Genomic DNA, 57,429 nt, shown 5'->3' with positions numbered 1-57,429 from the left:
GGGCGTGCAGAAATGCGTTTCGGGATTCCTGCATTATAGATTCGATGCGCATCGAGCATGCGTTCAGTCACGATTCGTCGCCCAGCCATCATGCTCAGGTGTCATGGAGTGTCCCGGAAATGTCCTCTACAATCGGTTCACATCGCCCCATCTGACCGCAGGAGAACAGCGCATGACCGATTCCACGAGTCCCTTTCTCGCCGTGCTCAAGCCGCATCTGAGCGACATCGGCGCTTTTACCGTGCAGCGTAGTTTGCCCAGTCTGCCGTTCAAGACGGTCGGGCCGTTCATCTTCTTCGATCATATGGGCCCGGCCACGCTGGCGCCGGGACAGGGCATGGACGTTCGTCCCCATCCGCATATCGGGCTGGCAACCGTGACCTATCTGTTCGATGGCGAGATCTGGCATCGCGACAGCCTTGGCAGCGACCAGCGCATCACGCCGGGGGCCGTGAACTGGATGACGGCCGGACGCGGCATCGTGCATTCGGAGCGCACACCGCAGGACGTTCGTGAACGAGGCGGCGACGTGCACGGCATTCAGACGTGGGTCGCGCTGCCGCAGGCCGACGAAGAGACCGAGCCGACGTTTGCGCATCACGAAGCGTCGTCGCTGCCGGACATCTTCCTGCCGGGCGTGCATATGCGTCTGATTCTGGGGGAAGCGTTCGGTGAGAAGGCGCCGGTGAAGGTGTTTTCGCCCATTTTCTATCTGGCCGTCGACATGGCGCCTTGCGCAGCATTCGTGTTGCCGCCCGAGTATGCCGAGCGCGCGCTCTACACCGTGCAGGGCGAGGTGACGGTCAACGATGAGGTGTTGCCGGAACAGCGCATGGGCGTACTCGCACCAGACACCGATGTGCGCATCGTGGCCGGCGACAAGCCGGCACGGCTGATGCTGCTTGGCGGTGCGCCGCTTGACGGCGATCGCTTTATCTTCTGGAACTTCGTGTCGTCGAGCCGTGAGCGAATCGAGCAGGCCAAGGCGGCCTGGACGGCGCAGCAGATGGGCACCGTGCCCGGCGAGACGGAGTGGATTCCGCTGCCCGAGCGCAAGCCGGCCGCAAACTGAGCGCCGCTCGTATGCGCAACGCCTGCTGCCGAAGCGATCGGCCGCAGGCTTTTTTATGCGAATGCGGATGTTGGCGCGCGACACATCACGCACTCAGCACGACGACCGAACAGCGGCGCTCTTCCAGCAGCCGGTGAGAGATGGCGCCGAAGTTCAGACGGTCGCCGAAGCGCGGTTGCACGCCGAGTACGAGCAAATTGTGTTTGCCGTGATGGATCTGATGCAGCACGGCCTCGTCGACCTTGCCGCCCGCGAGCAGGCGTGTGTTCAGCTTCACGCCGTTACGCTTCGCGAGCGCCCGCAGATTCTCCATCATCGCGGCTTCGGCAGCGTCAGGGCGCAAGACGCGCGGGCGCCAGCGCCGGTGCAACATGCCCGGCGCGACTCGCGCGCAGACGTGCAGGGCCGTGACGGGCGCGTTGGCAGCCCGTGCAAGGGTGATGGCGAGTTCGGCCGCATGCCTTGAATAGTCGGTGCCCGAGACCGGCACGAGGATGTTCAGCGGTGCGTCGGGCTCGCGCGCATGGTCGCCGTGCGCCAGCACGATGCCGATGGCACCGTCGAACGCTTTGGTGAGCGGCAGCACGCCCGTGGGCAACGGCAGTGGCGGGACGTCGGAATCCGACTCTTGGCCGGGCACATCGAAACCGGCGATCACGAAACCGTACCCCTTGGCGATTTCGTCGGAAATCCGGGTGGCTTCGTGGCTGCTGTCAGGGTGCGACGCCTGCTGTTCACGCGCAGTGTCCGACGGGTCGCTCGCGCCGAAATCGCCTTCCTCGGTCGCTTCGCTGACGCGTTTATCGTCGTAGGCGTCTCCCACAGGTTCGTGCCTCGGGGTACCGGTATGCGCAGACGGATCGGACGCCTCGGCGATATCGCGTTTGTCAGGATGACGCTCGTCGCCTTTGTTTCTGCTTTCCTTGACAGGGCCGTGCGGCAGTTCGGGGTTCTTCTGTAGAGATTTGCCGGTTCGCTCGCGCAGCACCAATCGTGCAGCCTCGCGCGCGTGGTTCTGGCTCGCATCGTCCTCGACGCCCGGCGTGCCCGGCGCGCGGGCCACGGCAAGCGTCGCCGCAGCGAGGGCGATATCGTAGGCGTCGCGTCCCGCGTCTTCGACGCCGTTGTCCGCTTGACCTTTGTCCGGTCTGCGCGTCGCGGTGGCGGTGTCAGACCGTTGCGCATTCTCCGGCGCGTTGTTCTCCTCGCGTGCCGTCTTCCCGCCATCGGTGCCGGCAGGCGAGGGGGCCAGTACGGTCGTGAGCGTGCCGCGCACCCCGGCCGTCAACCCGGCGATCCAGGCGGCGAAGCGGCCGTTGGCACTGCCGTCCACGGCGGCCAGAATACGTTCGACGTTCGGCAGGAAGTCCTTCTCTTCGGCGGCCTCTTTCTCGAGTCGTGCCTTCTCTTGCGCCGAGAGTGGAATGCGCACAAGCGCACGTCGCAGCACCGGGGGCATGATGAGCGTGGTCATCAGCGCCATGATGACGATCATCGTGAACAGATCCTTGCTGAGCACGCCCAGCGACAGCCCGATGCTCGCCACGATGATCTCGGTGGAGCCGCGCGCGTTCATGCCGGTCGCGAGCGCCAGCGCTTCGGCCGAGGACATGCCGCCGAGGCGTCCGCCGATGAAGCAGCCGGAGAATTTGCCGATGCTGGCGATCAGGATCAGTCCGGCCACCAGCCCGAGCATGCGCCAGTCGAACAGGATCGTCAGGTCGACCGACAGGCCCGCCACGCCGAAGAACACGGGCGCGAAGAGGGCAACGATCAGCCCGCGCAACTGTGCCTCGATCTGTTCGGTAAGAATGGGCGACTGCCCGATCATGACGCCCGCCATGAACGCGCCCAGCGCGGTATGCACGCCGAGCTTGTCGGTGGCGAGCGCCAGCACGAAGGTGATGACGAGAATCACGCTGAGCACGGGCATTTCGCTGGTGAAGCGATCATTCGTCCAGCGGATCGCCACGGCGACGGCGCGTTTGCCCACGGTGAAGCACAGCACGATGAACAGCAGCGTGCCGCCGAGGCTGAACGACAGATGGCCGAGATCGATCGAGCCGCTCGCGCCAAGCCCTGCGATGGCGGCGATGATGATCCAGCCGGTAGTGTCGTCGAGAATGGCGGCCGCGAGAATGATCTGCCCGATGTTGCGGCGCAGATAGTCGACCTCGCGAATGACCATCGCCACGACTTTGACCGACGAGATGGACAATGCAGTGCCTAAGAACAGCGAGGTGACAAGTCTTGCCTCGGGGTGCGGCAGCAGATTGTCGGGCAGATGCCAGCCAAGCGCGAAGCCGCAGGCGAACGGGATCACCATGCCGCCCGCCGACGCGAAGATCGCCATTCGCTTCATGCGGCGAACAAGGCCGAGATCGGTTTCCAGCCCGGTGGAGAGCAGAAGCAGCAGTACCCCCAGCTCGGAGACTGCATCGAGCATCTTTTTCTGGGCTTCCGAGTCGGGAAAGACGGCATGTTGCCAGGCAGGCAACAGCGCGCCGAAGACGGACGGGCCGAGCAGGACACCGGCCAGCAACTGGCCCATGACGGCTGGCTGGCGCAGGCGTTGCATCACCTCGCCCAGCAGACGGCCGACGAGGACCAGCAGAAGGAGTTGCGTGAAGAAGATTGCCGTGCCTTGGCCTGCGTGCATGTGTCTCCCTGTCTGTCGTGGGACGGCGCGCGGCCGGGGCGGGAACCCGGGGCGCTAAAGCGCGTCCGTACCGATTTGCCCAGTTTTGCGATTACCATGCTTCAAGCTGGCGGCTGTATTCGATGAGTGACGGCCGCTGTTAACGCAATTTATCATGCTCAATAAGAACCTATGATCGATACCAACCTCGCCAGTTTCGACGCCGACGTGCTGGCCGTCTCGCATCAGGTGCCTGTGCTGGTCGACTTCTGGGCGCCTTGGTGCGGCCCGTGCAACGTGCTTGGGCCCCTGCTGGAAAAGCTGGAGGCGGAAGCGCAAGGGCGTATTCGTCTGGTGAAGATCAATGCCGACGAGAACGCGCAGCTTTGCGCGGAATACGGCGTTCGCAGTCTGCCGACGGTGGTCGCGTTCGTCGATGGCGAACCTGCCGACCAGTTTGTGGGCGCGCTGCCCGAGGGGCAGTTGCGCGCGTTTATCGACCGTGTCGTGCCGAATCCGGCGCAGATGGCGCGTCGCGTGGCGCGTCAGGCGTTGCAGGAAGGGAAGCCGGAGGTCGCGCGCGACGCATTGCAGGCCGCCCTCGCGCTCGATCCTGCGCATGACGACGTGCGTCTCGATCTGGTCGATGTGTTGTTGGGCATGGGCGACGTCGAGAGCGCGCGCACGGAACTGACGCTGCTCTCGCCGCGCACGGCGGCCAGCGGCGACGCCCGCATCGCGGCCCTGACCACGCGCATCGCGGCGGCCGAGCAAGCGAGCCACTTGCCACCTGCGCGGGAGCTGCTGGCGCGCGTGCAAACGCAGCCCGACAACCTGCAGGCGCGGCTCGATCTCGCGAATCGTTATCTGGCTGATCGTGCCTACGAGCCGGCATTGCAGGCGCTGCTAGACATCGTGCAGCGCGACCGCACGTTCGGCGACGATGTCGGCCGTAATTCGATGCTGGCCATTTTCGAAGCCTTGTCGGAGATCGACCCGGCCACAGTGGCGGCCTGGCGACGCAAGCTGAGTGCCGCGCTCAACTGAGGCAACCCCTTTTCACTACGGACTGCACGCCGATGACTGTTCCTTCTCTGATTACCTTTGCCCCCGATCAGGCGGGCGAAGCCATCTTCGACCATCCTGCTGAAGCCCGCCGCGTGAGCGGCAATCCGCAACGCGTGACGCGCCCGTTCTATACCGACGCTCTGGGCGAGTTCGATTGTGGCGAATGGACGTGTGAGCCCGGCGCGTGGCGCATCGCCTTCGGCGCACATCGCCAGGAGTTTTTCTCGGTGATCGAGGGACGCATTCGCATCAGCGATCTCGACGGCAACGCATCGGAGTTCGGACCGGGCGATGCCTGCGTCATCCCGGCGGGCTTCGAAGGGGTGTTCGAAGTGGTGGAGCCGGTGCGTAAGCACTTCGTGATGTTCGAGCGCAAGGCGCAATCATGACGCGCCTCGTGTTCTTTTGCGGCCACGCAGGGGCGGGCAAAACGACGCTCGCCAAACGGCTCATCCGTCCGCTGATCGCGCGCAGCGGCGAGGCGTTCTGTCTGCTCGACAAGGACACGCTTTACGGTGGCTACAGCGCGTCGGTGATGGGTGCGCTGACGGGCAATCCGAACGACCGCGACAGTCCGCTGTATTTGCAGACGCTGCGCGACCCGGAGTACGCCGGACTGTTGGAAACGGCGCGCGAGAATCTGCGCCTCGGCGTGAATGTTCTGGTGGTCGGGCCGCTTTCACGCGAGTTGCGCGAAGGGTTGCTGTTCGACCGCGCGTGGCTGGGTGTCGACGACGATGTGGGCGTTCATGTCGTCTGGGTCGATCTCGATGAGGCGCATGCGAAGGCGCGTATCGAGAGTCGTGGCAATCCGAACGACGCTTACAAGCTCGCGCATTGGGACGAATACCGCATGCGTCGTTTCTTGCCCCCCGCTGCGGCGTTCCCCGGACTGATCCGTTTCGATAACACCGCACCGACGCCGGAAGATGACGAGCGGCTGCTGCAAACGCTGCTGGCGCAGACGCGCTGATTGTCGAAATTTGTTCCACGGGAAAAGTCTTAAAAGGCTTATGGCGCGGGAAGCGCGGGGCGGCGCGGTTGCTAAGGTATGGGCACTTTCCTCCCTGTCCCCGTGCCGACCATGTTCCTGCCTCTTTGCCCGTTGTCTTCGCCTGCGGCCAGTGTCGCGGGCTTCATACGCCAATGCCTTCTTTGCTTCCTGACGGCGGCTGCCGGGGCGGCGGTCGTCACGCCGGTCACGGCGCTCGCGGGGGAGCCGCCGGTGCCGGGGTTGCCACGGGTCAACACGATGGCGATCCCGCTGCCGCTATCTGACGGGGATTCACCACCATCCGGTGATAGCGCTATTGGCCAAACCCCGACGCCTGACCTGGCGCCCACGATGGCACGCATCCGCGAGCGTGGACGCATCGTGCTCGGCTATCGGCAAACGGCCGTCCCGTTTTCGTATGTCAACGCGAAGGACCAACCCATGGGGCTGGCGTGGGCACTTTGCCAGCGCATCGTGCCCGCGCTGCAACGCGAACTGGCAATGCCGGATCTGCGCATCACGCCCGTGAGAGTTATTGAGCAGATGCGCGGGCCGTTGATCAAGGGCGACGCCGTCGACATCGATTGCGCACCGTCGACGGTCACGCAGGCGCGCGAGCGACAAGTGGCATTTAGTCTCCCGTACTACGCTGCCAACGTTCGCCTCATGGTCCGGCACGGCGCAGGTATCGATTCCATCGACGACTTGCGTGGGCTGCGCCTCGCCGTTGTGCAAGGCACCACCGCCGAGCGGCTCGTGCGCGCACAGCATGTTCGTACCGGCTTCCAACTGCTCATGGCTCGCGACTACGCCGACGCGTTTCGCATGCTGCGCGAACACCGCGCTCAAGCCCTCGCCCTCGATGACGTGCTGCTCGAAGGTCTGCGCGCCACGAGCAAGTCTCCGAATGTGTTTCAGATCGTCGGGCCGCCGCTTTCCGACCAACCCGAACACTACGCGCTCGTTCTGCCCAAGGACGACCCCGTGTTCAAGGAACGCGTCAATGCCGCGCTCGCCGAACTGTTCCGCAGTGGAGAGGTGGCCAAGCTCCAGCGAGACTGGTTTCAAACCGCCGTGCCACCCTTCGGTCATCGTCTGAATCTCAAACCGTCTGCCGAGGTGCTCGCCGTCTGGGAATCCGGTGCGCACTACGGAAACGCCTCCACTGACCGTCCAAGCCTTTCATCCAACGCAGCGGAACACGGCGCCCCCAACCCCCCTCAACCCCCCGGGCGCTAGTCACTCACCCCTTGCCCCCCCCACGCGACACGTCGTCGCGCCCCAACGACGGACCGGAGCCCCTTTCCGCCTCTCAGACATAAACCCAACTCGCTGCAGAAAGGGGCCCCGATCCGTCTCTCCCAATCCCTCCGCTCCTTTCCCTCCTTTCTTTCTTTTCTCCCGGGTTTTCTTCGCTTCTGCATAAGCTAATGACTAAGGTTTCTTTGCCCTCTTTGCCCCATGTCTGTAAATTCCTATCGTGCTGTTAATCCGATAGGAATTTGCTGTGAACGGTTTCAAGGAAGTCAACTGGAAAGTCGCCGCCAAACGCGTCGCACTCGGTCTCACCGTTTGGTTCGCCGCCCAAGGTGCCGCCTCTACGGCAGTCGCCTCACCCGTCAAAGCCGACGCCGCAGTTGTCCCGCTGCCCGTCGTCAGCGGCGATCTGACCGGCACCCTCAAGAAAATCCACGATACGGGCCTCATTACGCTCGGCTACCGCGAAGCCGCGATTCCGTTCGCCTATGTCAACGACAAGGGCAAGCCCGTCGGCTATACGATGGACCTCTGCTATGCCGTTGTCGACGCAGTGAAGACGGCACTCAATATGCCGAATCTGCGCGTGCGTGAAATGTCCATTACGCCCCAGAACCGCATCCCGCTGGTGAAAAACGGTACGGTGGACCTGGACTGCGCGCCGAATACCATCACGCCGGAACGCGCCGAACAGGTCGGGTTCAGCAATCCGTATTACGTCTCGGAAGTTCGCCTGCTGGTGAACAAGAAGGACAATATTCACGGGTTGGATGACCTCAAGGGACAGAATCTGGTAGCGTCGGCTGGCTCCACCGGTGAGCGTCTGGCCCGTCTTCAGGCCGACAAGGGCGGGTTCCGTGTCATCCCCGCCCGTGATCACGGCGAATCGATGATGACGCTCGAAACCGGACGCGCCAAAGCCTTTGCACTGGATGACGTGCTGCTCGCCGGTCTTCGCGCTAACGCACGTGAGCCGGGTGACTTCGCCATTGTCGGGGCGCCGCTCGAGACGGAACTCAACGCCCTCATGCTGCGTCGCGACGATCCGCAATTCAAACGCTTCGTCGACACGACGCTCGCCCACGTGTTCAGCTCGGGCGAGATCCGTCGCATTCAGCGCAAGTGGTTCCAGCAACCGATTCCGCCACGTAACGTCAATCTGAACCTCGAACCGAGCAAGGAAGTGATCGAGGTCTGGCATAAAGGGTCGCAAGTGACCGAATAACCCCGCGCCCGAGGCGCGGGCCGCGGGAGATACTGCTGCGGCCATGAAAGCAGGTGTTAAGCTCGTCGATAGCGATATCGGCGAGCTTTTTTGTTTAGGCGTGCTCGTTTACGCGTTGTTTACACCCTCTTTATCCCTTTTGTCCCCGTCTTTACGCGCCGATCCGTATCTTTCAGTGCACGGCTGGCATGCGCATGCGAGGGCGCGTCGCGTCCGTGGCGTGCCGGCCGCCACACGATAGGGAGTTGTCATGGACTGGTTATATCTCGGCGTGATCGCGGTGTTCGTTGCCACGACCGTCGGCTTTGTCGCGTTTTGCGCGTCGGTAGGGGGGCAGCAATGACAGCCATGTATTGGCTGAGCGGCGGACTCACGCTCGCGCTGCTCGCTTATCTCGTCTACGCGCTGTTCAAGCCGGAGGACCTAGCATGACGCTCAATGCCTGGATCCAGCTCGGCGTCTTCCTCGTCGTGCTGCTGGTGCTGGCGCGCCCGCTCGGCCGTTTCATGGCCGACGTGCTCGCCGGTGAATCTCGCGTGAATCGCTGGTTCGCGCCCCTGGAGCGCGGGCTCTATCGCCTGTGCGGTATCGATGCTGAAAAGGAAATGCACTGGCGCGCCTACGCGTTCGCACTGATCGGCTTCAATGCCCTCGGTGCCTTGGCCGTCTACGGGCTGCAACGCTGGCAAGTCTGGCTGCCGTTCAACCCGCAAGGTTTCGGAGCCGTCACGCCAGACTCGTCGATGAACACTGCGGTGAGCTTCATCTCGAACACGAACTGGCAAGGCTACGCCGGCGAATCGACCATGAGCTATCTGACGCAGATGCTCGGTCTGGCCGTACAGAACTTCTTGTCGGCTGCCACGGGGATTGCCGTGGTGATCGCGCTCATTCGCGGCTTCGCCCGTCACACGGCGCAGACGATCGGCAACTTCTGGGTCGATATGACCCGCATCACGCTCTACATTCTGGTGCCGCTGTCGGTGGTGTTCGCCGCCGCTTTCATGAGCCAGGGCGTGATCCAGAACTTCGACGCCTATAAGGACGTGACCACGCTGCAGGCCACGCACTACGACAATCCGGTGCTTAACCCGGATGGCCAGCCGAAGGTCGACGCCGCTGGCAAGCCGGTGACGACGCCCGCCGTGACGCAGACGCAAACGCTGCCGATGGGGCCGGTCGCCTCGCAGGAAGCCATCAAGATGCTCGGCACGAACGGTGGCGGCTTCTTCAATGCGAACTCGGCTCACCCCTACGAGAACCCGACTCCGCTGTCGAATTTCCTGCAGATCCTCGCGATCTTCCTGATCCCGGCGGCGCTGTGCCACGCGTTCGGACGCATGGTCGGTGACCGTCGTCAGGGACTGGCGATTCTCGCAGCGATGACGATTGCGTTCTCGATCGCGGCGGTCGCCACGGTGTCGGCCGAGCAGGCAGGCAATCCGGTTCTGACGTCGCTGGGTGTCGACCAGCAAGTCAGTGCCACGCAAGCCGGCGGCAGCATGGAAGGCAAGGAAACGCGCTTCGGTATCGTGGCGTCGGGCATTTTCGCGACGGTGACGACGGCGGCGTCGTGCGGTGCAGTCAACGCCATGCACGATTCGCTCACGCCGCTGGGCGGCATGGTGCCGATGCTGTTGATGCAGTTGGGTGAAGTGGTCTTCGGTGGTGTGGGCTCGGGGTTGTACGGCATGCTCGTCTTCGCGATGCTCGCGGTGTTCGTGGCAGGTCTGATGATCGGCCGCACGCCGGAATATCTCGGCAAGAAGATCGAAGCCTTCGAGATGAAGATGGTCGCGGTGGCGGTACTCATGACCCCGCTGCTCGTGCTGTGCGGTACCGCGCTCGCGGTGCTCGTCGCGGCAGGGCAAGCGGGCGTTGCAAACCCCGGCACACACGGCTTCTCTGAAATTCTCTACGCCTACAGCTCGGCGGCGAACAACAACGGCAGCGCTTTTGCCGGTCTGTCGGCCAACACGCCGTTCTACAACAGCACGCTGGCGATCGCGATGTGGTTCGGCCGCTTCTGGGTCATCGTGCCGGTGTTGGCAATTGCCGGTGCACTCGCACGCAAGAAGCGCATTGCCGCCACTGCGGGCACGTTGCCCACGCATGGCCCGCTGTTCGTCGTACTGCTGCTCGGCACGGTGCTGCTGGTGGGTGCGCTCACCTACATACCCGCGCTTGCACTCGGTCCCGTCGCCGAACATCTGGCGATGATCGGTGCGCATTGAATAATGAAATGAGGCATTCGAGGCACTCATGAATCAAACCTCAGGAAATACTGTCACCCGGCCGGTCGGCGAAGGGCATACATCGGCCACACGGTCGATGTTCGACCCCGCGATTGTGAAGCCGGCCATCGTCGACTCGTTCCGCAAGCTGCACCCGCTCACGCAGGCCAAAAACCCGGTGATGTTCGTGGTGTACGTCGGCAGTCTGCTCACGACCGTGCTCTTCGGCATGGCCGTAGCAGGCCACGCCGAAGCAAGCGCGCCGTTCATCCTCGCGATCACGCTCTGGCTGTGGTTCACGGTCTTGTTTGCGAACTTCGCCGAAGCACTGGCGGAAGGCCGCAGCAAGGCGCAGGCGGCATCGCTGCGTCAGGCAAAGAAGAATGTGCCGGCCAAGCAACTGCGCGCCGCCCGGCGCGATGCTGAGTGTCTGGTGATCGATAGCGCCAGCCTGCGTCGCGGTGACTTCGTGCTCGTGGAAGCCGGCGATGTGGTTCCCGCCGACGGCGAGGTGGTGGAAGGTGTGGCGTCGGTCGATGAATCGGCCATCACGGGCGAATCTGCCCCGGTGATCCGCGAGTCGGGCGGTGACTTCTCTGCCGTGACCGGTGGCACGCGGGTGCTCTCGGACTGGGTCGTCATGAAGGTGACGGTCAATCCGGGCGAAGCGTTCCTCGACCGCATGATCGCGATGGTGGAAGGCGCGAAGCGTCAGAAGACGCCGAACGAAATCGCCCTCACGATTCTGCTCGTCGCGCTCACTCTGGTGCTGCTGCTTGCCACCGCCACGCTGCTGCCCTATTCGATCTATAGCGTGCTCGTCACGCAAGCCGGTCAGCCGGTTACGATCACGGTGCTCGTCGCACTGCTGGTGTGTCTGATTCCGACGACCATCGGCGGGCTGCTCTCCGCCATCGGTGTGGCAGGCATGAGCCGCATGATGCAAGCGAACGTGATCGCCACGTCGGGCCGGGCCGTGGAAGCGGCAGGTGACGTCGACGTGCTGCTGCTCGACAAGACCGGCACGATCACGCTGGGTAACCGTCAGGCGTCGCAGTTCGTGCCCGCACCGGGCGTGGATGAGCGCGCGCTGGCCGACGCCGCACAACTCGCGTCGCTGGCCGATGAAACGCCGGAAGGCCGCAGCATCGCCGTGCTCGCCAAGCAACGCTTCAATCTGCGTGAGCGTGAAATGAGCGGTCTGCATGCCGTGTTCATCCCGTTCACGGCGCAAACGCGCATGAGCGGTGTGGATCTTGCCGACAAGCAGATCCGCAAGGGCGCGGCCGACGCAGTCAAGCGTTATGTGGAATCGGCCGGTGGCCTGTGGCCGGCTGCGCTGGCCAGTTCGGTGGATGAGATCGCACGCCGCGGCAGCACGCCGCTGGTGGTCGCCGAGCAGGACGCGCAAGGCACTCGCGCGTTGGGCGTGATCGAGCTGAAGGACGTGGTCAAGGGCGGCATCAAGGAGCGTTTCGCCGAACTGCGCCAGATGGGCATCACGACGCTCATGGTCACGGGCGATAACCGCCTCACGGCTGCGGCCATTGCGGCGGAAGCCGGCGTCGACGACTTCCTGGCGGAAGCCACGCCGGAAGCCAAGCTCGCGACGATTCGCAAGTATCAGGCAGAAGGCAAGCTGGTGGCGATGACCGGCGACGGCACAAACGACGCCCCGGCGCTCGCCCAGGCCGACGTGGCCGTGGCGATGAACTCGGGCACGCAGGCTGCGAAGGAAGCCGGCAACATGGTCGATCTGGATTCGAACCCGACCAAGTTGATCGAGATCGTCGAGATCGGCAAGCAGATGCTGATGACGCGCGGCAGCCTCACCACGTTCTCGATTGCGAACGACGTGGCGAAGTACTTCGCGATCATTCCGGCGGCATTCGCCACCACGTATCCGCAACTCGATGCGCTTAACGTGATGCATCTGGCGAGCCCCTCGTCGGCCATTCTGTCGGCGGTGATTTTCAACGCGCTGATCATCGTGGTGCTGATTCCGCTGGCGCTCAAGGGCGTGAAGTATCGCCCGCTCGGGGCCGCGACGCTGCTGCGCCGTAACCTGGTGATTTATGGTCTGGGCGGGATTCTGGTGCCGTTCGTGGGTATCAAGGTCATCGACATGATCATCGCCGCGATGGGCTGGGCCTGATCGCGGGGCTTCCGGACGCGATGGCCGATAGTGGCCGGGCGTCCGGGCCACATTGCTGAAACTCTAAGGAATAGACGTCATGAAAACCCTCTTGCGCCCGATGCTGAGCCTGTTCGTCGTGCTCTCGGTCATCACGGGTCTGGTGTATCCGCTGGTCGTGACCGGCATCGGCCGGGCGGCGTTCTCGCGCGAAGCCGCCGGTAGCCTGATCTACAAGGATGGCAAGGCAGTCGGCTCGTCGCTGATCGGCCAGAACTTCGACGAACCGAAATACTTCTGGGGCCGTCTGTCGGCCACGGCGCCTATGCCGGATAACGGCATGGCTTCGGGCGGCTCGAACTTCGGCCCGCTGAACCCGGCGCTCGCCGACGCTGTGAAGGGCCGCATCGCCGCCCTGCGTGAAGCCGACCCGAGCGCCGCGCTGCCGGTGCCCGCCGATCTGGTGACGGCGTCTGCCAGCGGTCTCGACCCGGAAATCAGTCCGGCCGCCGCAGACTATCAGGTCGCCCGCGTCGCCAAGGCACGCGGCCTCACGCCCGACGCCGTGCGCTCGCTGGTGGCGCGCAGCACGGAAGGCCGCCAATGGGGCATTTTCGGAGAGCCTCGGGTGAATGTTCTGAAGCTCAACCTGGCGCTCGACGCACTGACAGCCGGCGGCGTCTGAAAATCGCGTCCGCTGGCGGGGTGGGCTGGCGAATCACTGGCCTTGCCCGGCGGCCTGCGGTAGATTGGCGGCACGCCCCGGCGCGTGCCGCTTTTTTGCATCACCGGGCGACCGGTGATTTGATGATTGCCACGCCATACGGCGTGGCTTGCGTTTTCATAGTGGACTCATCCGATGGCTGGCATGGAACGCCCCGATCCCGACGAATTGCTCGACAAACTGCAACGCGACGAAGCGCGTGATCGGCGTGGCCGATTGAAGATTTTCTTCGGCGCTTCTGCTGGCGTCGGTAAGACGTTTGCAATGTTGCAGGCCGCGCGCAAGTTGAGCGAGGAGGGCACCGACGTCGTCGTCGGTGTGCTGGAGACGCATGGCCGCGAAGAAACGGCGCGCATGCTCGAAGGCCTGGAAATCCTGCCGCAGAAGTCGGTCGAGTACCGTGGGCGCGTGCTGCGGGAATTCGATCTCGACGGCATGCTCGCGCGCAAACCGGCCGTGGCGCTGGTCGACGAACTGGCCCATGCGAACGTGCCGGGCGAGCGCCACATGAAGCGCTGGCAGGACGTGCAGGAATTGCTCGATGCCGGCATTGACGTGTACACCACGCTCAACGTGCAGCATCTCGAGCGGCTCAACGATGTGGTTGGACAAATTACCGGCATCCGCGTGTGGGAGACGGTGCCCGACCGCATTTTCGATCTCGCTGACGAGGTGAAGCTGGTCGACCTGCCACCCGACGAATTGCTCGAACGCATGCGTGAGGGCAAGGTGTACATGGCCGCGCAGGCCGAACGCGCTGTACGCAACTTCTTTCGCAAGGGCAACCTGATTGCATTGCGCGAACTGGCGTTGCGCCGCACCGCCGATCGGGTCGACGCGCAGATGCGCGAATACCGCGCCGATCAGTCGATCAGTCAGGTCTGGCAGGCGCGTGAGCGTCTTCTCGTTGCCGTCGGGCCAGGGCCGGAGGGGGTGGCGCTGGTACGTGCGGCTGCGCGGCTTGCGGCAAGTCTGCGTGCCGACTGGCTGGCCGTACACGTGGAAACGCCCGCAATTCTGCGGCAATCGCCGGCGCGTCGCGAAGGCACGTATGCAACGCTCAAACTCGCGCAGGAACTCGGCGCGGAAACGCTCACGCTCGACGGTGCGGAGGCCGCGACCACGCTGCTTGCCTATGCGCAGATGCGCAACGTCTCGAAGCTCGTGGTCGGCGCGAGCGGCGCGCGACGCTGGTGGACGGCCCACACCCCGTTGCATGAGCAACTGCTGCGCCACGCGCGCGGGGTGGACGTCGTATTGATCGGGCCGGCCGCCGGCGATGCGGCGGCGGACAGACGTGTGGTGCGAGGGGACTGGCGCGATTGGTTTGATACGGCGCCCGAGTTGGGGCTCGTCGGCGGCCCGTGGCGCGCGTATGCGTGGGCGGTCGGGATTTGCGGCGCCGTGTCGCTTGCCGCAGCGGAACTCACGTCGTTCCTCGATCTGGCCAATATCGCGATGCTGTATCTGCTCGGCGTGATCATCGCCGCCATGCGGCTCGGACGCGGGCCGGGCGTACTCGCGTCGTTTCTGTCCGTGGTGGCGTTCGACTTCTTCTTCGTGCCACCCAAGATGTCGTTGTCGGTGTCGGATACCCAGTATTTGCTGACGTTCGCCGTCATGCTGACGGTTGCGCTGGTGATCAGCCATCTGACAACCAGCCTGCGATTCCAGGCACGGCTGGCCACCTGGCGCGAGCGCCGCACGGGGGCGGTGTATGCCATGGCCCGCGAACTGGCGGCAGCGCTTACCACGCCTCAGATCGTGGAAATCGGCTCGCGCCATGTGCGCGAAGTGTTTCAGGCGCGCGTGGCGCTGTTGCTGCCGGATAGCCAGGGCAGCGTGCGTCAACCCGTGGAGAACGCGCGGGCGGAGACCATGCCCGCACACATCGATACCGATGTTGCACAGTGGGTCTACGACCGTCAGCAGGCCGCAGGGCAGGGCACGAACACGCTGCCGGGATCGGACGCATACTATCTGCCGCTGCGCGCGCCCATGCGCACGCGCGGCGTGCTGGTGGTCGCACCTGAGCCGGAGGCCGGCGGTGCCATGGACACGCCGGAACAGCAGCGTCTGCTCGATACATTCGCCGCACAAATCGCGCTGGCGCTCGAGCGCGTGCACTACGTAGAAATTGCTCAGGACGCGCTGGTGACGATGGAGTCCGAGCGGCTGCGCAATTCGTTGCTCTCGGCGATCTCGCATGATCTGCGCACACCGCTGACGTCCATCGTCGGTTTCGCGAGCATGCTCAGTCGCAATGCCGAAACGCCCGGACCGCTGCGGACTGAACTTGTCGATGCCATTCACGAGGAAGCGCAGCGCATGACCGGCCTCGTGACCAATCTTCTCGACATGGCGAAGTTGCAGGCGGGCGGCGTGCAACTCAACTGTCAGTGGCAGATGCTCGAAGAAGTCGTGGGGACGTCGTTGCGTGCCAGCCGCCGCGTGCTTGCCGGGCATGAGGTCACGACCCGGCTGCCAGCCGACCTGCCGCTGCTGCGCTTCGACGCGGTGCTGCTCGAGCGGCTGTTCACCAATCTGTTGGAGAATGCTGCAAAGTATTCGCCTGCGGGGTCCCACATCGAAATCGCCGCGCGTGTGCAGGGCAACGAGGTCGAAGTCAGTGTGAGCGATGACGGTCCTGGCCTGCCCGCGGGCATGGAAGGTCGTATCTTCGAGAAGTTCATGCGAGGGGAGAAGGAGTCAGCCAAGCCAGGCATCGGGCTCGGGCTGGCGATCTGTCGCGCCATTGTCGAGGCGCACGGCGGTAAAATTCACGCCACCAACGTGCCCGACGGCCACGGCGCCCGCTTCGTCTTCACATTGCCCGTGGAGACGCCGCCGGTGGCCCCGGACACACCCGAAGGCGTCGAAGAGGACGAGCCGAATATGACGGACATGAACGACCAGAGGGACACGACGGGTGCGAAGAACGAAGACCCGCGCTCCCCCCGCTCCCCTGACGCAAACTTTACATAACAACATGAGTGAACCCACCATCACCATCGTGGTGATCGAAGACGAACGGCAGATTCGACGGTTTCTGCGTACCTCGCTGGAAGCCGAAGGCATGGTTGTGCACGAGGCAGAAGCCGGGCGGCAGGGCATGGTCGAGGCGGCCACGCGCAAGCCAGACCTGCTCATTGTCGATCTGGGACTGCCCGATATCGACGGCGTGGAGGTCATTCGGGAGGTGAGAAGCTGGACCGATATGCCGATCATCGTGCTGTCCGCGCGCAACGAGGAAGCCGAGAAGGTCGTGGCGCTTGACGTCGGCGCCGACGATTACCTGACCAAGCCGTTCGGGGTGTCGGAGCTGCTCGCGCGGATTCGGGCGCAATTGCGACGTCATCATCGTGGCGGCAACTCGGAGACGCTCGACGAAGCGTTCTCGTTCGGCGACATTAACATCGATCTGGCGCGACGCAAGGTCACGCGTGCCGGCGAACCCGTTCACCTCACGCCTATCGAATACCGGCTGCTGGTCACGCTGGTGCGGCATGCGGGGCGCGTGCTGACGCACCGGCAATTGCTCAAGGAAGTGTGGGGGCCCTCGCACGTCGAGAGCAATCACTACCTGCGCATCTATATGGGACATCTGCGCCAGAAGCTGGAGGCCGATCCGGCACAGCCTCAGCACATTCTGACCGAGACGGGCGTTGGCTACCGGCTGGAGGTGGAGGCGACCGGTTGATCCGGTTAGGGCTTGCCCACGCGGCCATGACAGCACCGCAGCACGACGTCCGATGACCCTGTCGTGGATGGGGCATACGACGGCAACGCGCCAGCTTTGCTAAAATCGCGCTGTTCCGTCCGGTATGTCCGGCGATCTCCTTGGCGCTGAGACGCCAAGCTGCGATATCGCCACATCGGCGCCACATCGGCGCCACATTGGCGCTCCGCCATTTCCTTCGACATCCGATGGAACCCATTGTCAGGACGGCCTGGCAATCGGCTCGATTCTTTCCGGGGACGACCCCGACTTTTTCATCGGAGTCAGTCATGGCCTGGATGCTTCTTGTTTTTGCCGGTTTGCTCGAAGTGGCGTGGGCCGTCGGCCTAAAGTACACGCAAGGTTTTTCGCGTCTTGTGCCATCGGTCTTCACGATCGCGGCCATGGTCGGCAGCGTCTGGCTGCTGGCGCTCGCCGTACGCTCACTCCCATTGGGCACCGCGTATGCCATCTGGACGGGGATCGGCGCTGTCGGCGCTTTTGTGCTGGGCATTGTGCTGTTTGGAGAGTCGGCGTCTGCCGCCCGTATCGCCAGCGTGACGCTGATTCTGGCCGGTCTGGTAGGACTGAAGCTCACGGCGGCCTGAGGGCGCTCGCGGCCCGCGGCAATCCGGGCCGTGTCCCCAGTTTCGGGCACCGGTGGTGCGTTGCCGCAACGCGCGGCATAATGTCGCCGTAGCGGTCGAGTTACCTTTCGGTGACAGTCCGGTGGCAAGGTTTGGCGGCCGGTCTTCATCAGTCACTTCCGTCCGGATGGCGTGGCGGCAATGCGTCCTGCCGGTTGGCCGTTATCGCGCTGGCGGTCTGAGGCGCGTGATCGTGCGACGCCGCCATGCCGGCGGCAGCGAGGTCACCATGCTTGAATCGATTGCGCTGGGCGCAGGGCTGTCTTGGGGCAGTGGCCTGCGGTTGTACCTGACGGTGTTCTGCGCAGGACTGGCGGCGCGTCTGGGATGGTTACATCTGCCGCCGTCGCTGATGGTATTGACGTCGACGTGGGTGATTGCCACGGCCGGTGTGCTGGCCGTCATCGAGTTCTTTGCCGATAAAATCCCTTTCGTCGACAGTGCCTGGGACGCGGTGCATACCTTCATCCGTATTCCCGCGGGGATTGTATTGGGCGCGGCGGCGCTGGGGCAGATGGATCCGACGGTCACGGTGCTGGCCGGTCTGGCAGGCGGTGCGCTGGCGGGAACGGCGCATCTGGCCAAAGCGGGCAGCCGTGCGCTGATCAACACGTCACCGGAACCTTTCTCCAATGTTGCGGCCTCAGCCGGCGAAGATGTCTCTACGGTAGGCGGGCTGGCGCTTGCGTTCTTCCTGCCCGCCGTTTTTCTCGTGATGCTGCTGGTCTTCGTCGTGCTGGCGTGGTGGTGGCTGCCCCGCGTTTGGCGCGGGTGGCGCTCGCTGCTGGCGCGGGTCAAAGGATAGAGGAACGATGGGGTTCACTGACGTTGCCCGCCAGGCGTGGCGGATGTTCCTGCGCGACTGGCGCGCAGGCGAGTTGCATCTGCTTCTCGTGGCGTTGTTGCTGGCGGTCGGCGCACTGTCCAGCGTAGGTTTTCTCTCGGATCGGATGCAGGGCGGGCTCGAGCGCGACGCGCGGCAGATGCTTGCCGCCGATCTCGTCGTTCGCAGCGACGCCCCTTTATCGCCCGAATTCACCCGTCAGGCGCAGGCCGACGGACTGGCGACGGCAATCGTCGCCAATTTTCCCAGTATGGCCAGCGCCATCGGCGAGGGGGGACGAGCCGGCGCAAGCCGTCTGTCGTCGCTCAAGGCCGTGAGTGACGGTTATCCCTTGCGCGGACGTGTGCGCACCGCGCCGGACGCGGGCACCGGCACGCCGGATGCCCCAGCCGCCGGTATCCCGGCGCCGGGCACGGTATGGGTCGATGCCGCATTGCTCAACGCGCTGCACGTCAAACCCGGCGATTCGATTCACGTGGGCAACCGCTCGATGCGTATTGCTGCCGTCATCACGCGAGAGATGGATCGCGGCTACGGCTTTGGATCGCTGGCGCCGCGCGTCATGATGCGCTTCGACGAATTGCCGTCGACGGGGCTCGTGCAGTTCGGCAGCCGCATTACTTATCGTCTGCTGTTGGCGGGCACGGACGCTCAGATCGGCAAGTTCGCGGCGTGGGCGCGTCCGGCAGCCGAGCAGGCGCGCGGCGTACATCTCGAATCGCTGGAAGAAGGGCAGCCGCAGGTGCGCCAGACGCTCGATCGCGCCGAACGTTTCTTGTCGCTGGTCGCGCTGCTCGCCGCCGTGCTGGCGGCGGTGGCAGTGGGCATTGCCTCGCGTCGTTACAGCGAGCGCCATCTCGACGCGTGTGCTGTGATGCGTTGTCTGGGGCTGTCGCGCCGGGCATTGCGCGCAATGGTGACGCTCGAATTTATCGGACTGGGTCTGATCGGCGGCATGTTGGGCGTAGCGCTCGGCTACGCGGCGCATTGGGTGCTGCTCGCCCAGTTGGGCGACGTGATTCCGGCGGGGCTGCCAGCACCGACATGGCGTCCGGCGGTGTTCGGCCTGACGAGCGCGCTGGTGATGCTGCTGGGGTTCGCTTTGCCGCCGTTGCTCCCGCTCTCGGAGGTCGCACCGCTGCATGTGCTGCGTCGCGACGTGGTGGGCGGCGCGCGCCGGCAAGGGTGGCTGGCGTACGGTGCGAGCGCGCTCGCATTCGCTGCGTTGCTGCTGTTCGCCGCGCGCGACCTGCGTCTTGGGGCGATGGTGGCCGGGGGCTTCGCCGCCGGCGCGGTGGTGTTCGGCGTGCTCGCATGGCTGGCCATTCGGGGGCTGGCTGCCTGGGCGCGCCGCCCCAGTGCCGTTGGCGGGGCGATGGGAGGCATAGGATGGCGCTATGCGCTCGCCGGCCTGCGCCGTCGTGGCCTCGGCAGTGCCTTGCAGATTGTGGCGCTTGGGCTTGGATTGATGGCGCTGCTGCTGCTTGCCGTCACTCGCAACGATTTGGTCGCTGGCTGGCGTCAGTCGAGTCCGCCCGATGCCCCGAACCGCTTCGTCATCGATATTCAGCCGGGGCAGGACGCCCCAGTGCTGTCGCAGTTGCATGCGGCGGGGCTGCCCGATGTGCAACTCTCCCCGATGATTCGCGCCCGTTTGACCGCCATCAACGGCAACCCGGTGACGGGCGAGCGTTACACCGAGGAGCGGGCGCGGCGTCTGGCCGAGCGTGAGTTCAATCTGTCGTACACGGCGGGGCTGCCCGACGGCAATCGCGTGACGGCAGGGCAGTGGTACGGAGACGCGACCACACCGCAGATTTCCATGGAGGAGGGCATCGCGAAGACGCTGGGTCTGAAGCTCGGCGATACGCTTCGCTTCGAAGTCACGGGGCAGACCATTGACGCCCCGATCACGAGTCTGCGTAAGCTGGACTGGGGGTCGATGCGCGTGAATTTCTTTGTCGTGATGCCGCCCGCCGCGCTGCGCGATTTCCCAATGACCTGGATCACGTCGTTCCATCTCGAGCCTAAGCAGCAAAGCGTGGCGGATGCGTTGGTGCGTCAGTTCCCCAATGTGACGGTGATCGACACCGGCGCGTTGCTCGCGCAGATTCAGCAGATTCTGTCGCAGGTGATCGACGCCGTGCAGGCGCTCTTCCTCTTCACGCTGGCTGCGGGCGTGCTGGTGCTGTATGCCGCGCTTGCCGGCACGCGCGACGAGCGGATGCGCGAGAGCGGTATTCTGCGCGCGCTGGGGGCATCGTCGCGGCAACTGCGCGACGTGCATCTGGCGGAACTGATGACGGTCGGGGCGCTGGCCGGCCTGTTGGCGGCGCTGGGGGCCGGTGCGCTCGGCTGGGCGCTGGCGCGTTACGTCTTCGAGTTCGCGTTGAGCTTCAATCCGTGGCTGCCGGTGCTGGGTGTTGGCGCTGGCGTGTTATGTGCGCTGGTCGGCGGATGGAGTGGCCTGCGCGCGGTGCTGCGTCAGTCGGCGGTGCGCACCTTGCGCGAGGTCTGACGCACCCCCAGAGGCGCGGCATCTTGCCGCGTCCGGGGGAACGGCAAACGATGGCAGACGTTGTAGGCCTCGGGCACAATAGCGGCCATGACGACTGAAAACACTCCTCAAACTGCTTCGGCGGACGACGTGCAGGACACGCCTGCGCAACCGACCGCCTTTTCCTTGCTCGGTGGTGAAGATCGGGTGCGCGAACTCGTGGACCGTTTCTACGACTTGATGGACCTGGAGTCGGAGTTCGCGGGCATTCGCAGTCTGCATCCAGAGTCGCTCGGCGGGTCGCGCGACAAGCTCTTCTGGTTCCTGTGCGGATGGCTGGGCGGCCCGAACCACTACATCGAACGATTCGGCCATCCCATGCTGCGCGCTCGCCATCTGCCGTTCCCGATTGCAACGAGCGAGCGTGACCAATGGCTGCGCTGCATGGCGTGGGCCATGCAAGACATTGGCGTGGAATCGGCGCTGCAGGAGCGGCTCATGCAGGCGTTTCACGGTACCGCCGATTGGATGCGCAACCGGGCGGGCTGACCCATTCGCCAACGCGGCCGGTGGCTAGCCGAGACTATTGGAGCGTGCCGGAAGGGCGGCGTTGCCCCCCCGGCGCCGCCCGCGAGCCTGCCGGCATCGCATTGCGGATTGCGTAAGCGCGAGCCTGTGCTGCGGCGCTTACGCGCGCGGACTCACTTCTGGCGCAAGGGTGTCCAGCGCATCATGAAAATCCTCATCCGACGTCTCCGAGACGAGCGTTCGCGTATCAGGTTCGGCATCGAAGAATTCTTCGTCATCGCCGCCCGCCAAAGACGCTGTGTCTGCGATATCTGCGATATCTGCGATATCGGCGTTATTGGATAGTGCTGACGGTTGTGCCGGATGCCCGCCGGGCACTCTCGGGATGACCGTGACGCCTTCGAGCTCATAACTCACTGCCGGGCGGGGCGCCATATGCACGTAATCGTTATCGCCTTCCAGCACGACAAAGTTCACGCTGGTCTCCGCGGCGACGACCCTGTCCATTGACGCTCGCCTTTCGCGGCCGTCGATGATCGTTCCCAGCACGCGGTTTTGCACGAAGTCGGTGGCCGTTGCGACACCGTCGGCGATCGCGCTGCTCGAATCGGCATTCGCCGCATCCTTCAGCCACGCGGGAACCGGTATGCCTAACGCTTCGAGCAGTGGCGCGGCACCGTTGTGCAGGGCGCCGAACACCAACGGACCGTTTGTCGCTGCCATATTCAACACCCCGCCGTACTGTTGGAGTGAGTCGATGCAGGTCCACTGTCCTACCGCCTGAAAGAGATTCGTGTCACGAATTTCTGCGCCCGGAATGTCGGCGGGACCATTTCTGAACTTGCTGACAGCGAGGAGCAGGTTGGCAATTTGTACGGTGGCTGCGATGGTATGAAGCGGAATATCGGCGTAGCCTTTCCAGTCCTGGTTCATCGTCGCGATGGCAACGCCCAGCGCCGTGGTTTTGGCGATGACGTTGACGACGTGACCGATGAGGGCGGCATTGCGCGCGCCGCGATGCGTTTGAACGGTGCTCTGAAATTCTTCCCAACGTCCTGCCGTCAGGTCCTTGGGCGCTTCCGGCATGGTGATTTGCACCTGAGCGCCCGCGTTCGCATTCGCGGTGAAGGAGACCTGAGGGACGTTCGTGGACTGGGCGGAGGACGAAGCAATACCTATCGTCATGAGAAACTCCCGGAGATGAGTTGGCGTTAAATCGTGGCGAGAAAACGTTCGGCGTCGGCGCCGACTTGGGCGTAGTCCGCGTTTTCCCGGGAGGTCTCGAGAGCATGCATGGCAAGGTCGCGTGCAAGCGCACCGTCGCCCAGCTTCGCCACACACTGGGCGCAAATCAGCGCGGGTTGCGGGTCATCAGGCGTGAACATCGACACGGTGCCGAGCGGCGCGACGGCGAGTGCGTATTCCTCTCGCGCGAAGTGTGCATAGCCCACCAGTTTGTTCACGCTGATGTCCAGAGGGCGTTCCTTGAGAAGCGGGTAGAGCAGATGGAGGGCCGCTTCGTAATCGGCGGCGTTGTAGGCGTCGCGAGCTTCCTGATAACGCAGGGCGGCAGCGTCGACAGGCGCTGAATGTGCATGCCCGGTGACGTCGTTGCTGCGGGGGGGGCGGGGGGGGTATCGCGTAGGGTGCATGAGAAGTGCTTTCCGGTTTGCATCGTTTCGGATTGACGAGCACCACTCACGTGGTGCTCGGACGAATGCTACGGTCGACGCCATCACCGTCTCTTTCGATTTGCGGACAACAATGTCGTGCGCTCTCTATGCGTGAACGCATTGGGAAAAGTGGGGTGTCACGCGCTCCGCGTATGCCCAATTTGACGGTGTTGGGCCGATGCCGTGAAACCTTTGCCCGGTGGCGGCGTCAGCGGTGTCCGCTGTACTGGAGACATATGCGTCAGCACGCAATGACCGTACTGGTGCTCTGGTGCCGGATTGTCCCTTGTCACGTATGCGTAGTTCGCGCGACTATGTAACGCTAAATTTGGAGACGCCCCATGAATACCGAAGCCCTCTTCCGCCAAGACGCCTATCTGCGCCAGTGCGACGCGCGCATCACGCATATCGACGAGACCGGCGTCATGCTCGACCGCACGGTTTTCTATCCGCTGGGTGGCGGGCAGGCGGGCGACGCAGGGGGGCTGATCCTTGCAGACGGCACAAGACTGACCATTGCCGATACGCGCAAGTCGAAGCAGGAAGGCGCGACGCCCGATGACGCGGTGCATGTGCCTGCCGAGGGGCAGGCGGACGTGCTGGCGCGGTTGGCCGTTGGCGACACCGTGCGCGCTGAAATCGACTGGGAACGCCGTTTTCGACATATGCGCTTTCATACGGCGTCGCATCTGATGTGCGCCGTGTTGCCGCATCCCGTGGACGGCTGCAGCATTACTACGGAGTACGCGCGACTCGACTTCGTGACGAACGAGCCGATTGAACGCGAGACGGTCGAAGCCGGGTTGGCGGCGCTGGTGGCGGCGGCACGGCCGGTGGCTATCGACAGCATCAGCGACGAGGAAATGGCGGCGCGTCCCGAACTGGTGCGCACGATGAGCGTGAAGCCGCCGGTGGGATTGGGGCGTGTGCGTCTGGTGCGCATCGAAGGGATCGATCTGCAACCGTGTGGCGGCACGCACGTGGCCAACACAGCGGAGATCGGTGCGTTGCGCGTGGCCAAGATCGAGAAGAAGACGTCACGCACGCGCCGGGTGGTGTTGGCATTTGCCTGAGTCTGGCATCATGCAAGCCATCCCCTAATGGTCGCCTCAGCATCAGGACTATCGATGGCAACTCCGGCAACAGAGATTTCCCCGCAAGCGCAGCCCTGGCAAGCCGTACTCGATTTTTGGTTCGGTACCCCGGATTCCCCGGAATACGGGCTGTCGCGCCCCGAGTGGTTTCGTAAGTCGGATGCCTTCGATGAAGAGATTCGGGCTCGCTTTGGTGCGCTGCACGCGCAGGCGCTCGCCGGGGCGTGGGAGGAGTGGACGCAGACCGCCCTCGGCGCCTGCGCGCTGATCGTGGTACTCGATCAGTTCTCACGCAATCTGTTCCGCCATCAGGCCAAGGCGTTCGCGGGCGATGCGCGGGCGCTGGCCGTGGCGCGTCGTCTGGTAGAGGCCGGGGGGGATCAGCACCTGCCGAGCGCGCAGCATCGCGTGTTCGTCTACCTGCCGTTCGAACACGACGAATCGCTGGAGAGTCAGCACCTCTCACTGGCGTTGTACGAGCAACTGGCGAAGGCGTCAGGGCTGGTCGATAACCTGGATTACGCGCGCAGGCATGCGGTCATCATTGAGCGTTTTGGGCGTTATCCGCATCGCAATGCGGCCTTGGGGCGCGTGTCGACGCCCGAGGAAATCGCCTTTCTGAAGGAGCCGGGGTCGTCGTTCTGACGAGGGCCGGCAGCGCGCTCAGGTGCGGCGGCGCTGGCGCCATTGGATTGTGACGTATCCGATGACATAAGCGAGAATGCCGCCGACAGCGGCACAGGCGGCAAGGCCGGCTGCCAGATGCAGCGTGGCAGTGCCGAAGTCGAAATGGGTCAATTGGGACCAGAAGCTCTCACCGGCCCGCGCGGCGGCAGCCACCGTTGCCTCGATCTCGGCCTGCGGCGACCAATCGAACATCCAACGACCCAGACGGTGGGCACCGAGATAGACGAAGGGTACCGTCAGCGGGTTGGTCACCAGCGTGCCGACAGCGGCAAGGAAGAGATTCCCGCGCAGAAAAGCCGCCGCGAGAATGGCCACGAGCATCTGGCCAAACGGAATCAGAATCCCGAAGAAAACACCACACGCCAGCCCGATGGCCACACCGCGCGGCGTGGCTTGCCACAAGCTGCGCCGCAGCAGCAGGCCGGCGTGCGGACGCAGCCAGCGTGAGCGCAACAGCCGCATCGGGCGAAGCATCTTTAACATCATGGGTAGGTTGCTCGTCGAGGAAGGGATGGACCCAGGCGGGCATGGGGCGGATGCACACGTCATTACCCGCATGCAACGGATGTCTGAGTGCCGGGTGCCGCAGGAGTTCAATGACGAGGCGGGCGTGCGCTGTGCGAAACGTCCCGGTCTGGCGGATCACGACGGCGCTGGGGAGGGCTTGGGCGCTGCGCAGCGCAGGTGTGCCGCGCAGCGATCATGCAGACGCGCTTAGATCTGCGTGCGTTGATTCGCCCAGCGATCGACTTGCGACGGCTTGAAGTGTCGCATCGTCTCCAGCAGCGTCTCGGGAGACGCGGCGATTTGCAACTGGTCGAGTTGCGCGCCTTTGAGAAACTGTTCCGTCACCATCGATTGGAGGAACACCATCAGCGGGTCGTAATACTGCTCGACGTTGAGCAGGCCGATCGGCTTCGCGTGGTAGCCGATTTGCAGCCACGTAAAGACTTCGAACAGCTCCTCGCACGTGCCAATGCCACCCGGCATGGCAATGAAGGCATCCGACAGATCGGCCATCATTTGCTTACGCTGGTGCATGTTCTCGACGACATGCAATTCCGTCAGCCCGGTGTGGCCGACTTCCTTGTCCATCAGCGCTTGCGGGATGATGCCGACGACCTGACCGCCGTGGGCCAGCACCGCATCGGCAATGATGCCCATCAACCCGACCTTGCCACCGCCGTACACCAGGCGGATGCCCGCTTCGGCCATACGACGGCCCAACTCACGCGCAGCCTCGGCATACGCGGGACGCACGCCCGTGGCGGCGCCGCAATAAATACAAATGGATTTGACTTCCGACGACATGCTTTACTGCGCTCCCTTGATTGCGGCTTTGGCGGCGGCCGCCTTCTGCGCCATCTGGTCGTAGAGTTGGCGAGCGTTGCCCTTAAGAAAAGGCGCCATTTGCGAAACGATGTGATAGCTGGCTTGGTGCAGACCCGCTCCAATCTCTGCCGGATCGTTGTACTTGCGCGGATTCATTACGAACTGATAAGACAGCCAATACGTGGAAAGGACCACCATGTTAGTGGTCACCACGTCGATTTCCTCGGGTGAAATTTCCATTTCGCCATCGGCCACGAGCAGGTCGCACATTTCACGTGCAAAACGTTTCTTGTGGCCAACGATCTGCTTGAAGTGCATCTCAAGCGTGCGATTGCGCGAAAGCAGATCGTTCAGGTCGCGATAGAGAAAACGGAAACGCCACAGAAATTCGGACATGTACTCCAAGTATGTCCCGACTTCTTCAAGGTCCGGTTTGTGATCGTCAGGCAGTCGCAATCGGCGTTCGATTTCCTCCTCGAACTGCGCGAAGATGCTGTTGATGATGTCGTCTTTGTTGCGGAAGTGATAGTAGAGATTGCCGGGGCTGATTTTCATCTCCTCGGCAATCGTGGTGGTCGTTACGTTCGGTTCGCCGATTTCGTTGAAGAGTCGTAGCGACACCTCAAGAATTCGTTCGCGGGTACGGCGTGGCGGCTTTGCTTCCATGTCTGTCGGCCCCGGTTAGCGGCAAGCTCGGCGAAGGAGGTTCTCCGCTTGCTTCTGTCAGTTGAATGTCAGGTATACGGCGAACGATTATACCCGGCAGCCGCGTACTGCCAAACATGGGAACGGGGGCTCAGACCGATATCAGAAAAGGGCTGTACGCACCAGATCGACAATGACGGGGCCCGCGAGCGAGGCCCAGGTGAGCAGGCAAAGGCCGAGCGCGACGAGGACCGCCGCGCTCCCGAAATCCTTCGCACGCTTGGAGAGTTCGTGCCGCTCGAGCGAAATGCGGTCGATGGCGGCTTCAATGCTGGAGTTGACCAGCTCGATGATCAGCACGAGCAGGACCGAACCGATGAGCAGCACGCGCTCGACGGCCGTGACAGGCAGGAAGATGGCCGCCGGCAGGAGGATGGCGGCGAGCGCCAGTTCCTGCCGGAATGCGCTCTCTTCGAACACGGCAAACTTGAAGCCGGACAGGGAGTACTTCAGGGCGCGCCAGGCGCGCATGACACCCCGGTTGCCCTTGTACGGATTCGGTTGTTTGTCGCGTGGCGGCGGGTGATCGATGAACAAGCGTCAGGTTCCTCGCCGCAACGGGCTCTGGAGGTAGATCAGATCGCGGGCGCGAGCGACGGCTCGGGCTTGCGCGGATGCAGATGCGAGACAAACTCTTCCGAGGCTGCCTGCCACGAGAACCGCTCGGCCCAGGCCCGCGCACTCGCCCGCGAGACTTTGAGCGCATCGAGGCAGGCCTCGCGCAAATCCTCTCGCAGGGCGCCCGCATCGCCTTCGGCACAGCCGTCGAGCACATCGATCGGACCGGTCACCGGGTAGGCCGCTACCGGCAGGCCGCAGGCCATCGCTTCGAGCAGCACCAGCCCAAACGTATCGGTGCGGCTCGGGAAGACGAACACGTCAGCCGATGCGTAGACTTTCGCGAGCTCAGGCTGGGAGAGCATGCCAAGATAATTCACGTCGGGGTAGCGCGAGCGGAGTTCGGCCAGTTGCGGGCCTTCACCTGCGACCCACTTCGAGCCCGGCAGATCCAGTTTCAGGAACGCTTCGATGTTCTTCTCCACGGCAACGCGCCCCACGTAGAGGAAAATCGGATGTGCTGAATTTAGCACATGTGCGTCCTGCACACGGAAGATGTCGAGGTCGACCCCGCGGGTCCACAGCACCACGTTCCCGAAGCCGTTCGCTTCGAGATCGCGCTTGACCACGGGCGTGGGTGCCATCACGGCGCGCGACGGCTTGTGGAACCAGCGCAGGAAGCGATAGGTCGTGGCGAGCGGAAAGCCGAAGCGCGCCTGCACATACTCGGGGAAGCGCGTGTGGTACGCCGTCGTGAACGGGAAGTCGTTACGTATCGCCCATTTGCGCGCAGCCATGCCGAGCGGGCCTTCGGTGGCGATGTGAACGGCGTCCGGTCCGAATTCCTCGATGCGGCGCGACACGCGGCCGCTGGCGAAGAACGCAAGGCGGATTTCCGGATAGGTCGGGCACGGTATCGTGCGGAATTCCTGCGGCGTGAGCAGCTCGACACGATGGCCGGCAGCTTCCAACTGAGCGCGCGTGTTCTTCAACGTGCGGACCACGCCGTTGATTTGCGGATCCCAGGCGTCGGTGATGATCATGATTTTCATCGGGCGCTCCATCGCGCACAGGGTGCGCATCGGTGACACGCGCAACTGCGCGTGAGGGGGGCGCACGTGCGGCAGTGCTCTGCCGTGCGTGCGCGCAGGGTTATCGAACCGGTTTCGCGTGAATGGCGGCGATCACGGGGTCTGGGAGGGCAGGCATCGCCCGGGGCTGATCAAGCGCTGACCGGCATGGTCTTCACGCTGGCCCGCGCACTGCGCTTTTGTGTCCAGTAAATGATGCGCAACTCGCCTTCGGTCGTCTCGACGAGCGCCGAAAGACTCTCGACCCAGTCGCCGTCGTTGCAGTAGAGCAGACCGTCGATCTCGCGAATCTCGGGCTTGTGAATGTGACCGCACACGACACCGTCGCAACCGCGGCGGCGCGCTTCATCCGCCATGACATTTTCGAAGGCGGAAATGAAGTTCACCGCGTTCTTCACCTGATGCTTCAGGTACTGCGACAACGACCAGTAAGGAAAGCCAAAGCGGGTGCGCACACGGTTGAACCAACGATTGAGCAGCAAGGTGAGCGTGTAGAGCGAATCGCCCAGATACGCGAGCCACTTGGCGTGCTGAATCACGCCGTCGAACAGATCGCCGTGTGTGATCCACAGGCGTTTGCCGGAGAGCGTGGTGTGAAACGCCTCGTCGCGCACCGCAATGTCGCCAAACGCCAGCCCGCAGAATTGACGGGCCGCTTCGTCGTGGTTGCCAGGGACGTAGATCACCTGCGTGCCCTTGCGCGCGCGGCGCAGCATCTTCTGCACGACGTCGTTGTGCGCCTGCGGCCAGTGCCAGCCTTTGCGCAGGTGCCAGCCGTCGATGATGTCGCCGACCAGATACAGGTAGTCCGATTCGTGGTGCCGCAGGAAGTCGAGCAGGTATTCCGCCTGGCAGCCTTGTGTGCCGAGGTGGATGTCCGAGAGCCAGATGGTGCGGTAGCGGGTGATGCCTTCGGGGGGCGGGTCGAGCGGATCGGACGGCAGATCGATCGTGGAGGGTGGGGCGGCGGGAGGGCTGGGGGGCGGGGCGGCGGGGCGTCCCGGCGGGGTATCTGCGAAGTGACCGGTGCGAGCCGCTGGCGTTGAGATCGGCAACTCGAAGGTGGGTGTTGTCGTCATAGCGGCTCGCACATCGCGTTGAACATGCGTGCATTGCGCCACGGCTTCATGAAGGGACGATGACAGTCATTCGCGTGTCGCGAAAGTGTCTTGAGACGTCGCGGCGATACGACACCGCCGGACGCGCTCGCGCGCCGGCGACGTTCGCGTCAGACGTTGGGCCGCAAGCCTTGCGCTACGCGCTCGAGCGTTTCGAGCACCAGCGCACGTGCGCGCGGGTGCGTGCCGAGCGACACGTGACCGAGCCGGTCCAATGCGATGTTGTGGGCGCCGGGCAGCACCGAAGTGCTCACCGGATAGACGACGTTGTCGTGGAATGAATAAATCGACGTGATGCGAGCGCGTTCGGTGTCCGTCTCACGTCGCGCGAGCTCGGCGAGCCACTCACTGCCGATGCTCATCTGGCGTACGTTCTGGCCGATGCCGTGGCGCGCATGCAAAGTGCCGGAATGCGGCGAGCCGAGCGTGATGGTGTGGGCGACAGGCAGGGTCGGATAGCGTTGCAGGCAGGCGCGCGCGGCGAGTCCGCCCATACTGTGACCCACGATGACGACGGGGAGCCGCGTGCGTTCAGCAAGGGCTCGTGCGGCGTTTGCGATGTGGCTGGCATAGCCGTCGATGTCACCGAAGAGCGGACCGAGGTTGATGGCGTCGCAAGGGTAGCCGGCATCCGCCAGATGGTGTGAAAAACGCAGCCAGAAGGCGCGGTTGCAACCATAGCCATGCAGCAGAAGCACCGCAACGGGACGTGCCGGGCCGCTGGGGGCGGGCAACGGGGCGGCGCTACGCCAGGGCTGATAGAGGTCGAGCAACAGAATCGATGCCGCACATTCGTACGCCCAGACAGCGACATTTGTGCCCGCAGGGGTGCGCCGCTCGGGTGTCGGGTCGCCGTGCGCGGCCATGATGAAGCCGGCGGCCAGGCCGATCGCGTGAGATACGGGCAGCCACAGCAGTGTCCAGAGCACGGTCGTCCATGGACTGTGCCAAGCGGCCCAAGTGGCGCTGGCGACGACAATCGACAGCGCGACTTCGACGCCGCCGTAGATCAGATGCGGTCGTGAGGCTCGCGGCACTGGACGATCGATCGGTGGTGGCGTGGTCATTTGCCGAGCACGCTGACGAGCCGCGTGCCGGCGAGCCGATCGTGAACGAACTGGTGATCCGGCATCACGCGCATGGCCAGCGCCCAGAGTACAACCCAACTGGCGAGCAACGCGACACTGTTCCAGCCCGTGAGGCCGAGTGCCCAGTCGAGCGCCATAGCGGGGAGCACCCACAGCCAGGCGAGCGCATATCGCAGGACGGCACGGCCAGCACGCACCGGCTGGCCCTGCGCATCGACCAGGCGAATCTTCCAGGTCTTCATCGCCAATGTCTGGCCGCCATGGGTCCAGAACCAGACGAAATACGCGCCAAGCACGAGGAACAGCCAGGTTTGCATCGCGTGGCGATACATCAGACCGCTGCGCTGCTGGGTCAGGGCACTGAAAAGGTACCCAGCGAGAAACAGCACGCCGAAGAGCAGCAGCGATTCGTAGACCATTGAGAGCAGGCGGCGTCGCAGCGTTGGCACGGCGTAGCCGCCCGGCTCTGCGACGCAGGGCGTGCGCGGCGATGCGGCGGAATCGGTCGAGCGAGGCGGCGTGGCGGGCTGGGCGGCAGAGTCGGTCATCGCGGCGTGGTCTGGGATCGCTTTTTGTCTGAGGCCCGGCGCCGCGCTAACGCGTCAATGCGGGGCATTTCGCGGCGGCGCACATCGAGCCATGTGCCGCTCATTATGCGCAAGAATGGGCCGAGGGGCCAGCCAACGCCTGCTGGTCCGCCGGACGCGGGAATGCAAACGGCCGCCCGAGGGCGGCCGTGACGGTGTGACGTCGACTGACGGGGAGCGTCAGTTGTGGTGATAGATCTCGGCGTTGAAGACCGCGTCGCCGTTCTTGTCGCTGTTCGCCGCACCCGCGCCCGCCGTGCCCGTGCTGGCGCCGGCAGGCGCCGAGGCAGCCGTCGACGGTGCCGAGGAGGCCGGCATCGGCTGTGCAGCCGCCGGGGTAGACGCAGGCGAGGTTGCCGGGGCCGGCAATGCGCCGTTCTTGGTCGTTGTGCCGGTGTCCTTGCGATGCACGGCGGCATACGGGTTCTTCACGCCAGGGCGGCCCGACGGCGGTGCGCTGACCACGTTGGGACGGTTGGCTTGCTTCTTATCATCGGCAGCGAGGCGCTTCTTCTGCTCTTCGGTGAGCTGCTGGTACTGCTGCCACACTTGCGCTTTACGCTCGGGCGGCAGCGTCTTGGCGTTCTGGTAGCTCTCGCGCGCCAACCGGCGCTGTTCGGGCGTCAGGCCGACCCAGTCCGCCATACGGTCGTGCAGACGCTTGCGCCCTTCGGGCGACAGCGTGTGAAAGCGCTTGGCGATTTCGATCCACTTCTCGCGCTGACGGTCGCTCATGCGATTCCAGTTCTGCGCGAGCGGGGAGAGGGCGTCCTGCTGGCTCGGCGTGAGCTTGGCCCAGAGTCCGCCCGGTGATGCAACGGCGGCCGCCGGCGCGCTGCTCGCTGTCGCGGCATCGGTCGTCGCACTGCCCACCGGTGCACTGGCCGTGCCGGCGCCAGCGCTGCCGGAGATGAGCGGCGGCGCGTCGGACACCGGTTCCGGCGCTTGCGAGCGGCGCAGCGCTGCCGTGCCGGCAAGCGCGGCCACGATTAGCGCGGCGACCAGAAGAAGTACGTTGCGTCGCGTCACTGGGGGGGCTTGAGTGGGGGAACTACTGGGCACGCTTCAGATACGCGTTGAAACCGTGGTCGGCATAGGCCGACAGCGGCAGTTCGTCGCTCAATACGGCAGCATCGATATCTGCCAGGTCCTGAATGTGCTGCTGATGTTCCCAGTACGCGATACCCGCCAGGCCGATCACCAGCGCGGCGAGCGGCCACAACAGGCCCAGACGGCCCAACTTGTCGAATGCGCGCCGCGGCCCGCCGATGTCCGGCGTTTGCACGGCTCCCACACCCGCGAGCACCAGCGCCGGTTGCACAACGGCGACCGGTTCCGGCTTTTTACGGGCGAGCGCCTCCCGGCGAGCGGCGGCCAGCCGGGCCGCGATATTCGGCGACGGTGTGTCGGACGCTTCGTCCAACGCACGCCGCACGCGATTTGCGAAGCGGATTTCCCTCGTTTCCAGATCGTGACTCATAACCTGATCCCTTTTGCCTTCAACGCCTGCGCCAACGCGTGTGTAGCACGCGAACAGTGCGTCTTGACGCTGCCTTCCGAACACCCCATCGTTGCGGCGGTCTCGGCAACGTCCATGTCTTCCCAGTAACGCATGAGGAAGGCTTCTCGTTGACGTGTCGGTAGTTTCTGTATTTCCGTCTCGATGATGGAGAGGATTTCGGCACGCGAAACAGAGTCTTCGCTGCTCTCGGTCTGCACAGACCCGTCCTCGCCCAGTAAGGTTTCCAACGGGTCGAAGTCGTCGCGTTCGTCGTCGCCGGGGCCGGCGAGATTCGAGAATAGCGTGACCCAGGTGTTGCGCACCTTTTGCCGACGGAAATAGTCGTGAATCGTGTTCTGGAGGATGCGCGTGAACAGCAGCGGCAGGTCGGCCGGCGGCTTGTCGCCGTATTTCTCGGCCAGGCGGATCATCGCATCCTGAACGATATCGAGGGCGGCCTCGTCGTCGCGAACGGCATAGACGGCCTGCTTGAAGGCGCGCCGTTCAATGCTCGCGAGAAAATCCGCCAGTTCCTTGTCAGATGCCATCCGGTGGGGTACACGCAGCGTCTACCGCTGCGCCTGTGAAATGCCGTGTAAGCGTAAAGATTACGTAAAAATCGCGTAGTCGGAGCGGATGCTACCAAAAACGCGCTTCGCTGTAACCGCTTTTGCTCCCGGTTGTGTTGCCCGGCGACGGTATTGGACCCGCCAGGTTCCTATCGTGTGAAGATTGTGCACCAGCGTAGGGCGGTGTAGTGGGCGATATGCGAATGGTGTGAGCCTCACTTCGCAATCATGCTGCAAATGCATAAACTCGCTTGACCATTTTGCTGCGAACCGGTAAGGTTGCCAGTTCGCAATATCTGTGATTGTCTCAATATCGGCACGCCTATCCGGGGTGTCCATCATTCAGACGCGCAGCTTGAGCCCGAACCAAAAGTTCGCGGGGAGAGCACCCGATCAAAATTTTTGCCGAAACTTTGAAAGGTCGACGATGAACATGCCAAGCGCGGAATTCTCCGAGGCGGAAGCTACACGCCACCAAAACACTTCCGAAGACATGATTGGCGCCGAGATTCTCGTGCGCTCGCTTCAGGAAGAAGGGGTCGAACATCTGTGGGGTTATCCCGGCGGTTCGGTTCTCTACATCTACGACGAACTCTACAAGCAGGACAAGATCCAGCACATTCTGGTGCGCCATGAGCAGGCAGCCGTACACGCGGCCGACGCTTATTCGCGTTCCACCGACAAAGTCGGCGTGTGCCTTGTGACGTCTGGCCCCGGCGTGACCAATGCGGTCACCGGTATTGCCACGGCGTACATGGATTCGATCCCGCTCGTCATCATCACCGGGCAGGTGCCTACGGCCGCGATCGGCCAGGACGCCTTCCAGGAGTGCGACACGGTCGGTATCACGCGTCCGTGCGTCAAGCACAACTTCCTCGTGAAGGACGTGCGCGATCTCGCCGCTACCATCAAGAAAGCCTTCTATATCGCGAAGACGGGCCGTCCGGGTCCGGTGCTGGTCGATATTCCGAAGGACGTGTCCAAGGCGCGCTGCCGTTTCGAGTATCCGAAGTCGGTGTCGCTGCGCTCGTATAATCCGGTCACGAAGGGCCACTCGGGCCAGATCCGCAAGGCGATGAGCCTGCTGCTCTCGGCCAAGCGTCCGTATATCTACACCGGCGGCGGCATCATTCTGGCCGATGCATCGAAGGAACTGAATCAGTTCTGCGACTTGCTCGGCTATCCGGTGACCAACACGCTCATGGGCCTGGGCGGGTATCGCGCGAGCGATCCCAAGTTCCTCGGCATGCTCGGCATGCACGGCACGTACGAAGCCAACATGGCCATGCAGCACTGCGACGTGCTCATCGCCATCGGCGCGCGCTTTGACGACCGCGTGATCGGTAATCCGGAACACTTCTCCTCGACTGCGCGCAAGATCATCCACGTCGACATCGACCCATCGTCGATTTCGAAGCGGGTGAAGGTCGACATTCCGATCGTCGGCGATGTGAAGGAAGTGCTGCGCGAGATGATCGACAATCTGCAGACGGCCGAGCATGGCCCGGACACCGCGGCGCTGGCCGACTGGTGGAAGCAGATCGAGGCGTGGCGTTCGCGCGATTGCCTCGCCTTCGATCGCAAGAGCGAGATCATCAAGCCGCAACATGTGGTCGAGACTTACTGGAAGCTCACGGACGGCGAAGCCTTCGTGTGCTCGGACGTCGGTCAGCACCAGATGTGGGCTGCGCAATACTATCGCTTCAACAAGCCGCGCCGCTGGATCAACTCGGGCGGTCTGGGCACGATGGGCTTCGGCCTGCCGGCGGCCATGGGCGTGAAGATGGCGCACCCGGATGCCGAAGTGGCGTGCATCACCGGCGAAGGCTCGATTCAGATGTGCATTCAGGAACTCTCGACGTGTCTGCAATACCGCACGCCGATCAAGATTCTGTCGCTCAACAATCGCTATCTGGGTATGGTTCGCCAGTGGCAGCAGATCGAATACAGCAAGCGTTACTCCAGTTCGTACATGGACGCGCTGCCGGACTTCGTGAAGCTCGCCGAGGCCTACGGTCACGTGGGCATGCGCATCGAGAAGTCGTCGGACGTCGAGCCGGCACTGCGCGAGGCGTTGCGCCTGAAAGATCGTACGGTATTCATGGATTTCCAAACGGATCCCACCGAAAACGTCTGGCCGATGGTCCAGGCGGGCAAGGGCATCAGCGAGATGCTGCTCGGTTCGGAAGATCTGTAAACAGAGGCGCGCGCGCCCTCAGCCGCCGCCAGTCAGGCCGGCCCGGGCGCGACGTCCCACACTAGGACAATCCGGGATACACCATGAGGCACATTATTTCTGTTTTGATCGAGAACGAGCCGGGTGCGCTGTCGCGCGTGGTCGGCCTTTTCTCGGCGCGTGGCTACAATATCGAGACGCTCACCGTTGCGCCGACCGAAGACCGGTCGCTCTCACGCATGACGGTGGTCACGACAGGCTCCGACGACATCATCGAACAGATCACCAAGCACCTGAACCGGCTTATCGAAGTGGTGAAGGTGGTAGATCTGACCGAAGGGGCGCACATCGAGCGTGAGCTGATGCTCATCAAGGTTCGCGCCGTGGGCAAGGAGCGGGAAGAGATGAAGCGGATGTCGGATATTTTCCGCGGCCGCATCATTGACGTTACTGAAAAGACCTATACGATCGAGCTCACCGGAAATTCGTCGAAACTCGACGCATTTATCGAAGGGCTGGATCGTACGGCGATTCTCGAGACGGTTCGTACCGGTGGCTCGGGCATCGGGCGCGGTGAGCGCATCCTGAAGGTCTGACCGGCAACGGCAACGCGGTAAGCGGATTTCGATCCATTCTGATTTCAGTTATTTTTTTGGCATTACGGGACAATTCCAAATGAAAGTTTTCTACGACAAAGACGCCGACCTCTCCCTCATCAAGGGCAAGCAAGTCACGATCATCGGTTACGGCTCGCAAGGCCACGCCCACGCGCAAAACCTGAAGGACAGCGGCGTGAACGTGACGGTCGGTCTGCGCAAGAACGGCGCTTCGTGGAACAAGGCGGTCAACGCCGGCCTGAACACCAAGGAAGTGGCAGAAGCCGTGAAGTCGGCCGACATCGTCATGATGCTGCTGCCGGACGAGCAGATCGGCGACGTGTACAAGAACGACGTGCACGCCAACATCAAGGAAGGCGCTGCACTGGCCTTCGCGCACGGCTTCAACGTGCACTACGGTTGCGTGATCCCGCGTGCTGACCTCGACGTCATCATGATCGCCCCGAAGGCCCCGGGCCACACGGTGCGCTCGACGTACTCGCAAGGCGGCGGCGTGCCCCACCTGATCGCCGTGGCACAAGACAAGTCGGGCGCGGCTCGCGACATCGCGCTGTCGTACGCTGCGGCTAACGGCGGCGGCCGTGCGGGCATCATCGAAACGAACTTCCGCGAAGAGACCGAAACCGACCTGTTCGGCGAACAAGCCGTGCTGTGCGGCGGTACCGTCGAGCTGATCAAGGCCGGTTTCGAAACGCTGGTCGAAGCCGGTTATGCACCGGAAATGGCCTACTTCGAGTGCCTGCACGAACTCAAGCTGATCGTCGACCTGATCTACGAAGGCGGCATCGCCAATATGAACTACTCGATCTCGAACAACGCCGAGTATGGTGAGTACGTCACCGGCCCGCGCGTCGTGACGGAAGAGACGAAGAAGGCGATGAAGCAGTGCCTGACCGACATCCAGACGGGTGAGTACGCCAAGTCGTTCATCCTGGAAAACAAGGCTGGCGCTCCGACCCTGATCTCGCGCCGTCGTATCACGGCCGAGCACCAGATCGAGCAAGTCGGCGGCAAGCTGCGCGCGATGATGCCTTGGATCGCCAAGAACAAGCTCGTCGACCAGTCGAAGAACTAAGTACGACGCGCCGCACTTTGCGTACGCCCAAGCGTTTCCGGGCGCGCGCATCGTCGGCGGACGGCATCGCGGCGTGAGCGCATGACGCGCATCATGGCGTGAGCTGTTGCTTCGGGCCGTCCGTTTTGCCGTAGCCGTGGCTATGGCAAGGCGGACGGCCCTTTTCGTGTTGGTGCCGAATCCCCGGCCTTCCCGGGTGGTTGCGGTGTGCCGGCTTCGGCTTTGCCTTTGTGACGCAAACGTGTCGATTGGGGAAAAAGTGTCGCCGCGCCGCGCGCATTGCTACAATGCCGCCACGCCACGGTTTGGTCCAAAACAGGCCGACCCGCTCACTCAACCGTTTTACCAAGGACGCGAGTTCAATCGCATGAATTATCCTCACCCGATCATTGCCCGCGAGGGCTGGCCCTTCCTGGGTATCGCCGTCGCCGTCGCGCTCGTCGTGCATTTCATGGCTGGCGTGTTTTGGGCCGCGCCGTTCTGGGTGATCGCCCTGTTTGTTCTGCAGTTCTTCCGTGACCCGCCGCGTCAGGTGCCGCAGCAGGCCGGCGCCGTGCTCTCGCCGGCCGATGGTCGCATCGTGGCCATCGAAACCACGCAGGACCCCTACGCAGGTCGTGAAGCGCTGAAGATCAGCGTGTTCATGAACGTCTTCAATGTTCACTCGAATCGTGCCCCGGTTGACGGCACGGTGACCAAGGTGGAATATTTCCCGGGGCGCTTTTTTAACGCCGATCTCGACAAGGCATCGCTCGAGAACGAGCGTAACGCGCTGGTGATCGATGTGGGTGGCCAGATCGTGACGAGCGTACAGGTCGCCGGGCTCATCGCACGCCGCATCCTGTGCTATGTGAAGCCGGGCGACACGCTCTCGCGTGGTCAGCGTTACGGCTTCATCCGATTCGGCTCGCGTGTCGACGTGTACCTGCCGCTGGGCTCGCGCCCGCGTGTGGCGATCGGCGACAAGGTGTCGGCCACCTCGACGATCCTCGCCGAGCTGTAAGCCAACCCCGTACCCCGAACTCCGGCCGCGAGCGGCGGCGCGACGTCAAGTCTTACGTCGCTGCGTCGCGGTTTGCAACTGCTTTCGCTTCTCGCGTTCCAATAGCGGTGATCCGTCGCGGGTTCGCCCGCAGTCTCAGCATCGTTAAGGAGGTACAGATGCCGGAAAACCATCGCGGCCGCTTGCGCAACAATGTCAGGCATCTCTCGCCATTCGGCCGTCACAAAAATCCATCAGCAGAGCCATCGATGAACGAAGACCACGACCAGGGTGTGGAGGACGATCTGCCGGTGCGCCCGCGCAACCGCGGTATCTATCTGCTGCCGAACGCATTTACGACGGCCGCGCTGTTCTGCGGCTTCTTTGCGATCGTGCAGGCGATGAACGACCGCTTCGAGCAGGCCGCTATCGCGATTTTCTTTGCCATGGTGCTCGATGGCATGGACGGGCGCGTGGCGCGCATGACCAACACGCAGAGCGCGTTCGGTGAGCAATACGATTCGCTCTCGGACATGACCTCATTCGGCGTCGCGCCGGCGCTGGTGATGTACGAATGGATTCTCCACGAGATCGGCAAGTGGGGCTGGCTCGCGGCGTTCGTCTACGTGGCGGGCGCGGCCTTGCGGCTCGCGCGCTTCAATACGAACATCGGCGTGGTCGACAAGCGCTTCTTCCAGGGGCTGGCGAGCCCGGCGGCGGCGGCGCTCATTGCCGGTTTCGTGTGGATTACGATCGACAACAAGTTGCCGGTGAACGTCTTCTGGATGCCTTGGGTGGCATTCGGTCTGACGATCTACGCCGGTATGTCGATGGTCTCGAATGCGCCGTTCTACAGCGGCAAGGCGCTTGACGTGCGCCAGCGTGTGTCGTTTGGTGTGGTGCTTCTGTTCATGGTCGGCTTCATTCTGGTGTCGTCCGATCCGCCGCTGGTGCTCTTCGGGCTGTTCTGCCTGTACAGCATTTCCGGCTATGTGCTCTGGGGCTTCCGCTTCCTCAAGGGCCGCCGGCAGCGCATTTTCGGCGAAGTCGACGAGTAAGTGAGTTGGCACAAGGGGCGTCTCGGTACGCCCCTTGTCACATCTGTCTGTCAGTGTTCTCAGGCGAGTCTGCACGGCGATGTTGTAGTCTTGCGAATGCAGGCTCAGAAGTACCCCCTGGCGCCGGGCATGTCGTGGTAAATCCGGCCGGTTCCGGCGCCGTTTCCGTTGTTCTACGTGACGAAGGAGAAATCATGGGCATTCTGGACTTCGTGAAAGAAGCAGGCGAAGCGCTTTTGGGCAACAAGGCGCAGGCCAGCGAGGCCCCTGCACCGGGCCCCGATGCGGACGAAGCCAATCGCGGCGCAGCCGATGCGATCGAGAACTACATCAAAACGCAGAATCTGGACGCGACCGGTCTGACCGTGACGTTCGACGGCGCTTCGCGCACCGTGACGGTGTTCGGCGTGGCCGCCGATCAGGCGACCAAGGAGAAGATCCTGCTTTGTTGTGGCAACGTGAAGGGCGTCGAGAAGGTGGACGACAAGATGTCGGTGTCGACGGCTTCGGCTGAGGCGACTTATCACACGGTGGAGAAGGGCGACACGCTGTCGGCCATCTCGAAAAAGGTCTACGGTGACGCCAACAAGTACAACACGATCTTCGAGGCCAACAAGCCAATGCTCTCCAGCCCCGACAAGATCTATCCGGGACAGGTGCTGCGCATTCCGCCACTCTGATTCTGCGCTCGTCTCGGGAACCTCGGCCCGGCCCTGCGCCGGGCTGTTTCGTTTGTGCAGCGCGCGCGGCGCCCGTGCCTGCACACGCCCGTCGGCATGCGCCTTGCGGCCCGCACCGCGCGTTGCGAAATCACCCGATTGCGACTATATTGGCGCTCATGATTTAAGGCGTCACCCCGGCTTCGGACCTTCCTCTCGCACCGCCAACGCTATGCCGCTCTGCAGCTTTCCCGCTTGCAGGCCGGCATGCCCGCAAGCGCGTCGCGCGCTGATTTCCTCCCGGTAGTTGCCCGCCCGTACGACGATCCTCGGCCTGTGCGGCGTGCGCCATGATGGAAGGCCTCTGGTGCAAAGGTGTCCTTCGGCACGCGGATGCGCCGCCTCAACACATCAAGAACAAACCGAACCCTACGAGATCCCCACAGGAGAAAGTCATGGCCGATAAGCTGATCATTTTCGATACGACCCTGCGCGACGGCGAACAGTCGCCGGGCGCGTCGATGACGCGCGATGAGAAGATTCGTATTGCCCGCCAACTCGAGCGTCTGCGTGTGGACGTCATCGAAGCGGGCTTCGCCGCCAGCTCGAATGGCGACTTCGAGGCCATCAAGGCCATCGCCGGCATCGTCAAGGACAGCACCGTCTGCTCGCTCGCGCGCGCCAACGATCGTGATATCGCCCGTGCCGCCGAGGCCCTAAAGGGGGCGAACTCGTCGCGTATTCACACGTTCATCGCCACGTCGCCGCTTCATATGGAGAAGAAGCTGCGCATGAGCCCGGATCAGGTGTTCGAACAGGCGAAGCTCGCGGTGCGGTATGCACGTCAGTTCACGGACAACATCGAATTCTCGCCGGAAGACGGTAGCCGATCGGACCTGGATTTCCTGTGCCGCGTGCTCGAAGCCGTTATCAGTGAAGGCGCGACGACCATCAACGTGGCCGATACCGTCGGCTACGGCGTGCCGGAACTCTACGGTCAGCTCGTGCGCACGCTGCGCGAGCGTGTGCCGAACTCGGACAAGGCCGTCTGGTCGGTTCACTGCCACAACGACCTCGGCATGGCGGTGGCGAACTCGCTCGCGGGGGTGAAATTGGGCGGTGCGCGTCAGATCGAGTGCACGATCAACGGTCTGGGCGAGCGCGCCGGCAATACGTCGCTCGAAGAAGTGGTGATGGCGCTCAAGACCCGCAAGGATTACTTCGGTCTGGAGCTGGGCATCGATACGACGCAGATCGTTCCGGCCTCGAAGCTCGTCTCGCAGATCACCGGTTTCAGCGTGCAGCCGAACAAGGCGGTGGTGGGGGCGAACGCGTTTGCCCACGCCTCGGGCATCCATCAGGACGGCGTGCTCAAGGCGCGCGACACCTACGAGATCATGCGTGCGGAAGATGTGGGCTGGACCGCCAACAAGATCGTGCTCGGCAAGCTCTCGGGCCGCAACGCGTTCAAGCAGCGTCTGCAGGAACTGGGCATCGAGATGGAGTCGGAGCAGGACGTTAATGCCGCGTTCACCCGCTTCAAGGAGCTGGCCGACCAGAAGTCCGAGATCTTCGATGAGGACATTCTGGCCATCGTCTCGAACGAAGCGCAGGCCGAAGGCGGCGAGCATTTCTATCTCGTGTCGATGGCGCAGCATTCCGAGACGGGCGAGCGTCCGAGTGCTCGTGTGGTGTTCACTGCGCAGGGTAAGGAGTTGGTCGGCGAAGCCGAAGGCAACGGCCCGGTTGACGCCGTGCTCAACGCCATCGAGTCGCAGGTGCAAAGCGGCGCCGAGCAACTGCTGTACTCGGTCAACGCGATCACGACCGGCACTCAATCGCAAGGTGAGGTGACGGTGCGTCTGTCGAAGGCCGGGCGCATTGTGAACGGCGTGGGCACGGACCCGGATATCGTGGCGGCATCGGCCAAAGCGTATCTGTCGGCGCTCAACAAGCTGTATTCGAAGGCTGAGAAGCTCAACCCGCAACTCACGCCGTAATGGACGCTGCGGCGATCGCATTGATAGCCGCGGTATCTGACGAAACGCCCGCATCCGGAAGTCCGGCGTGCGGGCGTTTTATTTCGGGCGGCGCCTGATGCGACGTCAGAACATGTTGTTGTCGCGCTTCTCGTGAAGCGGATCGGGGCTGACCTGCGTCGTTTTGACGATACCGTCAGGGTCGAAATAGAAGTTCATCATCGAGAACCAGACGTCGTCCTGCTTGAAGCGGTAGGTCCAGACTTCACGCTTCATGCGGGGAAAGTACGACGTCTCGACTGGCTCACCGAAGTGATGCAGCACGTCGGTTTTCGTCCACTTGTCGATTTCGACCTTGTTGAACTCCGGCGTCGAGAGCACTTGCGTGGTACCCAGCAGGCGGCCTTGGGCGTCGAAGTCAGCAGCGATGGTCTCTTCGCCGAACGGCTTGGTCGGGTACAGCCAGCGAGTGACGCCCGGGGCGAGCGGGTAGACCTCTTTGGGCTTGCCGAGTCGGGCCTGTACGTCGGCCTGCGACGCGCTCGGCGGCAATTGCTGCCACGGGGGCGTGAAACAGGCGCTCAGCGACAGGGCGAGTGCGCCGGCCGCGAACCAGCGCAGTGCCGCGACGGGGCGTATTGTCCCGGATGCGGTGGAAGTTTTCGGGATAGCGATGCCCGCGCGTGCCCGGGTCGAATGCTTCATGGATGGCCTCGCGTCAGTGAGAAATGGCGGAAACGGCCGCAGAGCGGCATGCCCATAGCATACTGCTGTGTGCCTCATCGCGGGGCGTCTCGGCTTGCCGCGTGGGGACCGGGACGTTATGATTCGCGCCGAAACAGTCAATGGGGCCTCGATGAAAGTTCAAGTCTTGCTGGCGCGCTCGTGCGCGGTGTTATGCGCTGTCGGCCTGTTGGCAGCGGCCGGTCTTGCGCAAGCGGCGCCGCCGATCCGCCTCGCCCTCATTGAGGGGATGAGCGGTCCTTTCGGCAATGCCGGCGCCATGGTCGAGCGTAATTTGCGCTTCGCCATCGACCGCGTGAACGCGCGCGGCGGGGTGAAGTTGCGCGATGGCGCCCATCCGCTCGAGTTGACGGTGTTCGACAGCAAAGGGAGTGTCGAAGATAGTCTGGTGCAGCTCAAGGCCGCCGGCGATCTCGGTATTCCCTTCGTCTTGCAGGGCAATAGCTCGGCCGTCGCGTCGGCGCTGATCGATGCCGTGAACAAACGCAACGCCCGCGAACCGGGACAGCGCATGCTGTTCTTCAATTACTCGGCCGTCGACACGGCGCTTACCAACGAGCAGTGCAGCTTCTGGCATTTTGCGTTCGACGCCAACGCTGCCATGCGTATGCAGGCGCTGACCGAAGCCATCAGGGACGACGCGAGCATCCAGAAGGTCTACCTGCTGAACCAGGATTACAGCTTCGGCCGGCAGGTCGCAGGGCTGGCCCGTCAGATGATCGGTGCGAAGCGTCCGGACATCCAGATCGTGGGCGAGCAGTTCAGCCCGGTCGGGCGCGTCAAGGATTTCACGCCTTATCTCGCGCGTATTCGCGCAGCGGGTGCCGATACGGTCGTGACGGGGAGTTGGGGCAACGATCTGACGCTACTCGTCAAGGCGGCTCGTGAGCAGGGGATGGAGCTCAAGTTCTACACGTTCTACGGCAATGCGCTCGGCGCGCCGGCGGCATTGGGCGAGGCGGGCGTGGGACGGGTGTATGCCGTGGCCGAGTGGCATCCGAACGTGGGTGGCGAGGCGTCGGACGCGTTCTACAAGGCGTTTCGTGCACGGTATCCCGAGGCGCGCGACGACTATCCGCTGCTGCGCATGAGCGTGATGATCGACATGATTGCCGCCGCGCTTGAGCAGGCTGGCACGATCGACGTGACGACAGTGGCGCGTGCGCTCGAGAATCGCCGGGTTCGTGAGGCCCCGGCAGATGCCTGGATGCGCCCGAACGATCATCAGATGATCGAGCCCTTGTATGTCTCCGTCATGCGCCGCGCGGGGGAGCCGGGTGTGAAGTTCGACAACGAAGGCTCGGGCTTCGGATTCAAGACGGTGATGGAATTGCCCGCGAGCAAGGTGTCGCTGCCCAGTACCTGCCGGATGGCTCGCCAGCGCTGACAAGGCGGGGCGGAGGAGGGCGCTGGATGGGCTGGACGTCAATTTGTCGTATTTTTCCGAATAATCGGTCGAAACGCTTCCGATTGTTTCGAAAATTTCCTGGTTTTCGATGCCAGAATCTGGCGGTCAGCCCCACCCGAGGCGGCGAAGCGTGGAAAAATGTGGCGCCTGGATACTAACTCCCGTATAATCGCGCACTTGCAGTTTTGTTTATGTGCGGCAACGCCGCGCGTGTTTTTGTAAGTTCACGGCACGGCCTTTCTTCCGTGACCGCGTGTATCCAAAGGAAATCAAATGACTGTCGCAAACACCAAGAAGTCGGACGTCGTGGCGCAATTCGCCCGCGCCGCCAACGATACCGGATCCCCCGAAGTGCAAGTTGCGTTGCTGACCACGCGCATCAACGAACTGACGCCGCACTTCAAGGCACACATGAAGGATCACCACAGCCGCCGCGGTCTGCTGCGCATGGTGAGCCGCCGCCGCAAGCTGCTCGATTACCTCAAGGGCAAGGATGCGGACCGCTACCGTGCCCTGATCGAGAAGCTGGGTCTGCGTAAGTAAGCGATTACGATTGCGACGAGATGCCTGTATCAGCGTGCTGATGCAGGCATTTTGTTTTTGGGCGCTGCCTGAAGAATGTCATGAGGACGTCTTTCAGGCCGTCAACCTGGCCGTTGTGCCGGGTTCCCGGAGTACGGGGCCTCGTCGGCAAGCAGGGCTTGTGTCATTCCAGGGTCGCCTCTGACACGCACGGCAACGCGCCGAGCAACGCTGGAATGGCATAACACTCCCCCCTGTAAGGCGTCGGGATCACCCCGGCAGCGATATCGCGCCGCTGCTGCATTCGCGCGATTCGATATAGGAGTGCAAATGTTCAATAAAGTCGTGAAGTCTTTCCAATGGGGACAAAACACGGTTCGCATGGAGACCGGTGAGATTGCCCGTCAGGCATCCGGTGCTGTGCTCGTCGACATGGACGATACCGTCGTGCTGGCCACGGTGGTTGGCGCCAAGAAGGCCAAAGCGGGTCAGGATTTCTTTCCGCTGACCGTCGACTATCTGGAAAAGACTTACGCCGCCGGCAAGATCCCGGGTGGCTTCTTCAAGCGTGAAGGCCGTCCGTCGGAAAACGAAACGCTGACGTCGCGTCTGATCGATCGTCCGATCCGTCCGCTGTTCCCGGAAGGCTTCTACAACGAAGTCCAGGTCGTGGTGCAGGTCGTCTCGCTGAACCCGGAAGTGCCGGCCGATATCCCGGCCCTGATTGGCGCTTCGGCCGCACTGGCGATCTCGGGTCTGCCGTTCAACGGCCCGGTCGGCGCTGCGCGCGTGGCCTATGTCGACAGCCAGTACGTGCTCAACCCGTCGCGCGAGCAGATCGCCAAGTCGAAGCTCGACCTGGTCGTCGCCGGTACGGAACAAGCCGTGCTGATGGTCGAATCGGAAGCACAGGAACTGCCGGAAGACGTGATGCTGGGCGCGGTGGTGTTCGGTCACGAGCAAATGCAAACGGCGATCAACGCCATTCACGACCTCGTGCGTGACGGCGGCAAGGCCGAGTGGGAATGGGCGCCGGCTGCCAAGAACGATGCGCTGATCGCACAAGTGACCGAGCTGGCCGAAGGCCCGCTGCGCGCCGCTTACCAGACGCGTGAAAAGCAAGCGCGTACGCAACAACTGCGTGCCGTGAACAGCGACGTCATCGCCAAGCTGGCTGAAGCTGCGAGCGCCAAGGGCGAAGCCGCGCCGGACGACATCGAAGTCGGCAATATCCTGTTCGATCTGGAAGCCAAGATCGTGCGTAGCCAGATTCTGGCTGGCGAGCCGCGTATCGACGGCCGCGACACGCGCACAGTGCGTCCGATCTCGATCCGCACCGGTGTTCTGCCGCGTGCTCACGGTTCGGCACTGTTCACGCGCGGCGAAACGCAGGCGCTCGTGGTGGCCACGCTGGGCACCAAGAGCGATGAGCAGATCATCGACGCGCTGCAAGGCGAGTATCGCGATCGCTTCATGCTGCACTACAACTTCCCGCCGTTCTCGACGGGGGAAACGGGCCGCGTGGGTTCGCCCAAGCGTCGCGAAATCGGTCACGGCCGTCTGGCCAAGCGCGCACTCGTCGCGTGCCTGCCGGGTGCCGATGATTTCGGCTACACCGTGCGTGTGGTGTCGGAAATCACCGAGTCGAACGGTTCGTCGTCGATGGCATCGGTGTGCGGCGGCAGCCTCGCCATGATGGACGCGGGGGTGCCGCTGACCTCGCCGGTCGCCGGTATCGCGATGGGCCTGATTCTCGATGGCAACAAGTTTGCCGTGCTGACCGACATCCTCGGCGACGAAGATCACCTGGGCGACATGGACTTCAAGGTGGCCGGTACGTCGAATGGCGTGACCGCACTGCAGATGGACATCAAGATCCAGGGCATCACGAAGGAAATCATGCAGGTCGCCCTGGCACAAGCCAAGGAAGGCCGTCTGCATATCCTCGACAAGATGACGCAAGCCCAGTCGGGCGTGCGTACGGAGCTGTCGGAATTCGCGCCGCGCATGGTCACCATCAAGATCAACCCGGAAAAGATCCGTGACGTGATCGGCAAGGGTGGTTCGGTGATCCGCGCACTGACGGAAGAAACCGGCACGAGCATCGATATCTCGGATGACGGCGTGGTGACGATCGCCAGCCCGAGCGCTGAGGGTATCGCCGAAGCGAAGCGTCGCATCGAGTTGATCACCGTGGAAGTCGAAGTCGGTCAGGTGTACGACGGCACCGTGCTGAAGCTGCTCGAGTTTGGCGCGATTGTCTCGGTGCTGCCGGGCAAGGATGGTTTGCTGCACATCTCCGAAATCGCCAACGAGCGTATCAAGGACATCAACGAGTACCTGAAGGAAGGTCAGCCGGTACGCGTGAAGGTGATCCAGCAGGACGACAAGGGCCGTCTGCGCCTGTCGCACAAGGCGCTCACCGACGAAGAGAAGCAGGGTGGCCCGGCGCTGGTCAAGCGCGAAGGCGACGCCCAGTAATTCCGGTGTCGGCATGACGCCTGGCGGTGTGCCTTGGGTGCGCCGCCAAGCCGAGGAAAAACGGCGGCTCTTCGGAGTCGCCGTTTTTTTATCCATCGCACGGATCGGCAAAATAATGCGGAAAAAATGCGAGAAGGGTATTTACAGGAAATGGGTTTGTCATTAGAATTTCATTTCTCTGTTCGGGGGGTATAGCTCAGCTGGGAGAGCGCTTGCATGGCATGCAAGAGGTCAGCGGTTCGATCCCGCTTACCTCCACCACGGATTCAGAGGCTTGGTTTTCAGGCTGTGTCGGACGAGCAAGATTCTTGCAAAAACGATGCAAAAAACTTGAAAATAAAGCTTCACAAGCGAAGAAATGTTGTTTAGAATGGCGTTCTTCGCGAAATGCAGTAAAGCGAAACAGACAAAGTTTTGACGATTTTGTCCCCTTCGTCTAGAGGCCTAGGACATCACCCTTTCACGGTGAGTACAGGGGTTCGAATCCCCTAGGGGACGCCAGAATTGGTGCCGGTAGCGAGTCGGTATCAGTTTGAAAATGCCAAGCAGTTGGTGGCGTAAAGCCCGCTGAAAGTTAGGCGGGTTTTTTTGTCGGTTTTGGAGCGGTAGTTCAGTTGGTTAGAATACCGGCCTGTCACGCCGGGGGTCGCGGGTTCGAGCCCCGTCCGCTCCGCCAAAACCTACGAAGTTCGGTAATATGCGCGTGAAAACGCGGCAATGCCGGACAACTAGCAGGAAAGCAAAGTGAGTCACATCACAATGCTGCAGCAAGTTTGGAGCGGTAGTTCAGTTGGTTAGAATACCGGCCTGTCACGCCGGGGGTCGCGGGTTCGAGCCCCGTCCGCTCCGCCAAACGAAGAAAGCCCAGGCTGATGCCTGGGCTTTTTTTATCTCTCGACGCTCGTCTTTCGAGGCCTTGCAATGGGGCTTTCAGAGCGCTCCGATACGGTTGTCATTCCTATTGATGTCGCTTCAACAATGCGTGCGGAATTTTCGCGCTATTTTTGAGGAATTCGCAATTCATATGCATTGTGATCTTGCGATAGCAGGGCGAGGCAGATGTTTCAGCCGCAACGCCCTGAATCTGCCAGGTCAGCGCACGAGGCAAGGTCGCTTCGGATCGAATTTCCAGTCTGGAGTCAGGTATTGCATGGCGACGCTGTCGTCGCGCGCACCGAGGCCGTGTTCGAGGTATAGGGCGTGAGCGGCTTCTACCGCCTCCATGTCGAGCGTGACACCGAGGCCCGGCAGGGTTGGCACCTGAACGTTGCCGCCCACGATTTGCAACGGATTCCTGGTGAGGTATTGGCCGTCTTGCCAGATCCAGTGCGTGTCGATGGCGGTGATCCTGCCGGGGGCTGCTGCCGCCACGTGGGTGAACATCGCGAGCGAGACGTCAAAGTGATTGTTCGAGTGTGAGCCCCATGTCAGCCCCCAGTCGTGACACATTTGCGCGACGCGTACGGAGCCCTGCATCGTCCAGAAGTGCGGATCGGCCAAGGGGATGTCGACCGACTGCAATTGAATCGCGTGGCCCATCTGACGCCAGTCCGTCGCAATCATGTTGGTCGCCGTTGGCAGGCCTGTGGCGCGTCGAAACTCGGCCATGACTTCACGGCCGGAATAGCCATTCTCCGCGCCGCAGGGGTCTTCGGCATAGGCGAGCACGTCGTGCTTGTCGCGGCATAGTCGCACCGCCTCGGCAAGCGACCATGCGCCATTCGGGTCGAGCGTCACGCGTGCCTGCGGGAAACGCTTGGCGAGCGCCGTAACTGCTTCGATTTCGGCATCGCCATCGAGCACGCCGCCTTTGAGTTTGAAGTCCTGGAAGCCGTAGCGAGCGTGGGCGGCCTCAGCGAGACGCACAACGGCATCGGGCGTCATGGCGGCTTCCGTGCGCACGCTTTCCCATTCGTCGCGCGCGGTGTGATTGTCTGCGTACGGCAGGTCGGTGGCGCGGCGATCGCCGATGAAGAACAGGTAGCCGAGCATGGCGACTTCGCTGCGCTGCTGTCCTTCGCCCAACAATGCCGCCACCGGCACCTCAAGATGCTGGCCCAGTAAGTCGAGCAATGCCGCTTCGAGTGCCGTCACTGCGTGAATGGTCGTGCGCAGATCGAACGTCTGCAGCCCGCGCCCACCTGAATCGCGATCAGCGAAAACGCGTCGTATCTTCCCGAGAATTGCCTGAATGTTCGCGACCGACTGGCCCGCCACGTAGGGACGTGCGTCTTCAAGTGTCTTGCGAATGGCTTCGCCGCCGGGCACCTCGCCTACGCCCGTGTGACCGGCGCTGTCCCGAAGGATGATCAGGTTGCGCGTAAAGAAGGGGCCGTGCGCGCCGCTCAGGTTCAGCAGCATGCTGTCGCGGCCAGCGACGGGAACAACGCGCAGATCGGTAACGATGGGGGTTCGGTTCATGGCAGGTGGGCGTAGATCAGACCAAAGGAAAGGCGTCTCGTGACATGCAATTTGTTGTATGTCGTCAGACAACATTCTATGGAAAGTTCTTGCGAATGCCTTTGCGGGTTTACCCGTTTTCGTGATGGCGGCTGAATTTTATCGAGTTGGGCGACCGCTGCCGGTGAGGGGCACATTCGCAATAGTTGACCATATGTTGTCGTACAACACGTGATCTGCGGGACCCGGATCGTTCAAGTTCAGGCCCGATAGCCTGAAACCGCGTGCCACCGATGGAGGCGCTCTTGCGTCACGCGGGGATCTGCGGGCGGTCTTGTGGATCGACGCAGTGCTGAAGCCAATCTATGAACGTTGCGAGGCGCGGCGTCTTGTCCGTCTCCCGGCATAGCGTGTGATACGGCGGGCCCTCGAGGGTGACTTTGTCGTCGAACAGTGTGACGAGTTGTCCGCTTTCCAGTTCGTGGCGTACGACCCCGCGCGGCGCGAGACAGACACCGAGACCGCTCACGGCGGCGCGCAGCGACAGCAGGAATTCGTCGAAGAACGTGCCGCGCAAGGTTTCGCTGACGTTGACCTCGGCGCAGTGAAACCAGTACTGCCACGCTTGCGGCATCCCTGCGTAATGCAGCAACGGTGCGCCGAGCAGGTCGGCCGGCGCATGCAGCGTTGCCCGCATCGGATGCGCGGGTGCACACACCGCCACGGCTTCGTTGCGCATCAAGGGGTGGCTGGTGAAGCCGCGCCGGCGCAACTCCGGCGTGTAGCGTCGGATAACGATATCGCTCGTGTCGTCCAGATGAACGACGTTGTGATCCGGTGTCGCGACAATCTCGACCGGGATGTCCGGATGCGTCTCGCGAAAGCGTGGGAGTCGCGGAAGCAGCCAGGTGTGCAGAAAGGACGTCGACGCATTCACGCGCAATGGCATGTCTGCGGTTGGGTTCAGCATCTGCTCGGTCGCCTCGGTGAGCCGACCCAGGCAGGCGGAAACATCGGTCCAGTAGTGACGTCCGCGAACCGTGAGGCGAATTGTCCGGCCGTCGCGCTCGAAGAGCTTTTGCCCCAGGAAATCTTCGAGTACCCGGATCTGTTGAGCGACGGCGCTTTGTGTCACGTTAAGCGCTTCGGCTGCCAGCGTCAGGCTGTTCAGGCGACCGGCGGCTTCGAAGCTGCGCAGGGCATTGAGCGGTGGCAATCGGCGCATGGTGGAACCTTGAAGAACGGCTAATACGTTGGCAAAAATTACTCGTTTGTCGCTGACGACGCGGGTTCCTATTATAGGAGCGCACTTTATCTCTCTGACCTTGCTTGCGCCTTCGTCGTCTTGTCTTATGCGTCTTCACATTGCTTTCATTGCCCTTTTGCCGCCTGCCCCTTTGCCGCCTGCCCCTTTGTCAGTTCTGATTGCGGCGCTGGGGGTTGTGATGGCGCTTGGCGCATGTGCTGGCCCGCCGGCGAATGAACGGGAAACCGGCAGCGCGGGGCAACTGTTTCGCTACAGTTCACGGCAGGTGAGCGTTGATCTTACCGATGCCCAGCGTGAAACGCTCAGGTCGCTGCGTGACCGCCGGTTCGCGGAATCGACCTCCGCGCAGATGCTCGACGCCATTGCGGCCACCCTGTCGAAACAAGGCTTCGCTCCCGTGACGGTCGATCGGGACACTGAGGTTGTCGAAGCGGAACGCCATACGGTGTTGGTGCCGAAGTGGCGGGAGATATTGCGCGGTGCGTTGAAGTCGCGTATCGGCGGCCTGCCGGCCAAGCCCGATCATGAGCGCCTCGCTGCCATCGTCGCGGTGCGTCCTGCGGGGGAGGTGAGGGGGCTGCTGGTGCGTGTACGCTTCGACCGCACGGTCTGGGACAGCAACGGCGACGCCCGCACGGAGACGGTGCTGGAGCGCGATGTTTACGACGGCTTCTTTGCCGGCATCGACACATCACTCAAGGGTGGCGCAAACCCCTCGCAATAGTCTGACGAATGGCGTTGCTGCCTGGATGACCCGCGGCGTCATTGCACCTTGACCCGCACCACCCAGCGCAGATAGAGCAGCAAACCGACGGCGGCGATGGCGATGCTCGCGGTGTTGGCGAACCAGAAGCCTGCTGCGCCATACAACCACGCGGGTGTCAGACCCCCGACGTCGAAGCCCAGTACATACCCGCCTCCCAGGCCGACGCCCCAAAGCGATACCGCATAGATGATGGTCGGTACGATCGCCACCTTCCATGCGCGCAGCACGAAAACGGCATTCACTTGCAGGGCGTCGAACACATGGTAGAACGCGACGATGGCCAGCAAGGGCGTGGCGACCATGGCGACCTGCGGATCGGAGGTGTAAGCCGCAAGAATCAACGGGCGGCAGAACCACATGAGGGCGGCCAGTGCCAGGCCCAGCGTGCCGGCAAACTCGACTCCCCGGCGTCCGATCAGACGTGCCAGCGGGAAGTCTCGCGAACCGATGGCCTGCGCGGTGAGGGTTGCCGTGGCAATGGCAATCGACATCGGCAGCATGTACATGAGGGCGCCGAGGTTTGCGGCGATCTGATGGCCGGCGAGCGTTACATCGCCCAGGCGAGCGATGAAAATTGCCATGAACGAGTAAGCCGTCACCTCAATCAGATAGCTCAGCCCCATCGGCACACCCAGCTTGAGCAGCGCGCGAATGGCCCGCCAGTGCGGCCAGCAGAATCGGGTAAAGATGCCGAACTCGCGCAGCGTCGCATGACGTGCCATCAGCATGAGTCCCAGCGCGCACGACACCCAGTTGATGGCGGTCGTTGCGATGGCGCAGCCTGTACTGCCCAGCGCCGGAATCCCCAACCGCTCGACGCCGTAAATCAGCGCAAGATTCAGCGGCACTTTCAGCGCAAGCCCTGTCACCTGAATGATCATGACGATGCGAGGCTGGGCCACGGCCGTCGACAGCGACGAGTACACGCGAAAGAGCAGGGCGGCGGGCAGACCGAACGCCAGAATTTCCAGATAGGCACTCGCGCGGGCTTCGAGTTCGGGTGTCGCTTCGGAGAGTTGCAGAATGAACTGCGGATGCGACAGGAGGAGAAAGCCCGGCAAGGCCAGGAACAAGGCGAGCCAGAACGCCTGACGAACTTCTTCGCCAATGGCTTGACGCTCGCCCGCGCCAAAGCGCTGCGCCACAATCGGGGAGAGCGCGACGAGAATACCCATCAGGCCGACATACACGGTGATGTAGATCGACCCGCCGAGCGCGAGCGACGCGAGATCGAACGCCGATGCGCGGCCGACCATCGCCGTGTCCATCACCCCGAAGGCGATGACGGCCAACTGGCCGATCAGAACCGGCCAGGCCAGCCCGGCAATGCGTTTGATGTCATGCCACATGGCGCGAGGCGATTAGCGCGGACGTGCGGCGCGACGCCACGGACGCTCTTGCAATACATAGAGGCGGAAGCGCTCGTCGCGGTCAGCCGCACGTCGGCCTTCCCAAAGCTGGCGCCATTCATACGGTGCGAGCGACAGCGGCTCACTGTAATCCTGCGAGTCCTGACGCAGCAGCACGTCGCAATCGTCGTTGGCCGAGCCGAAGCGCATCTTGCCGAAGTAGGCGAACGATGCGAGCTGAGCGTCACCCACCCGTGCTGTGCGAATGCAGGTGTAATCCGCCGGCAGATGCGAGGCAATCTGTGCGGCCACGTCGCGGTACGTTCTGCCGTAGTTGACGACCGGTAACCAGAGCGTCATGAGCAGCACCCACATGAGGGTGGTGCCGCCGGACGATAACACCACACTGCGCCACAGCACCTTCGGGCTGCGCGATACGCGCCACGCCACCAGCGCGACCCAGGCGCCCGTCACGAGCAGGGCGCTGAATAGCGTGATCCAACTGAATTCGGGTTCGAAGCCGGGGACAAGGCGCCGGAGGTTGCGCGCCGTCGACGCCGGAAAACCGGTAATGCCCGCCAGCCAGACGATCCAGACGAAGCCGGCCAGCACGGTAAACGACAGCACGGCAAACCAGTCGATGGCGTTGACCGTGCCGCGCTTGAGTGTGGGCAGGCCGAAGGCGGCAATGATGGACAGCGCGGGCAACGCGAGCATGAAGAGCTGGTTGCCCTGATGTGCCTGCAGCACGATCAGGACAAGAATCGCGATGGTAAATGCCAGGGCGATCGCGATGTGCGGTGCCCGCCGCATGCCGCGCCACGAGTACAGCGACCACGCGGCGAGCGGCCATGCGGGCCAGGCGAACAGGGCAAGGTTCTTGGCAATATAGCTGAGCGAGTTCAGCGTTGGGCCGCTGAATGCGTCTACGCCAATATCTGCCCATTCGCCGAGCCAGCGTCGCGCGCCGTCCGCAAATTTGAGGGCAGCGAGTGGCCACGTGCAGGCGATGAGCAGCGTGATCGGCGTGGAGATCAGCAGCAACATGCGCAAGGGCAGGGCCCGGCACACCACGGCGGTCGCGATGCCGGCGATCCAGAGCGAGAGTGTCATCAGCGGCGACGACGCGAGCGCCATGCCACCTAGCGCGAGCCCGAACCACACGGCGCCTTGGCGCGGCTTGTCGAGGCTGCGCACGAGACCGTAGATGGCCATCGAGATGAGCGTGAGCTGTCCGACGGCCGATGTCGTTTCATGGCCGCGTTCCGCCAGTCCGAAGCAGGCGAGCAGAATCAGCAGCGCGCCGTCGGCGAGCGTGCGGCCATAGTCGCGCGGCTCGGGTTCGCCGCCGAACGCATATTTGAACGGTTGCACTTCCGGGCGGCGGCCAAGCAGGTAGGTGCCGTACCAGAGGAACGTGCAGGTGATGTAGAAGCAAAGGCCGGTGACGATGCGCGCGGCGTCGGGCGCGTCGAGCCACGAGAACGCGCGAATGGCGAGCGCACCGAGCCACGAGACGAGCGGGCCGCTGTCGTAGATGGGTTTTCCGGCGATGTTCGGCAGCAACCAGTCGGACAACTGGCCGTGCGCCATCGTCCACATGACGCCGAAGCCGGCAGCATCTTCGTTCTTCCACGGGTCGCGACCGAACAACCCCGCCAGCACATAGATGACACAAATGGCGATCAGCAGCGAACGCGGTAGCGCGCTGGTGGCGGAGGCGGTGATGCGAACTCGTTTCATAGGCCGGACGACAGGACCGGCACGGCGGCCGGATCGGGAAGACTCAGGGAGTGAGCCGGGACTGGCTCTGGGGTGAAGCCTGGGGCGAAACTCTGGGCAACGCTACGGGAAAACGCAGGGAAACCGGAAAAGCCGACAGTATGACAGTAACCGGTGTGGTGGCGCAGGCCAGACCCAACAAAAAAGGGCAGCCTGAGCTGCCCCTTTCCGATGCTTTCTGCAACGCTGGGGTGTTGACCCTGATGCGCTGGCCCGCCAGTGTCTGCCGGGCCCCGCATTGCGTTGTTTGGCGCGTCGCCTGAAAAACTTAGGCGACCTTGCCGCCGGCGCGGTTGCCGAACTTCTGGCGGAACTTGTCGACGCGGCCAGCCGTGTCCATGATGCGCTGTTCGCCGGTGTAGAAGTTGTGCGAAGCCGACGACGTTTCGATCTTCACGAGCGGGTAGGTCTTGCCATCCTTCTCGGCGGTTTCCTTGGTGTGGATCGTCGAGCGGGTGATGAATTCGAAGTCGACGCCGGGCGTCATGTCACGGAACAGGACTTCGCGGTAATCCGGGTGGATGCCTTCTTTCATGATGTACCTTGGGTTAAGTCGGTAGCCAGTCTGCGCGGGAGGACGTTCGCCTGGGTTGATTGCCCCAGAAGGCGCCCCGTTGGCCCGCTAACGCCGTCACTGTCATGCGACTGGGAAGGCGTCAACCACTTTCCGGGTGAGTAAAACGCGCATTATGCCATGAAAACAATGACTTTCGCAAAGTTTTCATGGGGTTGTGGCGGGCGCGGGAGGCGCGCCGGTCCTGGGCCTGCCGCCAGTGCCGGGCGCCGCTGCCGGATCTTGCAGGAAATATCGGGAAAACAGCGTGTAAAGGGCCGGATACTCGTCGCGGAAAGCCTCCGGGGCGACAAAAAATGCCTCGGCACACACCGCGAAGAATTCCGACTCGTGCTCGCTGGCGTAGGGGTCGAGGAGCGATGTCGAGGCGAAGGCATCCCAGTGGGCATCGGGGACATTCGCCACGTGGTGGCAGAACTCTTCGTACGCAGGGTCGAAGACATCGCACCAGGCTTGCGGCGTCAAATCGCCATGCAGGCGCCGCAGCATCGGCGGCACGCCGTCTGCGTCGCCGCCTTCCATGTCCAGCTTGTGGACGAACTCGTGGATCACGACGTTGTACGCCAGCACATCGCTTGCCTGCACGTCCTGCCATGACAGGACCACCGGACCGCCTTCCCAGGCTTCGCCGCTCGCTTCCTGCGCGACGTCGTGGACCACGCCAGCCTCGTCCTGCACGGTCTTGCGGATCAGGAACTCGCCCGGATACAGCACGATGCCCGTCCATCCGCGATACAACGCGCTCGGCAGGTTGAGAATCGGCAGGCAGGCCTGCGCGGCCACCGACACGCACATCGCTTCGGTCAGCGGCAGATCGTGTGCGGTCGAGAAGTGCTTGCGGGACAGAAAATCGTTTGCGAGTCCGCGGAGCTTGTCCAGCTCGGCCGGGCTGCGGCGCGCGAGGAATGGCAGCGCGTTCACGACCTCATACCAGAGGGCGTCGCCGATGGCCGGGCGCGGGGGCGAAAGCCGGAGGCGGGCAAGCAGGGTCTTGAGCATGACGAACGTAGACGGAAATTAGACGCCGCGGCGACGGATCGCGCGGCGCATTCGTGCACTAGTAGCGCATCGATTCTAATTTAGCTGCTTTTGAATTGCCGCAAAGATCGCACCACACAGCGCGACGATGGCAATGAAGTGAAAGTCGTCGATGAACGACAGGAAGGCTGCCTGCCGCTGAATCATCTGGGCGATTTGGGCGAGTGCGGCGCCGTGTGCCTGCGAGGCCGCAACGCCGGCATGCGTAAGTGCATTGGCGAGGGTGTCGAGCGTCTGCGTGAAGATCGGATTGAACGGATTGGCCGCTTCCGTCAGGCGAGTGCGGTGCAGCGCTTCGCGATGCTGATCGAACGCCACGATGGTTGACACGGCGAACGAGCCGGACAACTGGCGCAGGATGTTCTTCAGCCGGTAGCCATGCACGAAGCTCTCGTGATCGAAGGTGCGAAATGTCAGGTTGGCGACCGGCAGCACGGTAAAGATGCCGAACACGGCCTTGAGGGCGAGAACGCCATAGAGCTGCGATTGACCGGCATTGGGCGGCATGGCCCCGAGCCACAGGCTGGTGGCGATGGTCATCGCGAAACCGCTTACGATCAACAGCTTCTTGTGCGTAATGAACCTGGCGACGCGAAAGTAAGCCAGCAGCAGCAAGACGGTGAGCAGCGCGGAATAGCCGAGCAATTGGCCGGTGCGCTCGACCGTGAAGCCAAGCCCTTGCTCGAGCATGCGCGGCATCAGATAGCTTTGTGTGTTCGCCAGATAGTAGTAAGCGGCGTACAGCACCAGTCCGACCTGAAACTCCCGTCGGCGTAGCGATTGCAGGCGGATGAACGGAGTCGGATGTTGCCACTGGTGATAGCCGAACCACACAAGGGCGCCCACGCCCGCAACCGTCAGCAGCGGCAACCACGGCGTTTGCAGCCACAGCGAGTAGCGCATCTCCTGAAGCACGACCTGAAATGCGCCCATCGCCAGCGCAAATGCCATGAACGGCGCGAATGGGTA

Annotated in this window: 50 protein-coding genes, 4 tRNA genes and 1 pseudogene (1 of these 55 running past the window's edge); 33 read left to right on the top strand and 22 right to left on the bottom strand. The window is 63.1% G+C overall.

Annotation, left to right across the window (positions count from 1 at the left end; all coding sequences use genetic code 11):
• The first annotated feature begins 172 nt into the window (after positions 1–172).
• Positions 173–1,072 carry a pirin family protein gene (locus PBR20603_RS06725; protein WP_150558742.1) on the top strand — a complete coding sequence of 300 codons (900 nt, stop codon included), beginning with the start codon at positions 173–175 and terminating at the stop codon, positions 1,070–1,072.
• An 85-nt stretch (positions 1,073–1,157) separates the two neighbouring features.
• On the opposite strand, the gene PBR20603_RS24070 is transcribed toward PBR20603_RS06725, so the two are convergent.
• Positions 1,158–3,731: a cation:proton antiporter domain-containing protein gene (locus PBR20603_RS24070; RefSeq protein WP_174977804.1), complete on the bottom strand. Its 2,574-nt coding sequence runs from the start codon at positions 3,729–3,731 to the stop codon at positions 1,158–1,160.
• A gap of 174 nt (positions 3,732–3,905) precedes the next feature.
• Between PBR20603_RS24070 and trxA the strand changes: the two genes are divergently transcribed.
• The 15 genes from trxA to PBR20603_RS06645 all read left to right on the top strand — a co-directional run bounded on the left by trxA (position 3,906) and on the right by PBR20603_RS06645 (position 21,601).
• A complete protein-coding gene (gene trxA / locus PBR20603_RS06715) occupies positions 3,906–4,757 on the top strand; it encodes a thioredoxin (protein WP_150558936.1) in 852 nt (283 codons plus the stop codon).
• A 32-nt stretch (positions 4,758–4,789) separates the two neighbouring features.
• A complete protein-coding gene (locus PBR20603_RS06710; protein WP_150558741.1) occupies positions 4,790–5,167 on the top strand; it encodes a cupin domain-containing protein in 378 nt (125 codons plus the stop codon).
• Positions 5,164–5,751, top strand: coding sequence for a P-loop nucleotide/nucleoside kinase family protein (locus PBR20603_RS06705; RefSeq protein WP_150558740.1), 588 nt, complete (start codon positions 5,164–5,166; stop codon positions 5,749–5,751). Before PBR20603_RS06710 ends, PBR20603_RS06705 begins: the two co-directional genes overlap by 4 nt.
• 111 nt (positions 5,752–5,862) lie before the next feature.
• Positions 5,863–7,011, top strand: coding sequence for an amino acid ABC transporter substrate-binding protein (locus tag PBR20603_RS06700; RefSeq protein WP_174977803.1), 1,149 nt, complete (start codon positions 5,863–5,865; stop codon positions 7,009–7,011).
• A 268-nt stretch (positions 7,012–7,279) separates the two neighbouring features.
• Positions 7,280–8,254 carry a transporter substrate-binding domain-containing protein gene (locus PBR20603_RS06695; RefSeq protein ID WP_246174427.1) on the top strand — a complete coding sequence of 325 codons (975 nt, stop codon included), beginning with the start codon at positions 7,280–7,282 and terminating at the stop codon, positions 8,252–8,254.
• A 339-nt stretch (positions 8,255–8,593) separates the two neighbouring features.
• Complete coding sequence (gene kdpF, locus PBR20603_RS06690) at positions 8,594–8,686, top strand: K(+)-transporting ATPase subunit F (RefSeq protein ID WP_063389843.1); 93 nt, start codon at positions 8,594–8,596, stop codon at positions 8,684–8,686.
• Positions 8,683–10,488 carry a potassium-transporting ATPase subunit KdpA gene (gene kdpA, locus PBR20603_RS06685; RefSeq protein WP_150558738.1) on the top strand — a complete coding sequence of 602 codons (1,806 nt, stop codon included), beginning with the start codon at positions 8,683–8,685 and terminating at the stop codon, positions 10,486–10,488. The genes kdpF and kdpA overlap by 4 nt, the downstream gene beginning before the upstream one ends.
• 28 nt (positions 10,489–10,516) lie before the next feature.
• Complete coding sequence (gene kdpB / locus PBR20603_RS06680; protein WP_150558737.1) at positions 10,517–12,643, top strand: potassium-transporting ATPase subunit KdpB; 2,127 nt, start codon at positions 10,517–10,519, stop codon at positions 12,641–12,643.
• A 79-nt stretch (positions 12,644–12,722) separates the two neighbouring features.
• Positions 12,723–13,307 carry a potassium-transporting ATPase subunit KdpC gene (gene kdpC / locus PBR20603_RS06675; RefSeq protein WP_150558736.1) on the top strand — a complete coding sequence of 195 codons (585 nt, stop codon included), beginning with the start codon at positions 12,723–12,725 and terminating at the stop codon, positions 13,305–13,307.
• A 183-nt stretch (positions 13,308–13,490) separates the two neighbouring features.
• Positions 13,491–16,331 carry a sensor histidine kinase gene (locus tag PBR20603_RS06670; protein ID WP_150558934.1) on the top strand — a complete coding sequence of 947 codons (2,841 nt, stop codon included), beginning with the start codon at positions 13,491–13,493 and terminating at the stop codon, positions 16,329–16,331.
• Between the two features lie 4 nt (positions 16,332–16,335).
• Positions 16,336–17,046, top strand: coding sequence for a two-component system response regulator KdpE (gene kdpE / locus PBR20603_RS06665; protein WP_150558735.1), 711 nt, complete (start codon positions 16,336–16,338; stop codon positions 17,044–17,046).
• Between the two features lie 308 nt (positions 17,047–17,354).
• Positions 17,355–17,672 (top strand): quaternary ammonium compound efflux SMR transporter SugE, encoded by a 318-nt coding sequence (gene sugE, locus PBR20603_RS06660; protein ID WP_150558734.1) that lies wholly within the window; start codon positions 17,355–17,357, stop codon positions 17,670–17,672.
• Between the two features lie 268 nt (positions 17,673–17,940).
• Positions 17,941–18,516 (top strand): DUF4126 domain-containing protein, encoded by a 576-nt coding sequence (locus tag PBR20603_RS06655; protein ID WP_174977802.1) that lies wholly within the window; start codon positions 17,941–17,943, stop codon positions 18,514–18,516.
• Between the two features lie 7 nt (positions 18,517–18,523).
• Positions 18,524–21,073 (top strand): ABC transporter permease, encoded by a 2,550-nt coding sequence (locus tag PBR20603_RS06650; RefSeq protein ID WP_246174426.1) that lies wholly within the window; start codon positions 18,524–18,526, stop codon positions 21,071–21,073.
• 87 nt (positions 21,074–21,160) lie between these two features.
• Positions 21,161–21,601 carry a group II truncated hemoglobin gene (locus PBR20603_RS06645; RefSeq protein WP_150558732.1) on the top strand — a complete coding sequence of 147 codons (441 nt, stop codon included), beginning with the start codon at positions 21,161–21,163 and terminating at the stop codon, positions 21,599–21,601.
• A 138-nt stretch (positions 21,602–21,739) separates the two neighbouring features.
• Here the strand turns inward: PBR20603_RS06645 and PBR20603_RS06640 are convergent, their stop codons facing one another.
• Positions 21,740–22,765, bottom strand: coding sequence for a hypothetical protein (locus PBR20603_RS06640; protein WP_150558731.1), 1,026 nt, complete (start codon positions 22,763–22,765; stop codon positions 21,740–21,742).
• A gap of 26 nt (positions 22,766–22,791) precedes the next feature.
• Entirely contained in the window at positions 22,792–23,232 is a 441-nt protein-coding gene (locus PBR20603_RS06635) for a hypothetical protein (protein WP_150558730.1), read from the bottom strand.
• Between the two features lie 362 nt (positions 23,233–23,594).
• On the opposite strand from PBR20603_RS06635, the gene PBR20603_RS06630 reads away from it, so the two are divergent.
• Together PBR20603_RS06630 and PBR20603_RS06625 are read left to right on the top strand one after the other, a co-directional pair.
• On the top strand, positions 23,595–24,326 hold the full coding sequence (locus PBR20603_RS06630) for an alanyl-tRNA editing protein (protein WP_150558729.1): 732 nt from the start codon (positions 23,595–23,597) through the stop codon (positions 24,324–24,326).
• Positions 24,327–24,353: 27 nt separating this feature from the next.
• The gene (locus PBR20603_RS06625) at positions 24,354–24,992 is read left to right on the top strand and encodes a DUF924 family protein (RefSeq protein ID WP_174977801.1); all 639 of its coding nucleotides are present in this window, start codon (positions 24,354–24,356) and stop codon (positions 24,990–24,992) included.
• An 18-nt stretch (positions 24,993–25,010) separates the two neighbouring features.
• On the opposite strand, the gene PBR20603_RS06620 is transcribed toward PBR20603_RS06625, so the two are convergent.
• The 11 genes and pseudogenes from PBR20603_RS06620 to PBR20603_RS06570 all read right to left on the bottom strand — a co-directional run bounded on the left by PBR20603_RS06620 (position 25,011) and on the right by PBR20603_RS06570 (position 33,562).
• On the bottom strand, positions 25,011–25,520 hold the full coding sequence (locus PBR20603_RS06620; RefSeq protein WP_174977800.1) for a DUF2062 domain-containing protein: 510 nt from the start codon (positions 25,518–25,520) through the stop codon (positions 25,011–25,013).
• A gap of 228 nt (positions 25,521–25,748) precedes the next feature.
• Positions 25,749–26,345 carry an LOG family protein gene (locus PBR20603_RS06615; protein WP_150558726.1) on the bottom strand — a complete coding sequence of 199 codons (597 nt, stop codon included), beginning with the start codon at positions 26,343–26,345 and terminating at the stop codon, positions 25,749–25,751.
• A gap of 3 nt (positions 26,346–26,348) precedes the next feature.
• Positions 26,349–27,032, bottom strand: coding sequence for a TetR/AcrR family transcriptional regulator (locus PBR20603_RS06610; protein ID WP_150558725.1), 684 nt, complete (start codon positions 27,030–27,032; stop codon positions 26,349–26,351).
• A gap of 141 nt (positions 27,033–27,173) precedes the next feature.
• Complete coding sequence (locus tag PBR20603_RS06605; RefSeq protein WP_150558724.1) at positions 27,174–27,608, bottom strand: diacylglycerol kinase; 435 nt, start codon at positions 27,606–27,608, stop codon at positions 27,174–27,176.
• A gap of 38 nt (positions 27,609–27,646) precedes the next feature.
• Positions 27,647–28,681 (bottom strand): glycosyltransferase family 4 protein, encoded by a 1,035-nt coding sequence (locus PBR20603_RS06600; protein WP_150558723.1) that lies wholly within the window; start codon positions 28,679–28,681, stop codon positions 27,647–27,649.
• A 170-nt stretch (positions 28,682–28,851) separates the two neighbouring features.
• Positions 28,852–29,622 (bottom strand): annotated as a pseudogene (locus PBR20603_RS06595) (UDP-2,3-diacylglucosamine diphosphatase); the annotation flags it as partial.
• A gap of 326 nt (positions 29,623–29,948) precedes the next feature.
• Positions 29,949–30,905 carry an esterase/lipase family protein gene (locus PBR20603_RS06590; RefSeq protein WP_150558721.1) on the bottom strand — a complete coding sequence of 319 codons (957 nt, stop codon included), beginning with the start codon at positions 30,903–30,905 and terminating at the stop codon, positions 29,949–29,951.
• Positions 30,902–31,474, bottom strand: coding sequence for an RDD family protein (locus tag PBR20603_RS06585; RefSeq protein ID WP_150558720.1), 573 nt, complete (start codon positions 31,472–31,474; stop codon positions 30,902–30,904). The genes PBR20603_RS06590 and PBR20603_RS06585 overlap by 4 nt, the downstream gene beginning before the upstream one ends.
• A 219-nt stretch (positions 31,475–31,693) precedes the next feature.
• A complete protein-coding gene (locus tag PBR20603_RS06580) occupies positions 31,694–32,542 on the bottom strand; it encodes a DUF3106 domain-containing protein (protein ID WP_174977799.1) in 849 nt (282 codons plus the stop codon).
• 22 nt (positions 32,543–32,564) lie between these two features.
• On the bottom strand, positions 32,565–32,993 hold the full coding sequence (locus PBR20603_RS06575) for a DUF3619 family protein (protein ID WP_150558718.1): 429 nt from the start codon (positions 32,991–32,993) through the stop codon (positions 32,565–32,567).
• The gene (locus PBR20603_RS06570; protein ID WP_042116523.1) at positions 32,990–33,562 is read right to left on the bottom strand and encodes an RNA polymerase sigma factor; all 573 of its coding nucleotides are present in this window, start codon (positions 33,560–33,562) and stop codon (positions 32,990–32,992) included. Before PBR20603_RS06570 ends, PBR20603_RS06575 begins: the two co-directional genes overlap by 4 nt.
• A gap of 448 nt (positions 33,563–34,010) precedes the next feature.
• On the opposite strand from PBR20603_RS06570, the gene PBR20603_RS06565 reads away from it, so the two are divergent.
• The 7 genes from PBR20603_RS06565 (at position 34,011) to PBR20603_RS06535 (ending at position 42,150) form a co-directional block, all read left to right on the top strand.
• Positions 34,011–35,780, top strand: a complete 1,770-nt coding sequence (locus tag PBR20603_RS06565) for an acetolactate synthase 3 catalytic subunit (protein ID WP_150558717.1) — start codon at positions 34,011–34,013, stop codon at positions 35,778–35,780.
• Between the two features lie 83 nt (positions 35,781–35,863).
• Positions 35,864–36,355 (top strand): acetolactate synthase small subunit, encoded by a 492-nt coding sequence (gene ilvN, locus PBR20603_RS06560; RefSeq protein WP_150558716.1) that lies wholly within the window; start codon positions 35,864–35,866, stop codon positions 36,353–36,355.
• A gap of 79 nt (positions 36,356–36,434) precedes the next feature.
• Positions 36,435–37,451: a ketol-acid reductoisomerase gene (ilvC, locus tag PBR20603_RS06555; protein WP_150558715.1), complete on the top strand. Its 1,017-nt coding sequence runs from the start codon at positions 36,435–36,437 to the stop codon at positions 37,449–37,451.
• A 367-nt stretch (positions 37,452–37,818) separates the two neighbouring features.
• Positions 37,819–38,454 carry a phosphatidylserine decarboxylase gene (locus PBR20603_RS06550; protein ID WP_010806089.1) on the top strand — a complete coding sequence of 212 codons (636 nt, stop codon included), beginning with the start codon at positions 37,819–37,821 and terminating at the stop codon, positions 38,452–38,454.
• 158 nt (positions 38,455–38,612) lie between these two features.
• Positions 38,613–39,491: a CDP-alcohol phosphatidyltransferase family protein gene (locus PBR20603_RS06545; RefSeq protein ID WP_150558714.1), complete on the top strand. Its 879-nt coding sequence runs from the start codon at positions 38,613–38,615 to the stop codon at positions 39,489–39,491.
• Between the two features lie 194 nt (positions 39,492–39,685).
• Positions 39,686–40,171 carry a peptidoglycan-binding protein LysM gene (lysM, locus tag PBR20603_RS06540; RefSeq protein ID WP_150558713.1) on the top strand — a complete coding sequence of 162 codons (486 nt, stop codon included), beginning with the start codon at positions 39,686–39,688 and terminating at the stop codon, positions 40,169–40,171.
• Between the two features lie 434 nt (positions 40,172–40,605).
• The gene (locus tag PBR20603_RS06535; protein ID WP_150558712.1) at positions 40,606–42,150 is read left to right on the top strand and encodes a 2-isopropylmalate synthase; all 1,545 of its coding nucleotides are present in this window, start codon (positions 40,606–40,608) and stop codon (positions 42,148–42,150) included.
• Between the two features lie 105 nt (positions 42,151–42,255).
• On the opposite strand, the gene PBR20603_RS06530 is transcribed toward PBR20603_RS06535, so the two are convergent.
• Positions 42,256–42,834 carry a hypothetical protein gene (locus PBR20603_RS06530; RefSeq protein ID WP_246174424.1) on the bottom strand — a complete coding sequence of 193 codons (579 nt, stop codon included), beginning with the start codon at positions 42,832–42,834 and terminating at the stop codon, positions 42,256–42,258.
• Between the two features lie 151 nt (positions 42,835–42,985).
• Between PBR20603_RS06530 and PBR20603_RS06525 the strand changes: the two genes are divergently transcribed.
• From PBR20603_RS06525 to PBR20603_RS06495, 7 genes are all read left to right on the top strand, one after another.
• A complete protein-coding gene (locus PBR20603_RS06525; RefSeq protein ID WP_150558711.1) occupies positions 42,986–44,260 on the top strand; it encodes a branched-chain amino acid ABC transporter substrate-binding protein in 1,275 nt (424 codons plus the stop codon).
• Between the two features lie 294 nt (positions 44,261–44,554).
• Positions 44,555–44,824 (top strand): 30S ribosomal protein S15, encoded by a 270-nt coding sequence (gene rpsO, locus PBR20603_RS06520; protein WP_150558710.1) that lies wholly within the window; start codon positions 44,555–44,557, stop codon positions 44,822–44,824.
• Positions 44,825–45,127: 303 nt separating this feature from the next.
• Complete coding sequence (pnp, locus tag PBR20603_RS06515) at positions 45,128–47,284, top strand: polyribonucleotide nucleotidyltransferase (RefSeq protein ID WP_150558709.1); 2,157 nt, start codon at positions 45,128–45,130, stop codon at positions 47,282–47,284.
• Positions 47,285–47,469: 185 nt separating this feature from the next.
• Positions 47,470–47,545, top strand: a tRNA-Ala gene (locus PBR20603_RS06510).
• 164 nt (positions 47,546–47,709) lie between these two features.
• Positions 47,710–47,785, top strand: a tRNA-Glu gene (locus PBR20603_RS06505).
• Positions 47,786–47,883: 98 nt separating this feature from the next.
• A tRNA-Asp gene (locus PBR20603_RS06500) sits at positions 47,884–47,960 on the top strand.
• Positions 47,961–48,059: 99 nt separating this feature from the next.
• Positions 48,060–48,136, top strand: a tRNA-Asp gene (locus PBR20603_RS06495).
• Between the two features lie 240 nt (positions 48,137–48,376).
• Here PBR20603_RS06495 and gudD read toward each other — a convergent pair.
• Both gudD and PBR20603_RS06485 read right to left on the bottom strand, forming a co-directional pair.
• Positions 48,377–49,705 carry a glucarate dehydratase gene (gudD, locus tag PBR20603_RS06490; protein ID WP_150558708.1) on the bottom strand — a complete coding sequence of 443 codons (1,329 nt, stop codon included), beginning with the start codon at positions 49,703–49,705 and terminating at the stop codon, positions 48,377–48,379.
• Between the two features lie 289 nt (positions 49,706–49,994).
• The gene (locus PBR20603_RS06485) at positions 49,995–50,909 is read right to left on the bottom strand and encodes a LysR substrate-binding domain-containing protein (protein ID WP_150558707.1); all 915 of its coding nucleotides are present in this window, start codon (positions 50,907–50,909) and stop codon (positions 49,995–49,997) included.
• A gap of 187 nt (positions 50,910–51,096) precedes the next feature.
• Between PBR20603_RS06485 and PBR20603_RS06480 the strand changes: the two genes are divergently transcribed.
• Positions 51,097–51,675 (top strand): hypothetical protein, encoded by a 579-nt coding sequence (locus tag PBR20603_RS06480; RefSeq protein ID WP_246174423.1) that lies wholly within the window; start codon positions 51,097–51,099, stop codon positions 51,673–51,675.
• A gap of 38 nt (positions 51,676–51,713) precedes the next feature.
• Here the strand turns inward: PBR20603_RS06480 and PBR20603_RS06475 are convergent, their stop codons facing one another.
• The 5 genes from PBR20603_RS06475 to PBR20603_RS06455 all read right to left on the bottom strand — a co-directional run.
• The gene (locus tag PBR20603_RS06475) at positions 51,714–53,066 is read right to left on the bottom strand and encodes an MATE family efflux transporter (protein WP_150558706.1); all 1,353 of its coding nucleotides are present in this window, start codon (positions 53,064–53,066) and stop codon (positions 51,714–51,716) included.
• A gap of 12 nt (positions 53,067–53,078) precedes the next feature.
• Positions 53,079–54,809 (bottom strand): ArnT family glycosyltransferase, encoded by a 1,731-nt coding sequence (locus PBR20603_RS06470; RefSeq protein WP_150558705.1) that lies wholly within the window; start codon positions 54,807–54,809, stop codon positions 53,079–53,081.
• Positions 54,810–55,116: 307 nt separating this feature from the next.
• On the bottom strand, positions 55,117–55,383 hold the full coding sequence (locus tag PBR20603_RS06465; RefSeq protein ID WP_042116510.1) for a type B 50S ribosomal protein L31: 267 nt from the start codon (positions 55,381–55,383) through the stop codon (positions 55,117–55,119).
• A gap of 186 nt (positions 55,384–55,569) precedes the next feature.
• Entirely contained in the window at positions 55,570–56,421 is an 852-nt protein-coding gene (locus PBR20603_RS06460; RefSeq protein ID WP_150558704.1) for a M90 family metallopeptidase, read from the bottom strand.
• A gap of 75 nt (positions 56,422–56,496) precedes the next feature.
• Positions 56,497–57,429 carry the 3' portion of an MFS transporter gene (locus PBR20603_RS06455; protein WP_150558703.1) on the bottom strand. 645 nt of this gene lie beyond the right edge of the window, so 933 of the gene's 1,578 nt are visible here — the last part of the coding sequence; its start codon lies off the right edge, out of view; it ends in the stop codon at positions 56,497–56,499.

This window comes from Pandoraea bronchicola (assembly GCF_902459805.1).
GTDB classification, from domain to species: Bacteria; Pseudomonadota; Gammaproteobacteria; order Burkholderiales; family Burkholderiaceae; genus Pandoraea; species Pandoraea bronchicola.
The sequence above is the reverse complement of the archived record's forward strand: the minus strand, read 5'-3'. Positions and strand labels throughout refer to the sequence as shown.

Coding starts and splice junctions, on each gene's coding strand:
- PBR20603_RS06725 (WP_150558742.1), top strand. CDS start 173: ATGACCGATTCCACGAGTCCCTTTCTCGCCGTGCTCAAGCCGCATCTG.
- PBR20603_RS24070 (WP_174977804.1), bottom strand. CDS start 3,731: ATGCACGCAGGCCAAGGCACGGCAATCTTCTTCACGCAACTCCTTCTG.
- PBR20603_RS06710 (WP_150558741.1), top strand. CDS start 4,790: ATGACTGTTCCTTCTCTGATTACCTTTGCCCCCGATCAGGCGGGCGAA.
- PBR20603_RS06705 (WP_150558740.1), top strand. CDS start 5,164: ATGACGCGCCTCGTGTTCTTTTGCGGCCACGCAGGGGCGGGCAAAACG.
- PBR20603_RS06700 (WP_174977803.1), top strand. CDS start 5,863: ATGTTCCTGCCTCTTTGCCCGTTGTCTTCGCCTGCGGCCAGTGTCGCG.
- kdpF (WP_063389843.1), top strand. CDS start 8,594: ATGACAGCCATGTATTGGCTGAGCGGCGGACTCACGCTCGCGCTGCTC.
- kdpA (WP_150558738.1), top strand. CDS start 8,683: ATGACGCTCAATGCCTGGATCCAGCTCGGCGTCTTCCTCGTCGTGCTG.
- kdpB (WP_150558737.1), top strand. CDS start 10,517: ATGAATCAAACCTCAGGAAATACTGTCACCCGGCCGGTCGGCGAAGGG.
- kdpC (WP_150558736.1), top strand. CDS start 12,723: ATGAAAACCCTCTTGCGCCCGATGCTGAGCCTGTTCGTCGTGCTCTCG.
- PBR20603_RS06670 (WP_150558934.1), top strand. CDS start 13,491: ATGGAACGCCCCGATCCCGACGAATTGCTCGACAAACTGCAACGCGAC.
- kdpE (WP_150558735.1), top strand. CDS start 16,336: ATGAGTGAACCCACCATCACCATCGTGGTGATCGAAGACGAACGGCAG.
- sugE (WP_150558734.1), top strand. CDS start 17,355: ATGGCCTGGATGCTTCTTGTTTTTGCCGGTTTGCTCGAAGTGGCGTGG.
- PBR20603_RS06655 (WP_174977802.1), top strand. CDS start 17,941: ATGCTTGAATCGATTGCGCTGGGCGCAGGGCTGTCTTGGGGCAGTGGC.
- PBR20603_RS06650 (WP_246174426.1), top strand. CDS start 18,524: ATGGGGTTCACTGACGTTGCCCGCCAGGCGTGGCGGATGTTCCTGCGC.
- PBR20603_RS06645 (WP_150558732.1), top strand. CDS start 21,161: ATGACGACTGAAAACACTCCTCAAACTGCTTCGGCGGACGACGTGCAG.
- PBR20603_RS06640 (WP_150558731.1), bottom strand. CDS start 22,765: ATGACGATAGGTATTGCTTCGTCCTCCGCCCAGTCCACGAACGTCCCT.
- PBR20603_RS06635 (WP_150558730.1), bottom strand. CDS start 23,232: ATGCACCCTACGCGATACCCCCCCCGCCCCCCCCGCAGCAACGACGTC.
- PBR20603_RS06630 (WP_150558729.1), top strand. CDS start 23,595: ATGAATACCGAAGCCCTCTTCCGCCAAGACGCCTATCTGCGCCAGTGC.
- PBR20603_RS06625 (WP_174977801.1), top strand. CDS start 24,354: ATGGTCGCCTCAGCATCAGGACTATCGATGGCAACTCCGGCAACAGAG.
- PBR20603_RS06620 (WP_174977800.1), bottom strand. CDS start 25,520: ATGATGTTAAAGATGCTTCGCCCGATGCGGCTGTTGCGCTCACGCTGG.
- PBR20603_RS06615 (WP_150558726.1), bottom strand. CDS start 26,345: ATGTCGTCGGAAGTCAAATCCATTTGTATTTATTGCGGCGCCGCCACG.
- PBR20603_RS06610 (WP_150558725.1), bottom strand. CDS start 27,032: ATGGAAGCAAAGCCGCCACGCCGTACCCGCGAACGAATTCTTGAGGTG.
- PBR20603_RS06600 (WP_150558723.1), bottom strand. CDS start 28,681: ATGAAAATCATGATCATCACCGACGCCTGGGATCCGCAAATCAACGGC.
- PBR20603_RS06590 (WP_150558721.1), bottom strand. CDS start 30,905: ATGACCACGCCACCACCGATCGATCGTCCAGTGCCGCGAGCCTCACGA.
- PBR20603_RS06585 (WP_150558720.1), bottom strand. CDS start 31,474: ATGACCGACTCTGCCGCCCAGCCCGCCACGCCGCCTCGCTCGACCGAT.
- PBR20603_RS06575 (WP_150558718.1), bottom strand. CDS start 32,993: ATGAGTCACGATCTGGAAACGAGGGAAATCCGCTTCGCAAATCGCGTG.
- PBR20603_RS06570 (WP_042116523.1), bottom strand. CDS start 33,562: ATGGCATCTGACAAGGAACTGGCGGATTTTCTCGCGAGCATTGAACGG.
- PBR20603_RS06565 (WP_150558717.1), top strand. CDS start 34,011: ATGAACATGCCAAGCGCGGAATTCTCCGAGGCGGAAGCTACACGCCAC.
- ilvN (WP_150558716.1), top strand. CDS start 35,864: ATGAGGCACATTATTTCTGTTTTGATCGAGAACGAGCCGGGTGCGCTG.
- ilvC (WP_150558715.1), top strand. CDS start 36,435: ATGAAAGTTTTCTACGACAAAGACGCCGACCTCTCCCTCATCAAGGGC.
- PBR20603_RS06550 (WP_010806089.1), top strand. CDS start 37,819: ATGAATTATCCTCACCCGATCATTGCCCGCGAGGGCTGGCCCTTCCTG.
- PBR20603_RS06545 (WP_150558714.1), top strand. CDS start 38,613: ATGCCGGAAAACCATCGCGGCCGCTTGCGCAACAATGTCAGGCATCTC.
- lysM (WP_150558713.1), top strand. CDS start 39,686: ATGGGCATTCTGGACTTCGTGAAAGAAGCAGGCGAAGCGCTTTTGGGC.
- PBR20603_RS06535 (WP_150558712.1), top strand. CDS start 40,606: ATGGCCGATAAGCTGATCATTTTCGATACGACCCTGCGCGACGGCGAA.
- PBR20603_RS06530 (WP_246174424.1), bottom strand. CDS start 42,834: ATGAAGCATTCGACCCGGGCACGCGCGGGCATCGCTATCCCGAAAACT.
- PBR20603_RS06525 (WP_150558711.1), top strand. CDS start 42,986: ATGAAAGTTCAAGTCTTGCTGGCGCGCTCGTGCGCGGTGTTATGCGCT.
- rpsO (WP_150558710.1), top strand. CDS start 44,555: ATGACTGTCGCAAACACCAAGAAGTCGGACGTCGTGGCGCAATTCGCC.
- gudD (WP_150558708.1), bottom strand. CDS start 49,705: ATGAACCGAACCCCCATCGTTACCGATCTGCGCGTTGTTCCCGTCGCT.
- PBR20603_RS06485 (WP_150558707.1), bottom strand. CDS start 50,909: ATGCGCCGATTGCCACCGCTCAATGCCCTGCGCAGCTTCGAAGCCGCC.
- PBR20603_RS06475 (WP_150558706.1), bottom strand. CDS start 53,066: ATGTGGCATGACATCAAACGCATTGCCGGGCTGGCCTGGCCGGTTCTG.
- PBR20603_RS06470 (WP_150558705.1), bottom strand. CDS start 54,809: ATGAAACGAGTTCGCATCACCGCCTCCGCCACCAGCGCGCTACCGCGT.
- PBR20603_RS06465 (WP_042116510.1), bottom strand. CDS start 55,383: ATGAAAGAAGGCATCCACCCGGATTACCGCGAAGTCCTGTTCCGTGAC.
- PBR20603_RS06460 (WP_150558704.1), bottom strand. CDS start 56,421: ATGCTCAAGACCCTGCTTGCCCGCCTCCGGCTTTCGCCCCCGCGCCCG.